The organism is Mucilaginibacter boryungensis (genome assembly GCF_015221995.1).
GTDB lineage: Bacteria > Bacteroidota > Bacteroidia > Sphingobacteriales > Sphingobacteriaceae > Mucilaginibacter > Mucilaginibacter boryungensis.
The window spans coordinates 2249189-2306859 of sequence record NZ_JADFFM010000001.1; the positions used below are offsets into that span (position 1 = coordinate 2249189).

51 protein-coding genes, 1 tRNA gene and 1 pseudogene (2 of these 53 running past the window's edge) are annotated in these 57671 nt (G+C 41.7%); 19 read left to right on the top strand and 34 right to left on the bottom strand.

Features of this window, described 5'->3' with window-relative positions; genetic code table 11:
• Nucleotides 1-470: the 3' portion of a Gfo/Idh/MocA family protein gene (locus IRJ18_RS09375; RefSeq protein ID WP_194105920.1), read on the top strand. Its footprint begins 730 nt before the window's first position; 470 of the gene's 1200 nt are visible here — the last part of the coding sequence; its start codon lies beyond the left edge, outside the window; its stop codon occupies nt 468-470.
• Nucleotides 471-852: 382 nt separating this feature from the next.
• On the opposite strand, the gene IRJ18_RS09380 is transcribed toward IRJ18_RS09375, so the two are convergent.
• The 4 genes from IRJ18_RS09380 to IRJ18_RS09395 form a co-directional block, all read right to left on the bottom strand.
• Complete coding sequence (locus IRJ18_RS09380; RefSeq protein WP_194105921.1) at nt 853-2886, bottom strand: discoidin domain-containing protein; 2034 nt, start codon at nt 2884-2886, stop codon at nt 853-855.
• Between the two features lie 12 nt (nt 2887-2898).
• Nucleotides 2899-3861, bottom strand: a complete 963-nt coding sequence (locus IRJ18_RS09385; RefSeq protein WP_194105922.1) for a glycoside hydrolase family protein — start codon at nt 3859-3861, stop codon at nt 2899-2901.
• A 248-nt stretch (nt 3862-4109) separates the two neighbouring features.
• Nucleotides 4110-4196, bottom strand: a tRNA-Ser gene (locus IRJ18_RS09390).
• 167 nt (nt 4197-4363) lie between these two features.
• Entirely contained in the window at nt 4364-6439 is a 2076-nt protein-coding gene (locus IRJ18_RS09395) for an HD family phosphohydrolase (RefSeq protein WP_228072668.1), read from the bottom strand.
• A 170-nt stretch (nt 6440-6609) separates the two neighbouring features.
• Between IRJ18_RS09395 and IRJ18_RS09400 the strand changes: the two genes are divergently transcribed.
• The 7 genes from IRJ18_RS09400 (at nt 6610) to IRJ18_RS09430 (ending at nt 15534) form a co-directional block, all read left to right on the top strand.
• Nucleotides 6610-7788, top strand: a complete 1179-nt coding sequence (locus tag IRJ18_RS09400) for an acetyl-CoA C-acyltransferase (RefSeq protein ID WP_194105923.1) — start codon at nt 6610-6612, stop codon at nt 7786-7788.
• Nucleotides 7789-7796: 8 nt separating this feature from the next.
• A complete protein-coding gene (locus tag IRJ18_RS09405; protein ID WP_194105924.1) occupies nt 7797-8714 on the top strand; it encodes a hypothetical protein in 918 nt (305 codons plus the stop codon).
• Between the two features lie 98 nt (nt 8715-8812).
• On the top strand, nt 8813-10306 hold the full coding sequence (locus IRJ18_RS09410) for a POT family MFS transporter (protein WP_194105925.1): 1494 nt from the start codon (nt 8813-8815) through the stop codon (nt 10304-10306).
• 128 nt (nt 10307-10434) lie between these two features.
• Entirely contained in the window at nt 10435-11166 is a 732-nt protein-coding gene (locus IRJ18_RS09415) for a polyprenol monophosphomannose synthase (RefSeq protein ID WP_194105926.1), read from the top strand.
• 136 nt (nt 11167-11302) lie between these two features.
• Nucleotides 11303-12325 carry a Holliday junction branch migration DNA helicase RuvB gene (ruvB, locus tag IRJ18_RS09420; protein WP_194105927.1) on the top strand — a complete coding sequence of 341 codons (1023 nt, stop codon included), beginning with the start codon at nt 11303-11305 and terminating at the stop codon, nt 12323-12325.
• Nucleotides 12326-12351: 26 nt separating this feature from the next.
• Nucleotides 12352-14637: a GH92 family glycosyl hydrolase gene (locus tag IRJ18_RS09425; protein WP_194105928.1), complete on the top strand. Its 2286-nt coding sequence runs from the start codon at nt 12352-12354 to the stop codon at nt 14635-14637.
• 78 nt (nt 14638-14715) lie between these two features.
• The gene (locus IRJ18_RS09430; RefSeq protein WP_228072670.1) at nt 14716-15534 is read left to right on the top strand and encodes a polysaccharide deacetylase family protein; all 819 of its coding nucleotides are present in this window, start codon (nt 14716-14718) and stop codon (nt 15532-15534) included.
• A gap of 39 nt (nt 15535-15573) precedes the next feature.
• Here IRJ18_RS09430 and IRJ18_RS09435 read toward each other — a convergent pair whose 3' ends face one another.
• A complete protein-coding gene (locus IRJ18_RS09435; protein ID WP_194105930.1) occupies nt 15574-15822 on the bottom strand; it encodes a hypothetical protein in 249 nt (82 codons plus the stop codon).
• 175 nt (nt 15823-15997) lie between these two features.
• On the opposite strand from IRJ18_RS09435, the gene queG reads away from it, so the two are divergent.
• On the top strand, nt 15998-16927 hold the full coding sequence (gene queG, locus IRJ18_RS09440) for a tRNA epoxyqueuosine(34) reductase QueG (RefSeq protein ID WP_194105931.1): 930 nt from the start codon (nt 15998-16000) through the stop codon (nt 16925-16927).
• The gene (locus IRJ18_RS09445; RefSeq protein WP_194105932.1) at nt 16924-17772 is read left to right on the top strand and encodes a hypothetical protein; all 849 of its coding nucleotides are present in this window, start codon (nt 16924-16926) and stop codon (nt 17770-17772) included. Before queG ends, IRJ18_RS09445 begins: the two co-directional genes overlap by 4 nt.
• Here IRJ18_RS09445 and IRJ18_RS09450 read toward each other — a convergent pair.
• Nucleotides 17769-18776 carry a 3'-5' exonuclease gene (locus IRJ18_RS09450; protein ID WP_194105933.1) on the bottom strand — a complete coding sequence of 336 codons (1008 nt, stop codon included), beginning with the start codon at nt 18774-18776 and terminating at the stop codon, nt 17769-17771. The genes IRJ18_RS09445 and IRJ18_RS09450 overlap by 4 nt on opposite strands.
• A 122-nt stretch (nt 18777-18898) precedes the next feature.
• Between IRJ18_RS09450 and IRJ18_RS09455 the strand changes: the two genes are divergently transcribed.
• Together IRJ18_RS09455 and IRJ18_RS09460 are read left to right on the top strand one after the other, a co-directional pair.
• The gene (locus tag IRJ18_RS09455; RefSeq protein ID WP_194105934.1) at nt 18899-20872 is read left to right on the top strand and encodes a transglutaminase domain-containing protein; all 1974 of its coding nucleotides are present in this window, start codon (nt 18899-18901) and stop codon (nt 20870-20872) included.
• Nucleotides 20873-22783, top strand: coding sequence for a DUF3857 domain-containing protein (locus IRJ18_RS09460; RefSeq protein WP_194105935.1), 1911 nt, complete (start codon nt 20873-20875; stop codon nt 22781-22783).
• Here IRJ18_RS09460 and IRJ18_RS21135 read toward each other — a convergent pair.
• Entirely contained in the window at nt 22770-22898 is a 129-nt protein-coding gene (locus tag IRJ18_RS21135; protein ID WP_262893266.1) for a hypothetical protein, read from the bottom strand. The genes IRJ18_RS09460 and IRJ18_RS21135 overlap by 14 nt on opposite strands.
• A 26-nt stretch (nt 22899-22924) precedes the next feature.
• On the opposite strand from IRJ18_RS21135, the gene IRJ18_RS09465 reads away from it, so the two are divergent.
• Entirely contained in the window at nt 22925-23677 is a 753-nt protein-coding gene (locus IRJ18_RS09465) for a TMEM175 family protein (protein ID WP_194105936.1), read from the top strand.
• 19 nt (nt 23678-23696) lie between these two features.
• Here IRJ18_RS09465 and IRJ18_RS09470 read toward each other — a convergent pair whose 3' ends face one another.
• Genes IRJ18_RS09470 through IRJ18_RS09485 form a run of 4 tightly spaced genes read right to left on the bottom strand, consistent with a single transcriptional unit; the run spans nt 23697 to nt 28297 of the window.
• Nucleotides 23697-24257: a DUF4199 domain-containing protein gene (locus tag IRJ18_RS09470; protein WP_194105937.1), complete on the bottom strand. Its 561-nt coding sequence runs from the start codon at nt 24255-24257 to the stop codon at nt 23697-23699.
• A gap of 30 nt (nt 24258-24287) precedes the next feature.
• Nucleotides 24288-24956: a hypothetical protein gene (locus IRJ18_RS09475; RefSeq protein WP_194105938.1), complete on the bottom strand. Its 669-nt coding sequence runs from the start codon at nt 24954-24956 to the stop codon at nt 24288-24290.
• Nucleotides 24957-24967: 11 nt separating this feature from the next.
• Nucleotides 24968-26218: a dihydroorotase gene (locus IRJ18_RS09480; RefSeq protein ID WP_194105939.1), complete on the bottom strand. Its 1251-nt coding sequence runs from the start codon at nt 26216-26218 to the stop codon at nt 24968-24970.
• 30 nt (nt 26219-26248) lie between these two features.
• Nucleotides 26249-28297 (bottom strand): BatA domain-containing protein, encoded by a 2049-nt coding sequence (locus tag IRJ18_RS09485; RefSeq protein WP_194105940.1) that lies wholly within the window; start codon nt 28295-28297, stop codon nt 26249-26251.
• 63 nt (nt 28298-28360) lie between these two features.
• Here IRJ18_RS09485 and IRJ18_RS09490 point away from each other — a divergent pair, with 63 nt between their 5' ends.
• The gene (locus tag IRJ18_RS09490) at nt 28361-29086 is read left to right on the top strand and encodes a DUF72 domain-containing protein (RefSeq protein WP_228072678.1); all 726 of its coding nucleotides are present in this window, start codon (nt 28361-28363) and stop codon (nt 29084-29086) included.
• A gap of 142 nt (nt 29087-29228) precedes the next feature.
• A complete protein-coding gene (locus tag IRJ18_RS09495) occupies nt 29229-30491 on the top strand; it encodes a hypothetical protein (RefSeq protein ID WP_194105941.1) in 1263 nt (420 codons plus the stop codon).
• A gap of 70 nt (nt 30492-30561) precedes the next feature.
• Here IRJ18_RS09495 and IRJ18_RS09500 read toward each other — a convergent pair whose 3' ends face one another.
• The 5 genes from IRJ18_RS09500 to IRJ18_RS09520 form a co-directional block, all read right to left on the bottom strand.
• Nucleotides 30562-31134: a Maf family protein gene (locus IRJ18_RS09500; RefSeq protein WP_194105942.1), complete on the bottom strand. Its 573-nt coding sequence runs from the start codon at nt 31132-31134 to the stop codon at nt 30562-30564.
• 75 nt (nt 31135-31209) lie between these two features.
• Nucleotides 31210-31734: a KdsC family phosphatase gene (locus IRJ18_RS09505; protein WP_194105943.1), complete on the bottom strand. Its 525-nt coding sequence runs from the start codon at nt 31732-31734 to the stop codon at nt 31210-31212.
• A gap of 77 nt (nt 31735-31811) precedes the next feature.
• Nucleotides 31812-32054 carry a Fe-S cluster assembly protein IscX gene (gene iscX, locus IRJ18_RS09510; protein ID WP_194105944.1) on the bottom strand — a complete coding sequence of 81 codons (243 nt, stop codon included), beginning with the start codon at nt 32052-32054 and terminating at the stop codon, nt 31812-31814.
• 30 nt (nt 32055-32084) lie between these two features.
• On the bottom strand, nt 32085-32417 hold the full coding sequence (locus IRJ18_RS09515) for a 2Fe-2S iron-sulfur cluster-binding protein (RefSeq protein WP_194105945.1): 333 nt from the start codon (nt 32415-32417) through the stop codon (nt 32085-32087).
• Nucleotides 32418-32436: 19 nt separating this feature from the next.
• On the bottom strand, nt 32437-33219 hold the full coding sequence (locus tag IRJ18_RS09520; protein ID WP_194105946.1) for a Rossmann-like and DUF2520 domain-containing protein: 783 nt from the start codon (nt 33217-33219) through the stop codon (nt 32437-32439).
• 85 nt (nt 33220-33304) lie between these two features.
• Between IRJ18_RS09520 and IRJ18_RS09525 the strand changes: the two genes are divergently transcribed.
• Complete coding sequence (locus IRJ18_RS09525) at nt 33305-34228, top strand: alpha/beta fold hydrolase (RefSeq protein WP_194105947.1); 924 nt, start codon at nt 33305-33307, stop codon at nt 34226-34228.
• Nucleotides 34229-34407: 179 nt separating this feature from the next.
• On the opposite strand, the gene ccsA (IRJ18_RS09530) is transcribed toward IRJ18_RS09525, so the two are convergent.
• From ccsA (IRJ18_RS09530) to IRJ18_RS09565, 8 genes and pseudogenes are all read right to left on the bottom strand, one after another.
• Nucleotides 34408-36867 carry a cytochrome c biogenesis protein CcsA gene (ccsA, locus tag IRJ18_RS09530; protein ID WP_194105948.1) on the bottom strand — a complete coding sequence of 820 codons (2460 nt, stop codon included), beginning with the start codon at nt 36865-36867 and terminating at the stop codon, nt 34408-34410.
• A 6-nt stretch (nt 36868-36873) separates the two neighbouring features.
• Nucleotides 36874-37284, bottom strand: a complete 411-nt coding sequence (locus IRJ18_RS09535; protein WP_194105949.1) for a cytochrome c maturation protein CcmE domain-containing protein — start codon at nt 37282-37284, stop codon at nt 36874-36876.
• Nucleotides 37285-37448: 164 nt separating this feature from the next.
• Nucleotides 37449-37985 carry a hypothetical protein gene (locus IRJ18_RS09540; RefSeq protein ID WP_194105950.1) on the bottom strand — a complete coding sequence of 179 codons (537 nt, stop codon included), beginning with the start codon at nt 37983-37985 and terminating at the stop codon, nt 37449-37451.
• Nucleotides 37986-38155: 170 nt separating this feature from the next.
• Nucleotides 38156-39589 carry a Glu/Leu/Phe/Val family dehydrogenase gene (locus IRJ18_RS09545; protein ID WP_194105951.1) on the bottom strand — a complete coding sequence of 478 codons (1434 nt, stop codon included), beginning with the start codon at nt 39587-39589 and terminating at the stop codon, nt 38156-38158.
• A gap of 156 nt (nt 39590-39745) precedes the next feature.
• Entirely contained in the window at nt 39746-39958 is a 213-nt protein-coding gene (locus tag IRJ18_RS09550; protein ID WP_194105952.1) for a CcmD family protein, read from the bottom strand.
• Between the two features lie 8 nt (nt 39959-39966).
• Nucleotides 39967-40668 (bottom strand): annotated as a pseudogene (gene ccsA, locus IRJ18_RS09555) (cytochrome c biogenesis protein CcsA); the annotation flags it as partial.
• Between the two features lie 84 nt (nt 40669-40752).
• On the bottom strand, nt 40753-41964 hold the full coding sequence (locus IRJ18_RS09560; protein WP_194105954.1) for a carboxypeptidase-like regulatory domain-containing protein: 1212 nt from the start codon (nt 41962-41964) through the stop codon (nt 40753-40755).
• A gap of 88 nt (nt 41965-42052) precedes the next feature.
• Nucleotides 42053-42730, bottom strand: a complete 678-nt coding sequence (locus IRJ18_RS09565) for a heme exporter protein CcmB (protein ID WP_194105955.1) — start codon at nt 42728-42730, stop codon at nt 42053-42055.
• A gap of 136 nt (nt 42731-42866) precedes the next feature.
• On the opposite strand from IRJ18_RS09565, the gene IRJ18_RS09570 reads away from it, so the two are divergent.
• Nucleotides 42867-43349: a methylated-DNA--[protein]-cysteine S-methyltransferase gene (locus IRJ18_RS09570; RefSeq protein ID WP_194105956.1), complete on the top strand. Its 483-nt coding sequence runs from the start codon at nt 42867-42869 to the stop codon at nt 43347-43349.
• Here IRJ18_RS09570 and IRJ18_RS09575 read toward each other — a convergent pair whose 3' ends face one another.
• The 6 genes from IRJ18_RS09575 to IRJ18_RS09600 form a co-directional block, all read right to left on the bottom strand.
• A complete protein-coding gene (locus IRJ18_RS09575) occupies nt 43350-45290 on the bottom strand; it encodes a hybrid sensor histidine kinase/response regulator (protein WP_194105957.1) in 1941 nt (646 codons plus the stop codon).
• Between the two features lie 42 nt (nt 45291-45332).
• Nucleotides 45333-45920 (bottom strand): chemotaxis protein CheB, encoded by a 588-nt coding sequence (locus IRJ18_RS09580; RefSeq protein WP_194105958.1) that lies wholly within the window; start codon nt 45918-45920, stop codon nt 45333-45335.
• On the bottom strand, nt 45910-46764 hold the full coding sequence (locus tag IRJ18_RS09585) for a CheR family methyltransferase (protein WP_317174064.1): 855 nt from the start codon (nt 46762-46764) through the stop codon (nt 45910-45912). Before IRJ18_RS09585 ends, IRJ18_RS09580 begins: the two co-directional genes overlap by 11 nt.
• A complete protein-coding gene (locus IRJ18_RS09590; protein WP_194105959.1) occupies nt 46749-50186 on the bottom strand; it encodes a response regulator in 3438 nt (1145 codons plus the stop codon). The genes IRJ18_RS09585 and IRJ18_RS09590 overlap by 16 nt, the downstream gene beginning before the upstream one ends.
• Nucleotides 50187-50273: 87 nt before the next feature.
• Nucleotides 50274-50699 (bottom strand): hypothetical protein, encoded by a 426-nt coding sequence (locus tag IRJ18_RS09595; protein ID WP_194105960.1) that lies wholly within the window; start codon nt 50697-50699, stop codon nt 50274-50276.
• Nucleotides 50700-50736: 37 nt separating this feature from the next.
• On the bottom strand, nt 50737-51732 hold the full coding sequence (locus tag IRJ18_RS09600) for a fatty acid desaturase (RefSeq protein WP_194105961.1): 996 nt from the start codon (nt 51730-51732) through the stop codon (nt 50737-50739).
• Between the two features lie 513 nt (nt 51733-52245).
• Here IRJ18_RS09600 and IRJ18_RS09605 point away from each other — a divergent pair.
• Complete coding sequence (locus IRJ18_RS09605; protein WP_194105962.1) at nt 52246-53010, top strand: hypothetical protein; 765 nt, start codon at nt 52246-52248, stop codon at nt 53008-53010.
• Here IRJ18_RS09605 and IRJ18_RS09610 read toward each other — a convergent pair whose 3' ends face one another.
• From IRJ18_RS09610 to IRJ18_RS09620, 3 genes are all read right to left on the bottom strand, one after another.
• Entirely contained in the window at nt 53011-53859 is an 849-nt protein-coding gene (locus IRJ18_RS09610; RefSeq protein ID WP_194105963.1) for an HAD-IIA family hydrolase, read from the bottom strand.
• Between the two features lie 2 nt (nt 53860-53861).
• A complete protein-coding gene (locus tag IRJ18_RS09615) occupies nt 53862-54899 on the bottom strand; it encodes a hypothetical protein (protein WP_194105964.1) in 1038 nt (345 codons plus the stop codon).
• A 100-nt stretch (nt 54900-54999) separates the two neighbouring features.
• A complete protein-coding gene (locus IRJ18_RS09620; protein ID WP_194105965.1) occupies nt 55000-56358 on the bottom strand; it encodes a glutamine synthetase family protein in 1359 nt (452 codons plus the stop codon).
• Nucleotides 56359-56558: 200 nt separating this feature from the next.
• On the opposite strand from IRJ18_RS09620, the gene IRJ18_RS09625 reads away from it, so the two are divergent.
• Nucleotides 56559-56957 (top strand): gamma-glutamylcyclotransferase family protein, encoded by a 399-nt coding sequence (locus IRJ18_RS09625; RefSeq protein WP_194105966.1) that lies wholly within the window; start codon nt 56559-56561, stop codon nt 56955-56957.
• Between the two features lie 51 nt (nt 56958-57008).
• Here IRJ18_RS09625 and IRJ18_RS09630 read toward each other — a convergent pair whose 3' ends face one another.
• Nucleotides 57009-57671 carry the 3' portion of a glutamine synthetase beta-grasp domain-containing protein gene (locus IRJ18_RS09630; RefSeq protein ID WP_194105967.1) on the bottom strand. 345 nt of this gene lie beyond the right edge of the window, so 663 of the gene's 1008 nt are visible here — the last part of the coding sequence; the start codon falls outside the window, past its right edge — the gene reads right to left on this strand; it ends in the stop codon at nt 57009-57011.

Genomic DNA, 57671 nt, shown 5'->3' on the forward strand with positions numbered 1-57671 from the left:
GCGGCATAGATATTTTTAAAGATGGCCGCGAAACGTATGATAATGTGCAGTTGATGCTGCGTTATCCTGAACAGGGAATGATAGGTAATTTTGGCGCTACCTGCGGAAATGCGCACGATGGCTACCTGTTTAAAATAAAAGGAACAAAAGGCACAGTGTCCCTCCTAACCGACCGGGGCGTGTTTTATCCGGAAAAAGAATTGTTAAAAGAAAAAGGATTGGTGGATGGCGTAACCGGCGCCACCCGCATAACCTGGAATAAAGAAGGCGGGACGCCCATCCTGGCTGAACCCACCAAAGATGGTACCTGGTATGCGCTAAAAAGTTTTTACGAAAAAATAGCCTCGCAAACCCTCCCCGATTCAAATGTATTTACAGGGGCTAAAACTGCTTTGAGCGTGCACTCGGCAAATCAGGCTTTGTATTCGCGGGAAATCGTTTACTGGAAAAAGGAATATTCTGTTATTTGAATTTTATGATGAAAGTGTACTTCCGCTAAGCGATTGCAGCTTATTATTTGGCATCGTCTTGTGTATCAGCGGCACGGTTCCATTCGGGTTACCCGCAAATAGATGTCTATGAATTAAAAAGCCTGTAATTCATAGATTACAGGCTTTTAATGTGTTTTGAAGAATACTTCAGCGGCAAGGGGGAGGGATTTGAACCTACATCTATAGCTTATTGGTATTCTTTCAATTACACACTTACTGATATGTTTTATCTGACTATTAAATTGTTCCGCAAAATGGTGAGATAATTGTACTAACAATGACACAGAGAACACAAAGATTTGAATTCGGGAATCCATCTATAAAATTTAACCACAATGCTCACAAAGATTTTAATTCCCTGCTATTTGATTAAATAAAGACCAAAATCACTGATTGCCGGATGATCTTTGGATTTTGTAATGGTAAGCTTAACCTTCCATGCCGTCACTTTAGGGAATTTAACCACCCTGTTGTCCCCTATCGATCCGCCTTCCGATAACAATGTCCAGTCGCTTTGTACTTGGGCTTCTATCTTGTAACCTTCTATCCGGCTGCCAGGGGCTTCGCTGATCTTTAAAGCGTTTATATCTACCGGGCCTTCCATATCCACCTCTAAAGTAGCGGTGGTTTGCCCGTCGTTAGTAGCCCAATAAGTTTTACTATTCCCGTCAAGGGCTTTTTCACCTCCAAACTCGCGGGTAGTACCGCGCACTTCGCTTGTATTAACCGGCCGTTCAAAGGCCAGATTTAAGCCTAATGTTTTATCTACATCGGTTTTAACCGGAGTTAACCGCGGCTTTTTGTTAGGAAATTGCGCCAGCGTATTTCCTGAATAACCAATGTTTCGCAACGCTTTTATCCCTGCTCGTTCTTCCAATTGCGCCAGGTAAAGGCTTTGAATAGCCACCGGCTTGCCATGCGAATCAAAATAGCCTTCGCCCAAAACCGGGGTCGAATCGAACAGGCGGGCGGTTTGCTGGCGCTGGCCGATACAGCCAATGGCCCAGTTAGCAGCCCCAGGCGGGTTTTGGATGATATAGGTTTTGGCTATACAATTCCAGGCTACGGCCCAGCCCATCGTCCAGCCATGGCCCGAGCCTGCTACGCCCCGGTTCATAAAATCTATACCGCCATCGGCTACTGTACAGTTGTCTATCAGCAAGCCTGTGGCCCAACGCTGATGCGGCTGTATGCGGCTGCCTATCCCCCTAAAGGTGCAATTTAATACCACATTAGGCCCGGCTATCAGCGATGATGTCCATACCGTATAGGTATTACCACCGGTAACATCGCAACGGTCAATTAAATTCTGGCTGCCCTCCAGGCTAAAATCGGCAGGTTTAGATGCGCCCAAATTGGTGAATGTATGCCTGATCATTACCCGTTCCATGGTAATGCGGTTTCCGGCCAATACGGTAGTGTTCATGGTTTCCTGGCAATAAACATTCTTCACCCAGCAATCGTCGCCGCCTACCCTTATGCCTGCATATGGGGCATGTCCATAATCTGTCTCTAAAGGCGGGCATTGGATATGCAGATCCTCTACCCCAATCTGTGTTACGCGGCGGGAAGCGGCGGATTTAGCCACAGTAGTCCCCGGTACATATTGCGCGTTGTACGAATCGGGCAGCGAGATATTCACCGTTACCTTATTCCCGTTTATTGCGATGATCTTCCGTTTGATGATCTCTTTAGCCGATTTATTGATCCAAGTTTGCGGTTTGCCATCACGCTTCATATCGTCCATTCCCATTAAATGTATCCAGGCTTCGGTAACCGGGCGGCGGATAACTAATGTATCGCCCACCGCAAAGCCCGATGCATCGACCACGGTAAATGAATTTGTACCAGCAGGCACATAAGCGTCGGTAATAGTGGTTGGCTTGCCTTCTTCGTTATCGTCAGCGCGTTCAGTACGGCCAAGAGCAATATTAGTGTTATCAACGCCTATTACGATTGCGGTATGGCGGGAACCAGTCATTTTAATGATCGTACCATTAGGCCCGGTGCCACTTCCCCGCAAAACAACGCCACTGGCCGATAATGTTATGGATGCCGAACAGGTAAACACACCCGGCCCTAACAATACAGTACCGCGGAATCCGTTTACCAATGGCATTGCCGCAACCTCGTTTACAGCGTTTTGAATCTGCTTTGTATCATCGGCCCCACCTGATGATTTTACCGTACGCCTTACCTGCACAACTGGCAGGGCAACACCACCACCCATATAACCCGCATGCGAAAAATCCATTATCCTGTCGCCTGTCGCGGTAGTTTTATAGGTCAACTTACCGGTCTTATCTTTATAAACCCATTGGCTTTTAGCATTTTGCGCCAGGGAACTGCAGGCTATTAAACCACAAATAACCGATAATATATTTCGTTTCTTCATCAGGATGTATGATCATTTAATTTTTGGCGGTACATAATTTTTTACCGGGTTTACCACCACCCACGATTTGCCGTCCTCCGTCAGGCAGGCGGTAAAGAAAGCGATCACCTCACCTTTATCGTTGGTATAAACAAAGGGGCGCTCACGCCTTTTAAATGTTTGGGTACTGCCATCATCGTAAGTTACAGTTTTAGTGAATACGGGCTCTTTTGATACCGCTTTATAATTGATCCCATCAACCGAAGCGTATTGCGCGCCGGCTTTGGTTGTGCCGGTCAGGGTTCCTGCAAAATCAGTCAGAATTACATTATACTGGTTTTGCGCCCACCAGATGGTAGGGTCTTCCAGTTGATTATTATCAGGCAGCAGGTTCTCATTACCTCGAACCATCGTGTACTTTCCGTTCCAGGCTGGAGCGGTATAGGCCTGCGCCATGCGGGTATTGTTAACAGCCTTCCGCCCGAACACATAAATGCTGCCATCGCTGCGTACCAGCGGGGCCGGGTTTGAGAACGGCATAACTTCCGCGTCGCTGCGTGTCCACGGCCCGGTGATGGATTTAGACCAGGCATAACCCGTTTTATTTGCTGTGGAAATATAATACAGTACATAAATATCGCCAGCTTTTACAATTTTGGGGTTATGTGCACGCTCCTTATCCCAGGCGCCAGGGCGTTTTTCTATCACCACTTCCTGAAACTTGTAGGGGCCGTAGATATTATCAGACGTAGCCCTTACAATTTCCGAATAGGTAGTCCAGCCGCCCAAACCATACTGCTCTGGCCAGCGCGAGGCAAACATATGGTAAGTATTGCCCACCTTAATAATGGTTGAACACCACAGGATATAGCCATCCATTTTAAAGCCGGCATTTTTAATAGCAGGCTGCATGGCGTCTTTCAGGCTTTGCGCACGGGTATTGATCAGCATCAATGTAAATAATACCGGCAACAGTAAAATACGGCAGATCTTCATTTTTATAATTTGATTACAGATCCTAACATCGGTTTAATTGCGATAAGTTTTGTGGCTGATAAAAGCTAAATCATCAGTTAAATTAACGTTAAAAGGAAGGTAGTGCGTCTTTTCTCTCGCAAAAAAGACGCACGGAATGTCGCACTAAAACTTTGCGTATCGGGACATGTTTTGATGATTTCTGTAAATTAAAAAAGCCTGTAATCATATGATTATAGGCTTTTAATGTGTTTTGAAGAATCTCTCAGCGGTGAGGGAGGGATTCGAACCCTCGGTACAGTTTCCCGTACGTCAGTTTAGCAAACTGATCCTTTCGGCCTCTCAGGCACCTCACCATTTCGTGGCCTTTGCAAGCCGTTAAATAAATACTCCCCTTTTTTCGGGACTGCAAATATAGCAATTCAACTTACCCGTCAAAAAAAAATTTAGAATTAGGAGGGTTTAAAAATAGCCGCTTTTGTTAAGTGGTTGATTACGTTTGGATAATGTTTATTTACCTGTGCTATTTAATATCAATATCAATTCGAACGTGGTAAATACTCATTAGCATTTTCTTGAAAATGGCCTTAATGGTCTCCAGATCTTTTAGCGTAATATCGCTATCATTCAATTGTCCCTGGTTTAGTTTATAGCTTACAATCCGGTCAACCAAATCATTAATAGATTGCGCATCGGGTTCGCGTAACGACCGGGATGCCGCCTCCACCGAATCGGCCAGCATTAATACTCCCGTTTCTTTTGAGAACGGTATTGGTCCCGGGTAACGGAAAATATTTTCGTCTATAAGCTTTTCGGGGAAGTTTTTCAAAAACGATTGGTAAAAATAATCCACCCTTGTATTGCCATGATGCGTACGGATAAAGTCTATCACAATCTCGGGCAAACGTTCTTTACGCGCCATTTCAACGCCATTACTTACATGCCGGATGATGATCTGTGCGCTTTCCTCATAGGGTAATTTATCATGCGGGTTAAAACCCGAGCTTTGATTTTCTATAAAATATAGTGGATTTTCAACTTTACCAATATCATGGTATAAAGCCCCTGCCCTAACCAGCAACGAATTACCACCTATATTATAAATAGCGCTTTCGGCCAAATTTGCTACCTGTAACGAGTGCTGGAATGTGCCGGGAGCATTAAAAGCCAGTTCGCGTAACAGCGGCGCATTAGTGTTGGTCAATTCTATTAACGTAATATCCGATGTGATCTGGAATACTTGCTCAAATGCATAGATCAATGGATAAGCCAGCAGGGTAAGCATTACACTCACTACAAACGGCAGAAAGTCCATCCAATCTATATTCAAAAAGGTCCCTTCGCGAATAAAGGAGATACCCAGGAACGAAATAAAATAAGTGAATGTAATAATAAGGGCTGAAACAAGAAATTGATCGCGCCTCACCAGGTTTTTGATACTATAAATAGATACCATCCCGGCGGTAATTTCAAAGTAGGCAAACTCAAAGCTGTTAGGTACAAAAAATCCTGCAATCAGTACTACAAGCAAATGTATGTTTAAAGCCAAACGGGTATCAAACAGTATGCGGATAATTATGGGTACTATACAATATGGAATATAATACACATTAAATTCCTGTATCCTTATTGCCCAGCTTAGCGTAGCCAGCATACCGGTAACTACCAGCAAAATCAAGCTAACCAGGCGGTTATCCCGGTAAATATCCTTTCTAAACAGGTAAAGGAATATCATTAATAAACCTACTGCTATAGATACCAGTAAAAATTGCCCTAATAGAACCAAATTTGGGTTGCCATTTACCCGCGCATTATCCTCAAAAGCTTTTTTGTACGATTGTAGTTTTTGGTAGATCTCATCGTTAATAACCGAGCCTTTAGCTACAATTACCTCGCCCTTTTGCACCATACCACGCGTAAGTGATAAACCTTCCAGCACTTCTTTTTCCAGTCTTGCGGTTAGCTTATCATCATAGTTCAAATTATTTTGCAAACGGTTTTGAATGATATTTATAAGGAATGCCTTATCAATATCCTTTCGCTTATCCAACTGCTCTGCGCAATAAGCTATAGCACGTTCGCGGGTAAAAAGTTCTATCGTATTTTTGTCAGTAGCCGTGTTTTTATATAATATACTAATGGTATAGTTTTCATTCCCACGCTGGTATTTTGAAACCAGTGTTAATATACCCCGGTCATATACCTCTTTTAAAAGTCGGTAACCTTCCTGCAAGTATTTTTCTTTTTGCTTTTCGCTGATGCCGGCATTATGCCATTTTATTTCAAAATCGTTTTTAAAGCCATTTAATTGCTGGTCGGCAACATCGGGTTGCAACTGGTAAATCGGCGTAATGCTGCGCAGGGCTGCTTCCTGGTCTGCTGCCAGTTCCTGCCCGGTTTTTAATATGGCGAAGTTATAAGGGGAAATCAGGTCTTTTTGGTTCCAGATACGGCCTTTTTCATACTCGTAACGGAATTTGGCTTGTTTAGGTAAGGTATATACAATTAAACAGATGCTCAGCAACATCATGAAATACTTAATATTTCGGGCGTATTTACGGAATAATGCCCTTTGGCGCGATGCTGATAGTGTTGCCATTTAGTTTTTTATACATAGCAAAAGTAGCATTTTATGATGATGTTTAATATTGTCCCGTCGAATAGCAGAATATATCTATTGATAAATTTAATTATGCATGCATAGTATTTTTACACAAAACATGCAACCTACACACAAAAAAACTACATTTGCCTCACCAATTTATTCATATGAAAGAAGTAGTTATTGTTGCCGCTACCCGTACGCCGATTGGTAGTTTTGGTGGTTCGTTAGCATCGTTAAGCGCCACGCAGTTAGGCGCTATAGTTATAAAAAGCGCGGTTGAAAAAGCCGGCGTAAAACCCCAACAGGTTCAGGAGGTTTATTTCGGGAATGTCATGTCGGCCAATTTAGGGCAGGCACCTGCTACCCAGGCCGCTAAGTTTGCAGGTTTACCAGACATGCCTGCTACTACTATTAATAAAGTCTGCGCTTCGGGCATGAAAGCTGTTATGCTGGCCGCGCAAAGTATTGCTTTAGGGCAGCAGGATATTGTTGTTGCCGGCGGGATGGAGAGTATGAGCAACGTACCTTACTATTTAGACAAAGCACGTACAGGCTATCGTTTAGGCCATGGTCAGATTACTGACGGGCTGATTAAAGACGGTTTGTGGGACGTATATAACGATTACCATATGGGTTCGGCTGCTGAACTGTGCGCGGTTGATTGTAATGTAACCCGAGAACAGCAGGATGCTTTTGCTATCGAATCGTACAAACGTTCGCAGCAAGCTATTGCAGATAGTAAATTTAAGGACGAGATTACTCCCGTTGAAATAAAAGACCGCAAAGGTGATGTTACCCTATTTACTACAGATGAAGAGCCGGCCGCGGTGAAATTTGATAAAATACCATCGTTAAAACCTGTATTTAAAAAAGATGGTACAGTTACCGCGGCTAATGCATCAACCTTAAATGATGGTGCTGCCGCTTTGGTATTAATGAGCCGCGAAAAAGCCGACGAATTGGGTATTAAACCCCTTGCCCGTATTGTAGCTTACGCAGATGCGCAACAAGCGCCCGAATGGTTTACCACTGCCCCATCTAAAGCTATCCCGTTGGCCTTACACAATGCCAAGTTATCGGCAGATCAAATTGACTTCTTCGAGATCAATGAAGCATTTTCCGTAGTGGCTATAGCCAATAACCAAATATTGAAGTTAGATCCAACCAAAGTTAATGTTAACGGCGGCGCGGTGGCACTTGGCCATCCGCTGGGTGCATCGGGTGCGCGCATTATTGTAACATTGGCACATGTGTTGCAGCAAAATAAGGGTAAGTTCGGCGTAGCAGGTATTTGTAATGGCGGAGGTGGCGCCAGTGCAATTGTTATCGAAAATTTACGTTAATTCGGATAATGAAAAGATTATTTGTTTTACTGTTAATTTCTCTCAGTATCGGCAATGCATTTGCTCAGCATTCTGATGAGGCTACCCGTATAAAGCAATTAAACCGATATCAGGATAGCCTTGTTCGACTGGGTAAAAAAATGGTAGATGCCAACCTCGATCTGGAACGCAAAAACGCCAATTATTCTTTTATCAAAACGTTAGTAAGCGCGTTAAAAATCAATAATTCGTTTCTTTATAAGTTCGATTCTTTAAAAACCATCAGTATACTGAATTCTCCGGATAATAAGTTCCGGATATTTACCTGGTATGTTTTGAATGAGGATGGTAGCTATCGCTTTTATGGCGCTATACAAATGAATACGGGCGGCCCTTTGGTATTACATCCGCTGGAAGATTACTCTCCGTTAATGAAAAGCCCCGAAGACTCCACAGGAAATAACCGCAAGTGGTTTGGAGCAGAATATTACAAGATCATCCCTGTATATGGCGCAAAAACATATTATACATTACTGGGCTGGAAAGGCAACACGGTAGAATCAACAAAAAAGGTGATCGAGGTGCTTTCGTTTAAAGACAATAAACCCGAATTTGGCATGGCTATTTTTGATGGCAATGGCAAAGTACGCAAACGTGTAGTATTTGAATATACACGCCAGGCATCCATGCTGTTAAGATATGTGCACGATCAAAACCTCATCGTTTTCGACCACCTTGCCCCGCCCGATAAAAAGCTGAAGGATAAATTTAGCACCTACGGGCCCGACCTTACTTACGATGGTTATAGATTAAAAAACGGCCGTTGGGTATATGTGGAAAATTTGGATATGAAAAACGTTCCCGACGAACGCGATAAAGATTATATAGAACCAGAAAAAAAGCAGCCGGTTAGAACCCCCGCTAACATCAAAAGAACTGGCAAATAAACCATTACCCAATATTTAATCTATCAATTATAATATATTCAGTATAAAATTTCGATTTACGGGATTTATTGTATTTTAGAAAAATTTTAAAAGATTTTATGACAAAAGACACACTGGCTGTTCCAGCCGAAAAGAAGTCAAGATTTCCCAAAGCAGTACCTTACATTATAGGAAACGAAGCGGCAGAACGTTTTAGTTTTTACGGTATGCGGTCAATACTCACGCTATTTTTGGTAAATCAGTTCTTTAATCCTACAAATAACCCGGCGCTAACTGAACAAGCTAATGCACATGGTAACAAGTTACACCACCTTTTTGTGATGGTAGCATACGCCTTACCTTTTGTAGGAGGCATGATAGCCGACTGGTTCACAGGCAAATACAAGCTCATCCTATATGTGTCCCTGATTTACTGCCTTGGGCATTTTTTATTAGCAACTTTTGACGGCGGGCTTACCGGCTTTGAAATAGGATTGCTTGTAGTCGCTATTGGTGCCGGCGGTATCAAGTCATGTGTATCTGCCAATGTTGGCGACCAATTTGATGCTACCAACCAGGATTTGCTTTCAAAAGTATATGGCTGGTTCTATTTCAGTATCAATGCGGGTTCTATGATTTCAACTGTTGCCATCCCGTGGACTTATGAGCATTTTGGCCCGAGATGGGCTTTTGGTATTCCCGGGATCTTAATGGCACTGGCTACCATCATATTCTTTTCGGGTCGTAAAAAATATGTGAAAGTACCTCCGCAGGGCGTTAACCGCAATAATATGGTATTCATAACCTGGTATGCGCTAACGCACTCAAGCAAAAGAAAACCCGGTCAATCCCTGCTTGATGTCGCTAAAGAGTCTTATCTGCCTGAGCGTGTTGAAGGCGTTAAAGCGGTTTATCGCGTTATGGTAGTGTTTTTCTTCGCACTGGCATTTTGGGCTGTCTGGGATCAGTGCTTATCTGAATGGACACTGTATGCCGATAAAATGGACCGCAACATCAACCTGGGCTTTACCTCGTTTACTGTACTGCCCGGCCAGTTGTCGACTATTAATACGGTATTTCTGTTACTTTTTATTCCTTTATTTAATTATGTGATATACCCCTGGTTCGATAAAAAAGGACTTAAAACCACACCTTTGAGAAGGTTAGGAACAGGTTTAATTTTAACTGCTTTATCGTTTGTGGTGATTGGCTTTACACATAAAAGTATTGAACATGGCGGCACCCCATCAATATGGTGGCAAGTATTAGCTTTCATGATACTTTCAGCTGCCGAAGTACTGGTTTCGATCACTGGCCTGGAGTACGCTTATACGCATTCTCCTAAATCAATGAAAAGCACCATGACAGGTATTTGGTTTCTTGTAGTATCATTCGGTAACCTGATCACGGCATTGGTAAACGGGCAAATTGAAAGCGGCGGATGGTGGGCACGCAATCTTAGAGGTGCAAACTACGAGTGGTTTTTCGTTGCTTTTATCAGTGTATTTATAATTGTGTTCATGATAGTTTCGCCGCGGATGAAAGAACGCAACTACATAACTGATCCCTATGTCGGCGAAAACGAAATTGCAGCAAATGCTGAAAAACTTTAATTAATATTTAACAACCTGATATAATGTGCCATTTAACCTGTTAAAATAGGTTAAATGGCATTTATATTTTGTATATATTGTAATAAGCCCTTAGCTTCGCAGTTATTAATAAAAACTACACTATACCTGTGCCGGACAGCATTGTAATTATACCTACCTACAACGAAAAGGAAAATGTTGAGCGCATGATACGCAAAGTATTCTCGCTTCAGCACGATTTCCATGTACTTATTATTGATGACGGCTCTCCGGACGGTACACCGCAAATTGTAAAAAGCTTACAAAACGAATATACGGGGCGCCTGCATATAGAAGAGCGTGCCGGTAAACAGGGATTAGGAACTGCCTATATCCACGGCTTTCGCTGGTGCCTGGAACGCGATTACGAATACATTTTTGAAATGGACTGCGATTTTTCGCATAATCCCGAAGACCTGATACGCTTACGGCAGGCATGTATTGATGGAGCGGATATGTCGGTAGGTTCGCGGTATGTAACGGGTGTAAATGTGGTAAACTGGCCCATGAGCAGGGTTTTAATGAGCTACTTCGCATCTGTATATGTCCGTTTTATAACCGGCGAAGATGTACGCGACTTTACTGCTGGCTTTGTATGCTATAAACGCAAAGTTTTACAAACTATAGAACTGCATAAAATAAAATTTGTGGGCTATGCCTTCCAAATTGAAATGAAGTACACTACCATTAAGCATGGATTTCAATTGATAGAAGTCCCCATCATTTTCACCGATCGCACTGAAGGTTCATCAAAAATGTCGGGCGGTATATTCTACGAAGCCTTTTTTGGGGTGATTCAAATGAAGCTGAACAGCATTTTTAGGAAGTATCCCGAAGGGTAGTGATTAGTTAATCAGTAATTAGAGATTAGTTATAAATTATACTTGTAGCGATGGGTTTTACCCATCGCTATTTTGTTCTTACTAATCTCTGACCAACTAATCACTAATCTCAACAAAAATCCTATTTTTGTTAGCAATGAACGAGCATCTTGATCCCGACCGCGAAAGGCTATCTGCTACCGAATACGATATCGAAAAGGTATTGCGTCCGCAGGCATTTGAGGATTTTACCGGTCAGCAGAAGATATTAGCTAATCTTAAAATATTTGTTCAGGCTGCCCGTCAGCGTGGCGAGGCGCTTGACCATGTGCTGCTGCACGGCCCGCCGGGATTAGGTAAAACCACCCTATCGCACATTATTGCTAACGAGATGGGCGTTGGTATCAAGATCACCTCCGGCCCCGTATTAGATAAACCAGGCGACCTTGCCGGCTTACTCACTAACCTGGAAGCAGGCGATATCCTTTTTATTGACGAGATACACCGTTTAAGTCCGCTGGTTGAAGAATACCTGTATTCGGCCATGGAGGATTTTAAAATAGATATTATGCTGGAGAGCGGCCCGAATGCACGCTCAGTACAATTATCATTAAACCCATTCACATTGGTTGGGGCAACTACACGTTCGGGGCTATTAACTGCTCCTCTCCGCGCCCGGTTCGGTATTAATTCAAGACTTGAATACTACGATGCTAAATTACTGACCACCATCTTATTAAGATCGGCATCTATACTAAAAACGCCTATCAGCGATGAGGGCGCTTATGAAATTGCCCGCCGGAGCCGTGGCACCCCGCGTATTGCCAATGCCTTACTGCGCCGCACACGCGATTTCGCCCAGATAAAAGGTGATGGCAACATTGATACAGATATTGCCAAATATGCCCTTAATGCCTTAAATGTTGATGAGCATGGCCTGGATGAAATGGATAATAAAATATTATCTACCATTATAGAAAAATTTAAAGGCGGCCCGGTAGGTTTAAAAACTATAGCTACGGCGGTAGGCGAAGATGAAGGCACCATTGAGGAAGTTTATGAACCATTCCTGATACAGGAAGGGTTTTTAATGCGCACCTCGCGTGGCCGCGAAGCTACCGAGCATGCTTATAAGCACTTGGGGCTATTTAAATCGGGCGGAAGCCAAACCTTATTTTAATACTATTATTAGCTATCTTACCTAAAATGAAGAAAATACTATTGGCTATAGTGTTTGCGGGGACTGTTGTTGCCGTAAAAGCGCAAATGGTTAACAAGGTGACCGATCCTGTTGAGTATGTGAACCCATTAATGGGTTCGGCATCAAAACCCGATCTTTCTAACGGGAACACTTATCCTGCCATTGCATTGCCCTGGGGCATGAACTTCTGGACACCGCAAACGGGTAAAATGGGTAACGGTTGGGCTTATACTTACGATGCTGATAAAATCCGCGGCTTTAAACAAACGCACCAGCCATCGCCATGGATGAACGACTACGGACAGTTTTCTATTATGCCGGTTAGCGGGCATATGGCGCTTTCGGAATATAAACGGGCCAGTTGGTTCAGTCACAAAGCCGAAGTATCTAAACCATATTATTACAGCGTTTACCTGGCCGATCACGATATTACGACCGAGATCACCCCTACCGAACGTGCTGCGCAATTCCGCTTCACGTTTCCTAAAAGCGACAGTTCTTTTGTGGTGATAGACGCGCTTGATCGTGGGTCATATATCAAAATTATCCCGGGCGAAAATAAGATCATTGGCTATACTACCCGTTATGCCCGCAGCAAACTAACCAACTTTAAAAACTACTTTGTTATTTATGTAGATAAGCCGTTCACACTTGCGCATGCCTGGAAAGACTCGAGCGTGGTGAAAGATTCTCTGGAATTGACGAGCAAGCATTCCGGGGCTGTTATTGGTTTCAAAACCAGGAAAGGCGAAGTAGTAAACCTTAAGGTTGCCTCATCCTTCATCAGTTTTGCACAGGCCGAGTTGAACCTGAAACGCGAGGTTGGTACTAACAGCTTCAACACCACTATGACCAACGCCAAAGCCATTTGGAATAAAACCTTAAGCCGTATACAGGTTGAAGGTGGCTCGGTTGATCAAACACGTACGTTTTACTCGTGTCTGTACCGCATGCTATTCTTCCCCAACAAACTATACGAGTTAGATGCCAACAACAAACCCACACACTGGAGCCCCTACACCGGTAAAGTTTACCCTGGTTATATGTTTGCCGGTACCGGCTTTTGGGACACTTTCAGGGCATTATATCCCTTTCTTAACCTGATGTATCCTTCCATTAATAAAGAGATGCAGGAAGGTTTAATAAACGACTATAAAGAAGGCGGCTGGCTGCCAGAATGGAGCAGCCCGGGTTACGCACCAATTATGATCGGTAATAACTCCGCCTCGGTTGTGTCTGATGCCTATATAAAAGGTATGCGTGGCTACGATATCAAGACACTGTATGATGCTTTACTACACGGAGCAAACAACGTAGGGCCGGGTGGCACGGGCCGTACAGGCGTAGAATATTATAATACTTTGGGCTATGTGCCTTATGATGTAAAAATTGACGAGAACGCGGCACGTACATTAGAATATGCCTATGACGATTTTACTATTTACCAATTAGGCAAAGCTTTAGGTCGCCCCAAAGCCGAAACCGATATCTACAAAAACCGGTCGATGAACTACAAAAAGCTGTTCGATCCGCAAACAGGATTAATGCGCGGTAAAAACAAAGACGGCAGCTTTGAAACCCCGTTCAACCCATTTAAATGGGGCGATGCCTTTACCGAAGGAAACAGCTGGCATTATAGTTGGAGTGTTTTTCACGACATTAATGGTCTGATAGGCTTAATGGGTGGAAAAAAAGCGTTTGTGAACAAACTGGATTCGGTATTTATTTTGCCGCCAGTATTTGATGATAGTTACTACCAGGGCGTAATACACGAGATCCGCGAAATGCAAATTATGAACATGGGGCAATACGCGCATGGTAATCAGCCTATTCAACATATGCTTTACCTATATAACTACGGCAGCCAGCCCTGGAAAACTCAATACTGGGTACGCGAAGCCATGAACCGCCTGTACAAAGCTACACCCGATGGCTACTGCGGCGATGAAGACAACGGCCAAACATCTGCCTGGTATGTATTTTCTGCGATGGGCTTCTACCCTGTTTGCCCGGCGACCGATCAGTATGTGTTAGGTGCGCCATTGTTCAAAAAAGCAACCCTGAACCTGGAGAATGGTAAAAAAGTCATCATTAACTCACCCACAAACAGCCCGGCAAACAGATATATAAGTAGTTTAAGTTATAACGGCAAACCTTATGATCTGAACTGGTTGAGCCATTCGGCTTTGCAAAAGGGTGCAGTAATTAATATTAAAATGTCTGCAATACCTAACAAGCAACGGGGAATTAAAGATGCAGATGTGCCTTACTCTTTATCAACAGAAAAATAATTTAAAACTTAAATTTTTATCCTGATCAAATACGTTTAATTTTAACGCGATTAATTACAAATAATGCCCCGTAGTACTATGGCTAAAACATCAATTATAGCAGCCTTATTAGGCTTATTCACTTATTCGGCTGCATCGGCACAAAGCAGCGCTTCAATTATGGCCCGCAAACAAGTGCCGGTAGTATGCTATCACCAAATACGCGACTGGCGCCCGAAAGATTCAAAAACTGCCAAAGATTATATTATACCAATAGCCGCCTTTAAGGACCACATCAAAATGCTGGCTGATAGTGGTTATCATACTATTTTGCCCGACCAGCTCTATGCTTATCTGACCAAAGGTACCCCGCTTCCCAAAAAACCAATAATGCTGACTTTTGACGATACCGACGAAGATCAGTTTACTATTGCCAACCCTACACTTAAAAAGTATGGTTTTAAAGGCGTATATTTTGTAATGACTGTATCAATCGGTCGCCCGCATTATATGACGGCCGATATGATCAAAAAATTATCTGACGAGGGCAATATCATCGGAAGCCACACCTGGGATCACCATCGCGTTGACAAGCTATCGCACAATGGCGTGCTGAAAATTATGGGTAAAAATGGCAAGATAACCACCAAACCAACCGACGATTGGGTTACCCAGATTGATAAACCAACCAAGAAACTGGAAGAAATTACTGGTAAAAAGATAGACTATTTTGCTTATCCGTTCGGCGTTTGGAAAAAACCGGTATTGCCTGAAATTCAAAAACGTGGTTTCAAATTAGCTTTTCAACTGGCTGATAAACGCGACCCGGATTATCCGCTAATGACCGTTCGCCGTATTTTAGACAGTGGTTACTGGAGCACTAAAACTTTCAGCAACAATATAAGACAAAGTTTTTAATAGTAACGGGGGCTTCGATAATATCGAAGCCCTTTTACATTACACCTTTCTACCGGGCTTATTTTCGCCTTTATCAACCGCTGGTTCCTCTGCCGGTGGTCCGGGATCTCCGCTGTCATTGTCGGGTGTTACGGTTGGTACCCGTACTTCATCAGCTTCAGTTTGTTCATTTTCCTGCTCTCCTTTAGTATAATTATCAGGATCGGCGTTGGTAACAGAATTATCCTGGTTGGTTATTTGCTCATCCTTCGGATTCGATGCATTATCAGGCGCTATATGATCAGTCATGGTATCTGAATTTAGTTACAAATAGAACAGCCGGCATTGCAACATGTTTTATATGTTGTTCTTTACCTGCTATTATTTCAAAATCCTCGGGCGAGAACTGCTTCAGCGCTTTTGTTTTGCTACTAACATGTAGTCCCTAACGGGACTTCCATAAGATACTTTATCTTTGCAGTAAATGGCGCAAAACATTTCAGCATATAGTGCACTCATAAAAGCGGAGGCCCAGCGCCTGGGCTTTATGTTTTGCGGTATTGCTAAAGCTGTTTTTTTGGAAGAGGAAGCCCCGCGACTGGAAGCCTGGCTAAAAGCCGGTATGCACGGCGAAATGCAGTACATGGAGAACCATTTTGACAAACGCCTTGACCCCCGTTTGCTTGTTGACGGCGCCAAATCGGTGATATCATTAGCGCTTAATTATTATACCGATGCGGAGCAAACTGATCCGCTTGCACCAAAGATATCAAAGTACGCATACGGCGCTGACTACCATTACGTTATAAAAGATAAATTAAAGCAACTGTTAAACTTTATCCATCAGGAAATTGGCGAGGTTAACGGCCGTGCGTTTGTGGATTCGGCCCCGGTGCTGGATAAAGCCTGGGCTAAAAAAGCGGGACTTGGATGGGTAGGCAAAAACACTAATCTGATCAATAAACAATCGGGCTCGTTCTTCTTTTTGGCGGAACTGATTGTAGACCTGGAACTGGAATATGATGTAGCCCCTACAGCCGACCATTGCGGTACCTGCACCCGCTGTATTGATGCCTGCCCTACCGAGGCCATTGTAGCCCCGTACGTGGTTGATGGCAGCCGGTGTATCTCATACCTCACCATCGAGTTGAAAAACGAACTGCCACAGGAATTTAAGGGCAAAACCGATAACTGGATGTTTGGCTGCGATGTTTGCCAGGATGTTTGTCCCTGGAATAAATTTTCTGTACTGCATAATGAACCTGCTTTTGAACCGCACCCCGAGTTATTAGGCATCAGCAAAAATGATTGGGAAGATATTACCGAAGAAACATTTCAAAAAGTATTTAAAGGCTCGGCGGTTAAGCGTACTAAATATGCGGGTTTAAAACGTAACATCGCTTTTATAAAATGAGGCCATTTTTATTGTTCGTGTTTTTAATGCTTAGCATTCCGATTCTTGCCCAAACCTTAAACATTCGGGAAAGGAAACCAGACGCGCTTAATGGTAGTCAGTTTGCAGCATCCATTAGCGATACGGCTATACATTTAAAACAACGCGAGAAGATTATCTACAAAGCCATTAAAAAAGGCAATATCCCTCAATTTTACCGCAAACTGGTAAAGGTTACCGATACCGCCACAATTGATGGCAACCTGACAACCATTGCATACTACGTTATTCCGGATTACTTAGCTATTGGTACAGACAGCAATTATTTTTATTGCCCCATGACACCCGCTTTAGCCCAACGTGTAGCTAACAAATTGAAATGTAGCTTACCTACACGTAAAATGGTGAACACCATATATCAGCAAGCCGGAACAAAGCTTTCACCATTGCCTATACCGCCCTCACCGGCTATGATCACCGTACCTGTATTTATAAAACACGTCGGTATGCTGAAACAACAGCGCGATAGCCTGGGCAACAAATTTATGTTGGGTAATTTGGTAGGTGGTGATAAAAAAGATGTAATCGTATCCAACCGGATATACAATGATACCAGCAACTATCATGTGGTAATTTACGGCTGGCACAAAATATCAACCGGGAAAGCCATTCAACCTTTATATGCCCGGCACCTTAATAACTGGGCCGATTACAGTCATGGCATCCGTTTAATTCAAAACAGGGTTTGGGTAAATGGCAAGGCCACCAGCATAAAAAAGGTGCTCCGATCGGAACACCTGAATATTTTATTGAGCGATGAAGGCGTTATCAAAAAGCCTTATTATCCTGCTAAAACCAATTATTAACCTTTCTTAAACTTATCGGCCAGCTGCTTCAGCATATCGTCATCAACGGGTTTAGCCGGGGTTTTGTCTTCACGTTTCACAAACGGCTTCTGTTGATAGTTGTTATTCTGCTTAAAGTTTTGCTGTTGCTGGTATGGCTTGTTTTGTAGTTGTTCAGCAGGTTTGGGTTGCGGGGGGCGCGCTTGCCGTTCGGCCTGGCGTTTCGCGTTCCAGCGCGTATATATAGCTTCTAATTGCTTCTTGGTATATAAAGGAAAATCCCCCTGCATCATCCACGAATAATAGCTGGGTTCAATGTTAAACACATCCTCTACCTTTTTACCTTTGTGCTTGCCAAAGTTAAATAGTTCCTCTCCCTCGTCATTATAAACCATACGGCCTGCAAAATCAACCGTGCGGTTAAGGTTGGTGAATTTGTGCAGCGCTTCAACATCGCCTACAACGGGTATACTGCGTTTACCCTGCTTATCTTCCCATTCTGTTAATTCGTATTTGGCTATCTGCGCCAGCAAAACTTCCATAGTAGCGCGGGTATCAGCCTCGGCCGAATGGGCGTTGATGATATCCTTATCGCAATAAAATTTATACGCCGCCTTTAAAGTGCGTTGCTCCATCTGATGGAATATGTTCTGCACATCTACAAAATGGCGCTGGTCTAAATCAAATTCAATGCCTGCACGCATAAATTCCTCCATTAGCATCGGGATATCAAATTTATTAGAGTTGTATCCCGCAAGGTCACTATCAGCAATAAATGCGGCAATATCGGCTCCAATAGCGGCAAATAAAGGTTCATTCACAATGTGTTCGTCGTAAATACCGTGTATAAGCGATGATTCCAACGGAATAGGCATGCCGGGGTGTACGCGCCAGGTTTTTACCTCTTCGCTGCCATCGGGGTTAAGCTTAATAACCGATAGTTCAACAATACGGTCGGCACCAATATTGGTTCCGGTAGCTTCAATATCAAAAAAGGCGAGCGGGCGTTTTAAATTTAATTTCATTAACGATAAAGTATTAAGCAAAGGTCGTAAAAGTAAGCACATACAACCGTTATTTTTCCACTTTTTTTCCTTTTGTTTTAAGTAATTAATACCTTAATACCCAATATCACAATTTAACCCCAATGAAAATAATTTTACTATTATTAACCCTTCTAACCGCCCCGGTAACCCTTTTAGCGCAAGACTTCGAGTTTGGACAATACAAACTGGATGAAATGGAAATGACCAGGTACGCTAAGGATACTTCTGCGCACGCGGTAGTACTTCATGAATTTGGCAAAACGTGGTTAAGCAGCGGCGACCGGATCCCCTTGATACATGAATATCATGCCAAAATTAAAATATTCGACAGCCAGGCATTTAATCAGGGCACTATAGAGATACCTGTTTATAAAGCTGATAATGACCGGTTTGATGTAGTAAGCGACATTGTGGCCGTTACTTATTATAAAGATGATAACGGGTTGGTACAAAAGGCCGAACTTGACCCCAAAAAGATATTTACTGTACACCAGAACAAGTACCTGGATATTGTAAAATTCACGTTTCCTAATTTGTGCAAGGGTTGCGTTATCGAATATAAATATCATTTGGAAATGCCCCGTATATGGACTTTTAAAACCTGGGAATTTCAAGCTGATATCCCCAAAGTATATTCGGAATACGAAGCGCATTTACCCGCTGTTTATAACTACAATGTTTCGTTGCGCGGCCCCCTGAAACTCACCAAAAACACTGCCGATCTTGAAAAAGATTGCTTTAGCCCGGGTGGCGGCGTAAAATGCGATTGTTCAAAAATGAATTTTATTATGGCTGATGTGCCTGCGTTTATTCCAGAGGAATACATGACCGCGCCGAAAAATTTCATCTCAGCTATATATTTTGAACTATCCGATTATACCGATCTGAATACCGGTGGTAAAATTAAAGTGGCCAAAGAGTGGAAAGATGTGGACTATGACATGAAACATGATGATGGCTTTGGCGGCCAGATTAAAAGAAGCAGTTTAATGAAGGAACGCACCCAAAGCGTTATTGCAGGAAAAACTGACGAAATGGAAAAAGCAAAAGCGATTTATGATTTTGTGAAGAAAAATTACAAATGGGACGGCTTTTATGGCTGGCGAAGCGATGATGGTATTAAGAAAGCATTAAACAATCATTCGGGCAGCGTGGCCGAAGTTAACTTGACATTAATAGCCGCTTTAAATGCCGCGGGGATCAACACCGAAGCCGTATTACTTTCTACCCGTGAACACGGGGTGGTAAATAAACTATACCCTGTTGAAACCGATTTTAACTATGTAGTGGCTAAAGCCAATATTGGCGGACAAAGTTACCTGCTTGATGCTACTGATCCATTATTACCATTTGGCCTTCTCCCTATGCGTTGCATGAACGATCAGGGCCGGGTAATGAGTATGGATAAGCCATCGTACTGGATAGACTTAGCGGCATCGCAAAAGAAATCCAGAACTTATGCCCTCGATTTAACCTTACAGGATGATGGCAAGATAAAAGGTACAATGATCAATTATTCTACCGGTTACGAAGCTTTGGATAAACGCGCAGCCATTAAAAAATTCAACTCGGTTGATGAGTATGTTGAGGATTTTGATAACAAACTGAAAAAAATAAAAATATTGAAATCAGAGGTCCGTAACCTGGACAGTTTGGACAAGCCTTTGATGGAAAAATATGATATTGAGATAGATGCCTATAAAGATTTAAACAATAACCGCATCAGTTTCAATCCGTTCTTTATCGATTATATTACCGAAAACCCTTTTAAACTACAGGACCGTACATACCCCATTGACCGCGGCGCATTATTTGATGACAGGTTTATGCTAACCTTGCATATTCCCCAACAACTTATGGTTGAAAGCCTGCCACAGGAGGTTGGCCTTACCATGCCGTTGAACGGTGGGCGTTTCCTGGTAAATTATGTAAAAACCGATGATGGCGTACAATTCTCGCACGTAACACAGTTCAACAAATCAGTATATTCGACAAGTGAATATCCTTACTTAAAAGAGATGTTCAACAAAATTATACAGGCCGGTACAGCTGAAATTATTTTTAAGAAGAAATAAATGAAAGGGCTTTTTTTAGTTGCAGGGGCATGTTTATTATCGGCGATAGCCAGGGGCCAGCAAAATTATGATGCCACGCTTATACCAAAAGAGTTGTTAGCTTATTCCACAGCTGTGATCAGGAATTGTGATGAGCATATGGAAGTAAAAGACCTGGATAATACCATTTATCATATTAAACAGGCCGTTACCATATTAAACAAAAACGGCGACAAGCACGCCGAAATGGCAATATGGCACAATAAAAGTAACGTTATTAAAACCATTAAAGGCGCTATATATACTTCATCGGGCAAATTACTGAGTAAGTTTTCTGAAAAGGATTTTGAGGATGAAAGCGCTGCCAGCAATTCCTCGCTGTTCGAAGATTCAAGAGTTAAGCATTATCAACCTGCCATCATTGATTATCCTTATACGATTGAATTTGAATATGAATTGCGTTCTAAGCAAACACTAAACCTTTTTGACTGGCGACCCAACCCCGGCACGGGGGTAAGCGTGGAAAATAGCACGTTCACTTTTACCTGTAAGCCCGATTTTAATATCAGGTATAAAGAGATCAATACACCACATAAAGTAGTGAGAGGGACAAACCCGCAGGGCTTAAAAACTTATCAATGGCAATTAAGTAACTTAAAATCGGTAAAGTACGAGCCATATAGCCCTAATCCCCAACAATACCTGACCACGGTAAAAATAGCGCCCGAAAAATTTAGCTATGAAGGTATTACCGGCTCATACAGCAACTGGAAAGAACTGGGCAAATGGATATATGATAAATTATTGCTAAACCGCGATGCAGTGTCAGCCGAAACAGTTGACCATATTAAGGAAATCACTCGGGGTATAACCGATCCTAAATTAAAAGCTCAGAAGATATACGAGTATATGCAGCAGAAAACGCGCTATGTAAGCATACAGACAGGCATTGGGGGTTATCAGCCTTTTATGGCATCGGATGTGGACAGAACCGGCTACGGCGATTGCAAGGCACTGGTAAATTATACACACGCCTTATTGAAGACAGCTAATATCGACTCATGGTATTGTGTGGTGAAGTCCGGATCGCGCAAGCAAAGTTTCCTCACCGATTTTGCCAGTATGGATCAGGGCGATCATGTGATATTGTGCCTGCCTTTTAAAAATGATACCACCTGGCTGGAATGTACCAGTCAGAAAATTCCTTTTGGTTATCTGGGCGATTTTACGGACGACCGCTGGGTATTAGCCTGTACACCGGAAGGCGGCAAGTTACTGCACACTCCGCATTATGCTACCGAGGCTAATATCACCCGCCGCAAAGCCGAATTTACAATTGATACGAAAGGTGAATTATCTGGCAATATGATAACCGAGTTTTGCGGAACCGATTACGACACACGCTATGAATTTATTGACGAGGCTTATACCGAACAGCTGAAAAGAATAAAAGAGGCCTACCCTATTAATAACCTGGATATTGAGAAATTAGCTTTAAAAAAAGCCAGCAGTGCAAATGCGGTGACCACAGAGGCTATTACATTTAAAGCCCGCGAGTTTGCATCGCTTAACACCGATAAGTTTTATTTTAAAGTGAACCTTGCCAACCGGACAACCCACGTGCCCGACGAAATACGAAACAGGTTGACCGATGTTTATATTAACCGGGGCTTTGTTGAGGATGACCAGATCAGCTATATATTACCCACGGGATACCGGCCGGATAAAGTGTTGATGAATAAAGAAGTGACCAAACCTTTCGGCAAATACACCATAAGCATGCACCTTGATGGAAACAAATTGGTATATAAAAGGCGTTTGCAGCTAAATGAAGGTACTTATGACAAGGATAGTTACCAGGACCTGGTTGATTTTTACCAGGAGGTAGCCGATGCTGATACTTATCACATGACTTTAGTTAAACGTAACTGAAAATGATAATACCTAATATAATGCCTACAATCATTACTATGTACAGCAACAATTCGTTTTGAGCGTAGCGCTTATATTTGGTCCAAAAGGAATAATCGGGTTTATTATCACTCATGCTACAAAAATATTAAATTAACCACTATGAATGTGAATGAAGAACAGGAATTAAAAAAAGAATTTCAGCTGGAACGGATCATCCTTTTCAGCGATGCGGTTTTTGCCATTATACTTACTATTATGGTAATAGAACTAAAATTACCTGAAGGCTTCCGCAGTGTTAGCAAGGAAGTTTTTTTGCATGAAATGAAAAACGTTAGCCTGCAGCTATTCGGTTATACCCTAAGCTTCTTTTTTGTAGCCATGTTTTGGACACGCCATGTACGCTTATTTGGCTTTGTTAAAGACTATGATAAAGGCCTGCTGGTTCACAACCTGCTTTTCCTTTTCTGCATATCGTTGTTCCCTTTTGCTGTAAGTATGTTAGGTGGTTTTGCAAAACCAAGCAGTATACAAGGCCAATGGGGGTTTAATATATATGTAATAACCATATTTTTGTGTTTGTTCATGTTCAGCTTTTTAGCGGGTTATCTGATGCGAAACAGTGAAAAGCTATGCTACACCCCTGCCGAGATGGAAAGGGAAATAAAATGGAAGGTGTTAAAGGCGCATAATTGGATAGCGCCCTTAATGTTAGCTGTTTTGTTTGGGATGAATATTGCAGGTGTGCCGCCCCAGTATTTTGTATACACCATGGCCGTTTATGGCGTAGTAACCAGCCGGGTAAGCAAATATTACTATCCTAAAACCCTGGCCGATAATAAACCATTTATACTGCGGATGTTCGCGAGCAGGCAAAAAAAATCCCGCAGGGCAAAGTTGCCTGCGGGAGAATAATATTTTCTGTTAAGTGTTGTTATACCGTTGCGTCGGTTGGTGCTACATAAGCTTCGCCGTCAAACGGAGGTGGATCTTTTTTAACAATAGCTGCAGTAATTAAGCTGATAATGGCTCCCGAAATAGCCGATCCAACAGCTGCAAAAAATGAAATCATAGCCGGACCCATAACTTTGGAAGACATTTTCATGCCTTGTTCAATTTGCTCGTCGGTCATACCTTTTTCTGCCATTTTAGCGCGTTGGGCCTCCATGGCTTGAGTAATAAAATCAGGGTTGATATACGATACGTAGATAAACATAAAAATAGCGCCTAATATCCCTGCAAATAAGGCTACCCTAAATCCTGTAGAAAAAGCCTGTCCAAAGGTTATGCTTCCGCCAAGTACCTGCCTGTATTCAATTTGGGCTAATATGATAAAAGCAATGAAAGGCAAAAGAGATAAATACCTGGCAGGTGAATCCTGGGCGATATTCAAAAACTGGTAAGCTAAAGTTAAAACGATAGATACCCCGGTGGCTATCAAAGCCCACTTTGTAGCTACCTTAGTGGGATTAGGTTTGGGTGCAAATGGATCCATAATTGTTTTGTTTAGTGTTTTTAGTGTGATTTATTTAAAGTTAGTTAAAATTCCATAAACCGCCATATCAAAATCTTTTTCCACTGCATTATCGGCAACAGCCTTTTCGGTCTCGCCCGAGGCTTCGGGGTTTTGGAAAAACGCCATCATCGGGTAAAACAAATCCTTTAATTCCGCGTCAGCAGGTAATTTTTTAACAACCTTATTTATTTCAGACAGCGGGCTTTCCATCAATATTTGATTCTCTATCACAGGTTCGTAAATGCTATACTCGTCCTGGAACTCGTCGTCATCAACCAGTAAAAACTCTTTAAGGTAATCTTCCAGTTCGGGTTCAATATCTTCATCAATACACTCGGTAAGGTACAGCAGCAGGTTTAGCAGCTCTGTACCACGGTCAAGCGTATCTTCTTCAATTTGCTCCCATTCTTCACTTTCCAGGTAATCGTCTTCCAACTTTATGGCATCAGCGCTAAAAAAGTTGATCATCAGCAGATCAAAGAATATCTCGCGCAGGCCTTCCAGGGCTGGCTCATCATTAAACACAGCGTCCATATCGTCTACTTTCTCCAGAAACGGTTTATCTGTTGAAAATACCGCTATCAGCTTATCAATAAATGGCGTGGCGTTAAAACTGCCATATTTAGAAAACGCGCTTAGCGACTCGCCAATGGCAGCCTGTATTTTTGGATCGATCATATTTTGCTGTATTAGAATTTAAATACCTGATTGTTATTGCAGGTTAACAATACTTTTCCTGTAAGGTTTTGCCCTATAAAGGGCGAGTTATATGATTTTGACCGGTTATTCTGTTTAGTGAATTCCCATTCAGCTTGTGTATCAAATACCACCATATTGGCCTTTTGCCCTTCGATAATAGCCGGTATGGCCAACTTCAATAACTTACGTGGGTTAATGGCCATCTGTTGCACCAGTTTATCCGTACTCAATCCCGACCTCAGCGCCAGGGCAAAAGCAGTTTGCAGACCGATGATGCCATATTCCGCAATCTCAAATTCTACATCCTTAAACTCTACCTCATGCGGTGTATGCTGCGATACAATAGCGTCAATGGTGTCGTCGTTTAAGCCGACTATCAGCGCGTCTACATCGCTTTGTGTACGCAATGGTGGCTTCACTTTATATTGACTATCAAAACCCATCAGAGCCTCGTCTGTCAAACTTAAATGATGCGCCGCCACATCGCAGGTTACTTTTAAACCTTTTTGCTTAGCATCGCGGATCAGTTCAACCGAACGCTTAGTTGATATCGTACTGAAATGTATGGATGATTCCGTATATTCTGCCAGGTAAAGGTCACGGGCTATCATTAGCTCCTCGGCCAGAGATGGGATACCTTTCATACCCAGCATAGTGCTTACTTCTCCTTCGTGTACTTTTGCCTTACCGGCAATTGCGGTGTCTTCCGGATAAGAAAACACCAGGCCGTCAAACCCCTGGGCATACAAAAGCGCGCGTTCCATCAGGCCTGCATCCTGTACCGGGCGGTTACCGTCGGTAAAAGCTTTAGCGCCGCTCAGGTGCATATCGTACATTTCAGCAAGGTCTTTACCTTCGCGTTTATGCGATATGGTGCCTAAAGGATAAACATCAACAAGATTATTTTTGGCTTTATTCACCAGATATTCTACTTCGGTTTTTGAATGTACCGGATTTGAATTAGGCATTAATGCCAACCCTGTAAAACCACCTGCGGCCGCGGCTTTTGTTCCGGTTTGCAGGTCTTCTTTGGTTTCCAACCCTAATTCTCCAATATTACAGTTCAGATCAAAAAAGCCTGGCGATACATATTTGCCTTTAGCATCGAACACCTCATAGTCGCTGGTAATACCCGCTGCTATTTTGGCAATAACGCCTTTTTCAATTAAAATATCGGCCTTTTTCTGATGGAATGGAGAGTTGGGATCAATAATAGTGGCAGAAGTGATAAGCAAATTCATAGTGGTTGCTTTATAGTGCAAATGTAGCAATTATACTGTTACAGTGGCGCGCCGGCCATCAACTTTGTAAAACCGCACCAACAATATTTCGGCAGCTACAAATAACAAAGCTAAAATTATACATAACTTCCATAATTGCAGTCCAAGGTTAATGCTATTCAGTTCTGACTTTAATGATGGGGTAGCCGCGTTCAGAAAATGCCCTTTAGGCGCCATGTTTTTAAGGTCGGCCGCGGTTAAATAGGTCAGGTCCGATTCTTTACGGTTATCGTTAAATGCAATCACACTTAATATTTCGTCCTGTTTTTTCAGTTCATAAATACCGGTTTCCTTCAATTGGTCTGATAAAAATAAAAGGGTGCTCCCCTCCTGCTGGCGCGCATCGGGAATAATGCTGGTATGGCCGTCAGTCAGTTTTAATACCTGTTTTTCATTTAATTGAATAGTCGGTGCTTCAATAGTTTCATCCTGCCCCAGCGTATAAAACAAAGGCTGATCGTGCCCGCTTAACAAGCCCACCCTAAACAGTATGGGCAATAGCATGGCATGACGCGGCAGGTTGCTAAAATCTTCATCTAAAGCTACTGCGGCAACATATACCTGCCCACGGCCACTTTTGTAAGCAGAAAAGAACGGCTGGTTACCCGGCAGGGCCAGAAGGGTTTCGCTTACACCACGTGCGGGTGCATGCATTTGATAATATTTTTTTACAACCGGTAAATCGGGGTTATCGGGTAATTGCTCAAACACACTTTTAAACACCTTGCTTTGTATATTTATTGCCGATACTTTAGTTGTTTCGTTAACCAGTTTTTCAGGATAAGCGGCATTCAGCGGCTGCAATAAGGCCTGGTAGGTTTTTACATCTTCATCTGCCGATTGAAATACCAGCAGCGAACCACCTTTATTTACATAATTTTTTAATTGCTGGGCCAATCCCGCCGAAATAGATCTGATATCGCTTAGCACAATAAGCGGATAACCTGCAAGACTGCCATAATCCACATTACCATCCTGCGTGTTAGTGGTTACAAAAAACTTATCAGTTGTAAATGCGGCTTTCAAAAATACATTGCTTGCGCCCCCGTTTATCAGCAGTACCGGCATTTGGTTCTTTACGTTAAATGTAAAGTAAAATTGATTGTCGAATGTAACAGGGTTATCCTGTAAAGATAATTCGCATCGCTGCCAGCCGGCTTGCAAGCCCGAGAAAGACAAGGTATCGTTTTGCACTTCGCGCGGGCCAAGGCTAAAGCTGCCCAGCGCTTTTTGCATTTTGTTAATGGTAAGTTTAAGCGGTACACGTTCAGCTTTTTCATCAGCATAGTTATGCAGGCGCACTACCAGCTTTTCGTTCTCATCCGGCCGGTGAACGGCGCTCAGCAACCAAACCGAATCTACTGCCACATTGGGCAATTTATTAGCTTTTAGTTGTACCAGGTTCAATGCTATGCCCGAATCGGCTTTTATGGCCGATCGCTGGCCCATATTGTTTTGATAATCCGACAGGATATAAATAGAGGCAGTGCCTGATTGAGACTTGATTAAACTTTGCTGACGATTTACGATTTGCTGTAAGTCACGGCTTTGCGGACTGATCTTTACGGCATCAACCGCGTCATTAAACTCATCGCGGTTAAGCAGGCGCTGATGTTTACCTTCAAAGTCCTGGGTAAGTAGCTGAAACCGATCGTTGATACCATAGGTAGCGGCAATTTCTTTGGCATGATGTTTCGCTTCATCAAGTAACGAGCCTTCCTTACTCAGCGTCTGCATCGAGTAAGAATTATCTACAAACACACTTACTATTTGCTGCTTACCAACCGGTGCCGCATTATTTGCCGGAATAAACGGTTTGGCGAATGCCAATACTAAAAATAATAACGACAATAAACGCGCGGCCAGTATCAGGCGCTCTTTTAGGTTTCTGCGCGAAGCCTGCTGTTCCTGCAGTTCCTTTAAAAACTGCACGTTGCTGAAATACACCTTTTGGTAACGCCTGAAGTTGAATAAATGCACAATTACAGGGATGGCCAAAGTGGTCAGTGCAAACAGAAAACCCGGATATAGAAAGTGCATATACAAATATGTAAAAAACAATTTCTACAAATCTGTATTATTTTTAAAACAAACGCATTTATTATGGAATGGCGTATCGGGTGCTCTGGATTTCATTACAAAGGCTGGCGGGGCAAGTTTTATCCGGAAAAATTAGCGGTGAAAAACTGGTTCGATTTTTACTGCCAGCATTTTGATACGCTGGAGCTTAACGTTACGTTCTACCGTTTTCCGCAACTTTCCTTTTTGCAGGCCTGGCATACCAAAAGCCCCAATAATTTCAGGTTTGCTGTAAAAGCCCCCCGCGCAATTACACATTATAAAAAATTCAATGATGTTCACGACCTGATCAACAGCTTTTACGATACCATTAACGATGGCTTACAAGCCAAGCTTGGCCCGGTGCTTTTTCAATTGCCGCCAAGCCTCAGTTATACCCAGGAACGATTAGAGCGTATTATTAACAATCTGTCCCCGGCTTTTAATAATGTGTTAGAATTCAGGCATAGCAGTTGGTGGAACCCTGATGTTATTGCACAGCTGACAGCGCATCATATTACATTTTGTGGCATGAGCCACCCATCGCTCCCAGCGGATATTATACAAAATACAAACATGGTTTACTACCGTTTTCACGGCGTGCCCCTGCTTTATAAATCACCTTATACTACGGCCGAATTGCAGCAGGTGGTTAATGTTATTAAACAAAACAAGGCGGTCAACGAGGGCTGGTTTTATTTTAATAATGATATTGATGTAGAAGCAGTATACAATGCTAAAGATATGAAGCGCCTGGCAACACAATCCTAAACATAACATAACGAAAACATTGTTATAACAAAAGATTTTTATTTTCGTATAAACGAAACAACACGTAATTACATATTATTTTGTATTATTACGTGTGATATTTCATATCATTATTAACCACTTACATTAACCTACTTTAATTATGAAAAAAACAACTTACCTTGCAGCAGGCATGCTGGCTTTATTGCTATCGGCTTGCCAAAAAACACAAACACCCCAAACAACGGCTTCAGGTGCAAAAAGTCCGGCATTAAAAACAGAATCCATTACATCTGCCTACACCGATGAAAGCACTTTTGTATCCAGCTTATCATCCTACGGGTACAAAAATCCCACACAAATTACCTTAAACCGTTCGGGCAGTACTACAGGCTATAACACAGTTTATGGCTTCAACATCCCAACCGCCAACCAGGTAAAAGGCTTTAAATGGAATTCGGGCGATGAACAAACCGAAGATTGGCGGCCGCAAGGCATTTGCGGCTTTACCTGGGGTACCCACACCTACTTATTAGTTACCTGGTATGGTGTAGGTCCCGATGAGATCTCAACCTCGCACAACCATTACAAAGGATCGAGATTAGCCCTGGTGGATATTACCAATATGAGCGCCATTACTTACCGGTTGATATTGCTGGTACAGGATAAGGCTAATTACAATACCAGCTTATTATACGATAAACCCGTGGCGCCTGAAAACCCAACCCAATACGATAGCTTTATCCCAGTAACTATGCATGCAGGCGGTATTGCCTATATGAACCAAAAGATATATATTGCCGATACCAGCCTGGGTTTCCGCGTATTTGACCTGAACAAACTAATTGACAACGTAGTTAGCGACCCAACTAAAAATTCCATAGGCAAAGAGCCTAACGGCGACCTGATTGCCTTTGATTATACCTGTATATTACCACAAACCGGCTATTACAAAATTAGCGGCGGCGGTACACCTTTCTCGGGCCTGTCTTTAGGTTCTGGCTCAACACCGTCAGACCAGCGCTTGTGGAGCTGCCAGTTTAAAACAGGCAGTACCGATACCCCACAACTTTTTGGCTTCCCAATCAGTTCTACAGGTGTAGTTACTGCGCCGCCAACCGTAATAACCCCGTATGATAATACCGGCGCAGGCGACCCGGTTTTACACGCGCAAGGCGCTTACAAAGCTGGCACAACTGCGTTTATCACCATAACCGGGCAATCATCCTACATAGGTTCTACCGCCCGATTGGTGAAATATGTGGATGGTGCAACAATGGGCTCCCGCTATAGATGGCCGCATGGCGCAGAAGCATTATATGTAGATAGCGCAGGCCTGATGTGGTGTTTAACCGAATATGAAACATCAAAATATGGCGAGGATAACCGTACAGTGTTTGCGGTTAGATTAAGCGATTATCAGTAAATCCAGTTTAACAATTAACAAAGAAGCCCGGCTAATTCATATTAACCGGGCTTCTTTGTTATATATTGATCTACAAATCCTTCATCTTCAGTAATTGCTGGTATACCTTCTCAGTCGGCAGACCTACAACGTTGGTATAGGAACCATTAATACGCTCGATAGCAGTAACCCCTATCCATTCCTGTATACCGTATGAGCCGGCTTTGTCCAACGGCTTATATTTGGTTACATAGTTGATGATCTCCTCATCGGTCAGTTTACGAAAGAACACCTCGGATACATCAAAAAATTTATTTACTTGACCTTTATACATTAAACAAACGCCTGTAACCACGCGGTGCACCTTTCCCGATAGCATTTTCAACATTTCTACCGCGTGCGCTTCTGTTTCAGGCTTCCCTAAAATCAAACCGTTAATTTCAACAATAGTATCGGCAGTAAGCACAATTTCATCACCGGCTTCTTCGTCAAAAGCCATTGATTTCTTTTCGGCAATGTAAACAGCAATTTCGGTTGGGGTTAAACCATCGGGGTAACTTTCATCAACTTCTTTAAGTACAATTCGGAAATCTACATCCATTTGCCTCAGCAGTTCCTGCCGGCGTGGAGATTTTGATGCGAGGATAATTTTTATTGAGTCCATAGTCGATGGTCGATAGTCCATAGTTAGAAATTAGAATTTTACCATGGTCTATGGACTATCAACCATGGGCTAAAATCACCAGCTATACGCCTCGGCATTCATCCATTTAGCTTGTATTTTCATCACCTTCTCTATTACATCGCGTGCACAGCCTTTGCCGCCTGCAATTGATGAAATGTAAGTGCTTATCGCTTTTATCTCTTCCACTGCATCAGCTGGGCAAACAGGCAAACCTACTAATTGCATTACTTTCAGGTCGGGTATGTCATCGCCCATAAACAATACCGTTTTGGGGTCTATATTATGATCTGCAAGATAATCGTTGAAGATAGCGACCTTATCTTTACACCCAATAAATACATCCTGGATACCAAGATCATTTAGCCGTTTGCGGCTGCCTTCGGCATTAGCGCCTGAAATGGCTGCTACGTAATATCCGCATTTAACCGCTAATTGAAGGGCATAACCATCCTTAATGTTAAATTGACGGAAACGATCGCCGTTATCTGCCACAAATACCGCTCCATCCGTCAACACACCATCCACATCAAAAATGAAGGTGGTGATGGTTTTAAGCTGATCGAATAAAGGTGATTTCATCTTATTTGGATTGCACCGATTGTTGTAATGATTTCACAGATTAAGCGCTTTTGCAACTTTAAACTGCAACTAAAAAACTATTGGTTATCGCGCCACTCGTAAACCCAGGCGCTTTGAATTTGCTCCAGGTGACCTTCGTTTGCCTGTTCGCGGGTACCGGCAAAGTTGGGTAATGCAAGCACCCACTCTAACAGATCGGTAAAGCGGATGCGGTATATTTTCGACTCGCCAAAATCGTCACCAAACTTTTCGTAAAGCCCCATGGCAATATCTTCATAATCATTCCAGTGGATGGGTAACGCGAATTTGTCTTGTATCATTGTTTTCCTGAGGTAAGTGTTTGTGATATATTAGTGGCCTAAAAACTGTGATTGATCGGGTATGGTAATTTCAATATCACCATCAATAAGCACGCATTGGCAGCCTAACCTTGAGTTTATACGCGGGTTAACTGCCCGGTCTATAAAATCCTCTTCCTTGTCCGATATCTCCTGTATGTTATCTTCGCCCTTGTTCACATAAATATGGCAGGTACTACAGCCGCATACGCCGCCACAGTTATGCTGTAATTCTATACCATTCTCCAGGCATACATCTAATACAGATTCTCCTTCGGCGGCAGGTAGTTCTACTGGCTCCAGTCCTTTTTCCTCAAAGTTTATTTTAACTTTAAAAATATTCATCAGGGCAAAAGTAATAAAATTACTTATCGGCGTTGCTGCCTTTATCCATTTTGATAATACCCTGACTAAGTAATTGGTATAACTGCTGTAATAAAGGCTGATCCTGCAGCATTTCCAGGTGCTTATTCATGGTTAATTCATCATTGCGCACAGCCGGACCGGTCTGCACATCGGTTGGAAGCTGTTGTTGGACTTTATCTGCCGTTTCGGTGATCAGCGGTTTAAGCATATCAAAATCCAAATTGTGCTGCGCCAATAAATTTTGAGCCACACTATATAGATAATTTGGGAAATTACAGGCAAACACGGCGGCTAAATGCAGTATACGCCGTTGGAGTGAATCTACCTCGTATACATTATTGCTTACAGTTTGGGCCAGTTCTTTTATTTGTTGGGTAATACCGGCATTTGCCCCTTCAATACACAAAGGCACTTCTCTAAAATTCACCTCTTTGTTTCGGCTGAATGTTTGAAGTGGATAAAACACCCCTGCTTGTGCCCTATACTGCAACAATACTTTAATATCTGTACTCCCTGATGTATGTAATATCAGCTTATTTAATGGTGCCAAATGTTTTACAATGCTTTCTATAGCATCATCCTTCACCGAGATGATAAAAATATCCGTGTTAGGATCGATCTGCTGCAAATTATCAATAGCTTCTGCTTTAATATGGTAGGCCAGCAAAGCAGCATGCTGTAAGTTTCGGCTATAAACCTGCACAATATAATGCCCGGCATTTTTTAGCGCTGCGCCTAAATGAGTAGCCACATTGCCCGAGCCAATAAGGGTGATACGCATAAATAGATTAAAAAATCAAATTTCGTATAATTGGTTTAAAACATGGCATATATCTGATATATTTATATGACTAAACTTCCGCGTGATGAGATATTTTAGATTGATATTTATAGCCATCATTTTTCTTATTAGTATTACCACCATCATATTAGGAAGCCTGTATTTTTATAGAGACATTGAAAAAAAGACGCTAACCGATAAGGACAGAAGAAATGTCCCGGGCAGTTTTATCCGCCTTAAAGCCGGGACCACCCATTACCAACTGGCAGGCCCCGATACGGGGAAAGTTGTTGTATTGTTACATGGTTTTAGTGTGCCGTATTACATTTGGGACGTCACTTTTGAATATTTAGTTAACCATGGTTACCGCGTTTTAAGATACGATCAATACGGCCGCGGATACTCTGATAAACCTGATAGTGTTTATAACCATCAATTCTATTTTGATCAGTTAATTCAGTTACTATCAGCACTGCACATTAAAACACCTGTAAATATTGCGGGTATCTCTTTTGGCGGCATGCTGGCTACTAATTTTACCAGCCGTTATCCAAATTTGGTTGATAAAGTAATTTTGATAGATCCCGGATATGAGACGCTTCAACCTGATAAACCCGAATTTTTAGTGAGGTATTATGAAACGATACATCCGCGCGAGCGTGCCGAAAGTCAGCTGACCGATTTTAAATATCCCGAACAACATCCCGACTGGGTAGCCAAGTATAAAGTACAAATGCAATATAAGGGGTTCACCAATTCGTTGATATCAACCATGTATAACTATCCTTATAATGGCCGCGAAAGCAATGTGCAATTAAATACCAAACATAAGCCTGTTTTACTGATATGGGGCCGCGAAGACAAAACGGTACCTTTTAATTTCAGCGATTCGGTGCGCAGGGTGTTAAATGTTCAGTTTTTCCCGGTTGATGACGCCGGGCACTTGCCTTATCTTGAACAGCCCGCCAAGGTTAATGCAAGGATAGTGGAGTTTTTGCGGGAGAAGTAGGTGCTTATTAAGAGGATCGCTTAACTACATCACTGTCGTGCCGTATTATTCGGCGTCATAAATGGCAACTAGTTGCACAGTGTTTACCATGCATGTGAGATGCCGAAATAAATTCGGCGACGTTGATATTGCAGGACAGCTTATTAGCAAGCGATCTGAAACAGGAAAATATATTATAATTAAACCGTCTTTAACTCCTTATTTCTCCTGAATATCGACATCAGGAACCCTATAACCATAATAATAGTACCCGACCAAAAGAAGTTAATGTAAGGAAACTGAATAGCACGCATTACAATGTATGGCTTCTTACTTTCTGGTTGCTGATAAACAGTTACCTCTACTTTATTCTTTTCAGGGATTATTTTTGAAAAGCGCAATTTCAGGCCGGCATCATCAACCTTGCGGGCAAAATCGAAGCCGTTACCGCCTTTCACCATAAAAATAGGCTCGGCCATATAACTTTTGCCATGCGATACAATTTCAAGATCGGCGCCGACAGCAATATCATTGCCGCTCAGCTTAATATCCTGCACATGAGCATCTTTATTCAGCCCTTTCAGTACCATATAACCTTCGCGGAAACGGATGGTATCGCCTACGGCAACTTCATGCGCTATTGGTGGATCGTAGTTTTTGTCATCATCAGCTTCTCCCTCGTGCCCAGCTTCCTGTCCGCGTAACTCATCGTCGTACTTAATAGGCGCCATACTTACGTGGGTATATAGATCATGGAAAAGAAAGTGTTTAGTATCCGGAGACGAAACCAGACCCATTTTGCGGTTAGCCTGCGAGTTTGGCTTCAGGATAAACTCATCTTTTATTTTACCGTTTGCGTCAATTTTTTTATAGTCAACTTTAAAGTAATGGTTCGGCAAAGCTATAGAATCGCCAATATATGTTACCTCATACTCCCCCATTTTAACCGGTTGGTTTTTGTATAACATAATATTCTCGCGCGGATCATTAGCCTTGGCAAATTCGGCGCTATACTGCTCGCCGGTGGTGTTTTGAGATACTACTTTGCTGGTACCGGCAGATATTAAGGCGCCAATAAGCAATAAGCCAAACCCAATATGCGCCACTGCCGAGCCGGCCAGTTTAAACTTGCCTTTAAAGGCGTCGGATAATACTTTAGCGTTTGATAATACCGAGTATACAGCCGCCACCATTAATAACACGTATACAAAGTGCAACTTGTATATCCCGGTTACATACACTATTAATGCGCCAATTAATACGGCAAAAACCAGGTAGACTACCGCAGTGATAAAAAACCGGGTGGTTTCTGTTTTTTTATATTTTAAAAACTGGGTGAAGCCCATAAATAAGGCTATAATAACCGCAAATGCACTCTGGAAGATATTATATAGCGTCACCTTATCGTTAGGCGGCGCAATGTGTGTATCGAACATGGCATTCCAAACAGGTATGGAGGTTACAAACACTAATTGCAAACATGATAAGGCCAGGAATACCGAACCTACAAACATCCAAAACTCGCGCGAATAAGTTTCTTCCTCTTTTTTACTGATCGGCAATTCTTTCCAGCGAACTGCAATTAAAACCACCACAATGATCAGGAAAATCAGCACATCAACCACCAAGTGCCAAAACATTCCTAAATCAGTAAATGCATGTACCGAAGTTTCACCAAGTATACCGCTACGTGTTAAAAATGATGCATAAAGCACCAGCACAAAGCTGATCAATGTAAGGAATAAGGCCGTAAAATATGCGTGCCCGGTGTTTTTATAAACTATCAGCACGTGCACCGCGCCTATCAATGTAAGCCATGGGATAACCGAGGCGTTCTCTACCGGGTCCCAAGCCCAAAAGCCACCAAAGTTTAACGATTCATAAGCCCAGAACGAACCCATGATGATACCGGTACCCAATACCATTACCGCAAAAAGCGCATACGATATTGCCGGCTGTACCCATTCTTTATAGCGCTTTTGCCATAAACCGGCAACAGCATAAGCAAATGGTACTATCATAGAAGCGAAACCCAGGAATAATGTTGGCGGGTGTATTACCATCCAATAGTTTTGCAGTAAGGGGTTCAGACCATTACCATCTTTAATATAGCCCAGATAATCCGGGCGACTAAATATCGGGCCCTCAATAGCCTGACGGAGCAATATAAATGGCGAACTACCTATACGGGTACCAAAGATCTCTACCCCTAATAGCATAGATGAAAGTAGCACCTGTGATAAAGAAATAACGGTCATTACCGGGCGCTCCCACGATTTGGCTTTCCATATCAGCAAGTTACCCAGCACAGCCTGCCAGAAACCCCACAGCCAAAAACTGCCCTCCTGGCCTTCCCAATAGCTGGAAATAATGTAGTAAACCGGCAGTGTACGCGATGAATGCGCCCAGGCATAGTGATATTCAAAAAGATGATTATAAATAATATAAAAAAGGCAGCTGCCAATACCTATAACCGAAACGGTATTTAACCAGAAGCCCACACGGCCCAGCCATAACCACGATTTATCCAGTTTATCGTTACTGGTAGCCGCGAAGTAGTAGCTGATGGTTGATAATAAAGCGGCACCAAATGCCAGGATGATAAAGAATTGGCCTAAATGGCCCGGCACAAGGTGTTCCCCTTTAAAAGCTGTATCCATTAATAATTATATGCTGGCCTGTTTAGCGGTAAATTCTGTAGTCTCCAGTTTATCCTGGGTGTATTTAGATGGGCACTTCATCAATATCTTCGAAGCATGAAATTCGTTGCCTACCATTTTGCCGGTCAGTACCACCTGCTCAGAGCGTTCAAAGTCCTGCGGTTTGGTGCCTGTGAATATTACTTTACATTCCTGCCCTTTGTTATCTTTCATAAAGAAAGAGAAGTAGTTGGCATCCTTGGTAGCATCGTAATATAAAGCTTTTTGCTTATTCAAATGGCCAACTACCTGCAAAGTGGCTGCGCTTTGTTTAGCATCTTTAAACGAACCGTAAGTGCTTGCGCTTTTATAGGTGCTTATAATTACTGCTATAGCAATAGCAATAACCACTAAACCAAAAATTGAACTTTTTTTCATTGTTGAATTTTGTACGAGATCAATAGTTTACAAAAATACAAAACGCAAAGGGAATAATGTTTATTACAAGGGATGTTTATTATTTAGAATTATTATTGATTAGGTTATTAAACAAAAAAATGCCATCCATAAGGGGATGGCATTCATAATATCTTAAATTACCTCTATAAAGCAAATCCGTAAGCAACCCGCAGGTTAACTAAACCAAAGCTGTCTTCGCCATGGCGGCTAAAGTTCTCGTAATGCACGGCAAAGTCCCAATGCTGATTAGCATAACCAAGCGCCGGTGAGAGGTCTAAACGGGTTGGGCCCCATCCGCTCTCCAGTTTTTCGGAAGCAGTACCAATTTCGCCCCCTAAATAAATGCTTTTTGCAAAAAACTCCTTAAAGCCTATTTTTACAGGTATCTCGCCATAGCTTTGGTACCTATTACCGGTTACCGGATTCTTTTTAGGAAAAAAATGATAACCACCGGTAGTTAATGTAAGTGCAAAATTGTTGCTTATGCCATATTGCAATCGGGCCGTTCCGCCTAAAGTAAAGGTAGCGCCCAGGGTAGCCACACCTGTAGGTACCCCGGTTTCTATGCCTAACCCCAGTCGCCAGGCTTTAGCGGGTATAGTTTGGGCTTGTACACTTATTGCAAAAAATAACACCGTTACTATCGCGGCTAAAATTGTCAATTTAAATAGTGATTTCATTATGTAGTTGGGTTTAAAATGAGCATTCACTATCTATTACTGCAGTTTTTTTGAAAGCGTTGCCTGGTATTACAAATTTTAATGGCAGATAACCCGGCAAACAAAAAATGCTACCCCACAAAGCGGGATAGCATTAACTTTAGACTATAATCTTAAGACTTCGAACTTAATTATGGCCAGATACCAAGGTTTTGGTACGATACCGCTATTTTATTAATTGCACCAACAAAAGCTGCAGTACGCAGGGTATCAATCTTAGGTGTGTTTCTGAATGTCTCCCTTATCTCGTGATAAGAACGGATCATCGTGTCCTCTAAGCCTGAGTTAACCAGTTCTAACTCCGATGCACCTTTTACAATAGTAGCACGCTGTACATCGTTTAGGGCAACACCAGTTATACCTTCTACCATGTTTACCAGATTTAAGTTTGAGTTCTCTTCAAACCTGCGGTTCATACGGCCAAATGCTACGTGCGACAGGTTTTTCAGCCACTCGAAGTAGGATACAGTTACACCGCCTGCGTTGGCATACATATCCGGCACAATAAGGCCGCCCATTTCATAAAATATGGTTTCAGCTTCAGGGGTAGTAGGGCCGTTAGCGCCTTCTACTATAATTTTAGCTTTAATGCGGCGGATATTATCTACAGTGATCTGGTTTTCCAATGCAGCTGGTACCAGTATATCGCAAGGTTGTTCCAAACCCTCGCCCGAATTGGTGAACGATTGCGCTCCGGGATAGTTTAAAATTGAACCGGTAGCTTTACGGTGCTGGAACACAGCATCATAATCTAAACCGTTGGCATTATAAACAGCACCTTCAAACTCGCAAAGACCAACTATGGTAGCCCCAAATTCTGCCAGGTATTTTGCCGAATAGTAACCTACGTTACCCAAGCCTTGTACAATTACTTTTTTACCGGCTAAACCTGCGGTTAAGCCAATTTTTTGCATGTCCTCGCCAAAGCTTACACATTCGCGGGCGGCAATGGCAACACCACGACCGGTAGCCTCGCGGCGGCCAGCAATACCGTGTAACGCCAATGGCTTACCTGTTACTACGCCCATTGCATCCAGTTGGCCCGGGTTCATTGTGGCATAGGTATCGGCTATCCAGCTCATTTCACGCTCGCCGCTTCCGTAATCGGGTGCAGGTACGTCAATACTTGGGCCGATAAAATTCTTCTTGGTTAATTCTACAGTGTAGCGGCGGGTAATGTTTTCCAGTTCCTGTACAGTGTAGTTTTTAGGGTTGATCTTAATACCACCTTTAGCACCACCAAACGGTACGTTTACAATGGCGCATTTGTAGGTCATTAGCGCGGCAAGGGCCATTACCTCGTCCTCGTTTACCATTTCGCTGTAGCGGATACCGCCCTTGGTTGGCGATTGGTGATGCGAGTGCTCGATACGCCATGCATCAATTACTTCGAAGCCATTACCCCTGCGGATTGGGAAACGGAAGCGGTAAACACTGTTGCATGATTTAATCTGATCCAGTAAGCCGGCATCGTGATTGGTAAATTTGGCTGCATAATCGAAGTTTTTGCACACATCAGCAAAAAAGTGCATATCCTCCATGGCAGCTTTATTATTATTAGCCATAATATATTAAGTAAATAATTGGTTATAAAAAGTGTGCAAAAGTGCGGTATTTAGTTCCATATCTGCAAATCGTTTTAGGGATGGTGTTTTTTATACACTTTTTAATAAATAGTCATAATCGATGTTTAAACACAATAGGACTATTTTTTGTTCCGATTATTTTTTTTCAAATTTCTCAATTTTTCTTAGCCTTTTGTCCATTGAAAATAAATAAATGGCCAATCCGAGGAAGATAATTACGATAATGGCAATAACCACGTATATTTTCCCCGAACTACGGAACGTGTCGGCCATGGTAGCCTGATCGGTTTGCGCCAATGCCCCAAGGCCGTTTAAAGCCAATAATAATAGTAATACGATTTTTTTCATATCAAGGTTCAGATAGATTCTTTTTTATACTCAATTGAACGCATCCGGTAACGTAGTGATGCGATCCATACGCCCAGCAAACTCCAGCCTATAAATGCAGGGTATAATACAAAGCGCATGTTCCTGTCCAGGTCATATTTATTAAACCCCGGGTTGCCCCCGTTCCCCGGGTGCAGGGAATCCGTCATACGCGGCAATACAAACAGTAGTACGATCATTATAGGGAAAGCGAATATGTTGTAAATAGCCGCAATTTTGGCCCGCTTTTGCTCCTCATCAATAGAGTTGCGCAGCACCAGGTATGCACAATAAAGCAGGAATGCGATGGCCGCGCTGTTTTGTTTAGGATCACCGCTCCAGTATTCGCCCCAGGTATATTTGGCCCAAAGCATACCGGTTAATAAGCCCAGCACATAAAACATCATACCTGTATTTACACATTCAACAGCTGCCAGGTCATCCTCCTGCTTACCTGAGCTAAGGTATTTAATACTGTAAAACACCGATATAACAAAAACAGATAACATGGCCATCCACATGGGTACATGGAAATACAGGTTGCGGATAGTTTCGTTCAAAATATACTTAGCCGGAACGGGAATAAGCAGCCCACCTATCAGTGTATAAAGTATCAGCACAACTGCCAGCACTTTCCACCACATTTTATATATTATTTTCATACTTTTTGTATGCGGCAAAGTTAGTGAATAGACTGAACAAACAAGAGTAAAGCGTCAGGTTTCAATACGTTGTGATAACTATCATATTTTCTGTGCCCACACCTGTGTAACTTGCTACAAATGATCATCCTTTATCTTCATATCGCCCGGCACATAATCTACCGGCAGTAGTTCGGCTATTTTGTTTTTAGACCATGTTCCTTCAAACAGGGTACTTTGCGATGATACAATAATGCCATTCATATCAAACAATGCATATGGCTTGTATAGCGTTATTATACTTGTTTCGTAGTTGGGCATATCCAGCGGGCGATATATATCTTTAAAATCCATATTTTCCCGCTTCTTCGTATACATTACATATAAATATTGCGGAAAGGAAATAGCGAATATGCCGGGTTGGTTAGTGGCGCTGGCAAAGTCGGTTTCCTTTAGTGGCTGGCGCTGTAAGGATTCCTCGTATTTAGGTAAGTTATATAGTTGTTTCCAGCGGTTAGCCGAATCGGTATTTATTCGCTCCCACTGCTTTATTCTTTTTACTATAATCTCTTGCGGGGGGCGTTCGGGGTTAGATTTACGCACCAATATCATGGTTACAAAACCTTCTTCACTCATTTTAGCATTTTGTACCGAGCGAAAAAAGTGCATGTTCGATCCATAATAAATATCGTTACGTTTAGCTTCCCACGTCTTCTTTTGCGAAGCACTGCCGGGCATCTCTGTATATAATACCTTTCCCTCCCAGGATATAATGTTGTTTATCTCATCATAGCTAAATGATTTCAGCATAAACTTCACCTTGTAACCCAAAGCCCGGTTTTCTATCTCAATAAAATCGTTAGACCAACCTTCCAGTGTTTGTTTTGATTTCCGGTAAACCAGGGATATCTCGTGCGGGTTAAGTATCTTACATTTCTTAGCGTTATTGGATTCGCCAAGAAACAGCTTTACAAACTTTTCATAATTCTGCTTCCAGTTTGCCGGATCGGTAATAACCACCTCGTGCAGCTCGGTCACTTTAGGCATTAATTCGGCGTTTACCTTTATTGGTTCTTTCGGATCGCGGGGAATCATAACCGTTTGATTAAAATCCTCGAACCCGACCATCGTTACAACCAGTTGATACTGGCCTGGTTTCAAACCATTAAGCGTAAATGTGCCATCATCATTACTGATAGTGCCGTATGATGAATTACTTAAAAACACGCTGGCCTTGCCCAAAGCAGTTTTAGTATCTAACCGGGCTACTTTACCTGTGATAGATCCCGTTTGGGCTAACAAAGCAAACGGAAGCAATAAAAACAACAGGGGCAAACAAAAACGCATGATTAAAAATAGGGGTAATTTTGGTGTGCTGGTATTTGTAACAATTATTTTGGCAAAATCTTAATTATTTCTTCATTAAGTATTTCAATTAGTCGCGCCACAGGTATGGAAACAGTAACAAGGAGGTGGCTATTACAATAACATTAATACCCAGCAATGTAATAATGTGCTGGTAATTGTAGCGATTATCAATACCATCCATAGCGTTTTTACTTAAAGTGATAAGCACCAGTATTACGGGGATAATAACCGGGAAACTTAATACCGCCATTAAGCCGCTGCTATTGCCTGCTTTTGAAGCAATGGCCGATACCATGGTAAACACCGTTGAGAAGCTTATACTGCCTAAAAAAACCGCTATGAAATAATAAACCGGGTTAGCAACACTATTATTAAAGAACAGCATGTATACCAGCAAGGTCAGCGCGCTTAATACCAACATTAATAAACCGTTATAAATAATTTTTGAAAGGATGATAGCCCTTGCATCGGTTATGGAATAATAATACAGCATACGGCCTTTGTTCTCGGTCATGAAGCTTTTGGCAATGGCATTTACTGCAGCAAATAGCATAATTATCCAAAACAGCACATTCCATACAATAGGGTACCCCGGGCTTTCTTTAAACCCTGGGCTTAATCTGAACGCTATATAGCATACAAAAACAGTTGATATTACATACAACAGTACACTATTGAAGGCGTACTTGGCCCGCCATTCTATAAGTATTTCCTTTTGTAACAGATAACGGGTTTGCTTAAACATTTTGCAAATGTAACTATTTAGCGATTATCGATTAGTTAATTACAGGTTAGTGATTGGTTTTTTAAATAATCTGCTTAAACTTGTTTTATAATCTCTAATCGTTAACCCCAAATTAACTAATCACTATCTTTATCACATGGCCGTTATCTATCACCCTACCCCTATTGGTTTCGCCCGTATTGAAGATGAGGGCGATCACATCCTGTCATTAACCGTTGCAGAAAGTATTGGAGAGGATGCTACAGGATTTTCGGTCATGTCAATTTTAGCGGCTAAGCAATTAGATGAATATTTTGCCGGCGAGCGTAAGGTTTTCGATTTTCCCTTCCAGCAAAAAGGCACTGAATTTCAACAGGAAGTTTGGAAAAACTTATCAAATATTGGTTACGGAGAAAGTATCAGTTACGCGCAGTTATCAAAACGAATGAATAACCCGCTGGCTATCCGCGCTATTGCATCGGCCAATGGCAAAAACAATATGTGGATAGTGGTTCCATGTCACCGTGTCATCGGGTCGGATGGTAGCCTTACCGGGTATGCAGGTGGTTTATGGCGCAAGCAATATTTGCTTGAACTGGAAGCCCGGATAATGGGCATAGGGCAAACACGTTTATTTTAGTTATTCCATCATTTTTAAATTCAACAGCTTCTGTATCTTTTCATGTAATTCGTACGGTAAAAATGGTTTGGCGAGCACATCATTCATACCTGCCGATATGGCTTGTTGTTGTTCATGATCATAAGATGCAGCCGACAAGGAAATAATGGGCACACTACGTTTAGGTTCCTCAAAATCTACCCTGATGATTTTAGCGGTTTGGTAGCCACTCATTTCGGGCATATGGGTGTCCATCAGTATAATGTGATAATCGTTTTCTTTTAACTTTTCCAGCGCCTTACGTCCGTTATCTACCATATCAACATTTACGTTCCATTCTTTCAATATTTTCGATAACATAAACTGGTTCACCATGTTATCTTCGGCTACCAATACCGATACTTCATATTCAAATGGCGCCAGTGCCGTATTATTGTCCCGTATTGCAAATTTTTCAATGAGTGGTTCGGCAATCTCGTACCAGTTAGTAAAACTAAATACACTGCCTTTGCCCACCTGGCTGCTCACTGTCAACTCGCCGCCTTTTAATTCAATCAGCCGCTTTACAATGGTTAACCCTAAGCCGGTGCCGCCATATTTTGCTGTTGTATCATTTTCAGCTTGTTCAAACGATTCAAATATTTTGGCTATCCTGTCCGAAGGTATTCCAATACCAGTATCTTCTACACTAAATTTTAGTTTCACTTTGGCAGCGTGCTTCTGCACCACTACTATCTTAAGCTTTACATGCCCCCTATCGGTAAATTTAATAGCATTGCTTAATAAGTTCATCAGTATTTGATTCAGCCGAAGTGAATCAAATATCATATATTGAGGTACATCAGCGGCTATATCAAGTATAAACTCGATGTTTTGTTCGTCTGCTTTAAATTTCAATAGATCATAAACTGACTTAACTACCCTATGCAAATCATTTGCAGTCCGGACAATGTTAAACTTGCCAGCTTCAATTTTAGAGATATCCAAAACATCATTAATAACTGCCAGCAATGATTGAGACGAGGTTTCCAACAAGTCCAGCATGCCTATTTGCTGTTCATTAACCATTGTTTTACGAAGCATATTTGTTAAGCCAATTATGCCATTTACGGGTGTGCGCAATTCATGGCTCATGTTAGCTAAAAATGTTTCTTTTACTTTTTTACCGTATTCAGCCGCTTCTTTTGATTTGATCAACTGTTCCTGGAAGCTTTTTTGTGGTGAAATATCGCTGATGTTTAAAAAGATGGTCTTATTTCGGTAGGACATGCGGCACTCGGCCCAAATTATACGTTTGTCAAAAGTTTCAAACCTGTACTCGGCTATTGCAAATTGTAAGTTGTCTTTAATAATCGTACCCAGTTTTTTCCTGAATTGACTTTTATCGTCTTCTATAGCAAAGTCTACAATACTATGCCCAACTACCTCCTCGGGTTTAAAACCCATTATTTTTTCAATGGCAGGATTAATGGTTGATATGCGCAATGTTTGGGCATCGACAACGCAAATAATATCAGCGGAGTTTTTCACCACTACCGCGTAGTTCTGCAACTCAATATTCTTTTCCTTTATTTCGGCCTGACTGCGCGCTAATTGGATAAATGCATCTACTTTGGCCGATGTAATGTACGGATCGAGTGGTTTATACAGATAATCGACGGCACCGGCGCCAAAACCTTTAACAGCATACCTTGCTTCCTTAGATATAGCCGTAACAAAAATTACTAATATATCTTTGGTTTTAGGGTTAGCTTTTAACATTTCTACCAGTTCAAAGCCATCCATTTCGGGCATTTGAACATCAACAAGCGCTATAGCTATCTGGTTCTCCCATGCAATTTTTAAAGCTTCGTTGGGCGAGGTGGTTGAGAATATGCGGATGTCATAACGGTTCAACAAAGCCTCAAGGGCAATTATGTTTTCTTCCCGATCATCCACAACTAAAATATTTACAGGGGTCATTTGCAGATACCTTTATTGTGAGGTTTTTGTATTAATACGGAATTATGTTTGTAATAGTTCAAATATATCATTATTGGATAAGGTATACGTTGCCGCGCCTGTTTGTATAGCAGCTAAAGGCATTTCCGACATTTCTGCCTCGTCCGGGTTTTGTACAATAGTTAACGCACCCGCATTTTTTAGCTTTAGTAACCCCGCTGCGCCATCCTGGTTAGCACCTGAAAGTAGGATGGCGGTACAGTTTGGCCCGTAAACATCGGCAGCACTCTCAAATGTTACATCAATTGATGGCTTTGAATACCAAACAGCTTCTGATACATCCAGACTAAACGTTTTCTCTTTTTCAATTAAACTATGATAGTTGGCCGGCGCAATGTAAATGGTGTTCTTTTCAATCACATCCTTATCCGCTATTTCACGCAAGGACATACGGCTATTTTCAGCAAAGAGTTTTTCTATTTCGCTGAAAAAATTCTTTTTGCGATGTATTACAATAATTACGGCCTTATCCAATGCTATCGGGAAGTTTTTTACAGCGCGAAATATAAGTTTGAATGATCCGGCCGAGCCGCCAATCAGCACAATCGCCGAATTGTGCCACCGCTGAAGTATGTCGTTATTAAGCGCCAATTTTTTGATATATGTTTTCTTTTTGATTGATCACTTTGAACCTTCTCCTAAAAAAATCAGACCGGATAGCCTCTTTACTGCCTAAACATAAAAACCCTAACGGGCAAAGACTTTTGTAGAACAACTCCAATATTTTTTCCTGTAATCCCGATTCAAAGTAAATAAAAACATTGCGGCAACTTATCATCTGAAACTCATTAAAAACAGTATCGGATATTAAATTATGTACTGAAAATAAAGTATTCTGTTTTATCTCGCTATGTATGCTGGCAGCATCATACATTATCGTAAAATGATCGGTAAGCGTACCTGGCAAACCAGTATACTGGTAATTTTCAGTATAGCTTTTTATTTTACGCAGACTATAGATCCCCATGCGGGCCTCCTTAAGCATCTCGGTATTAATATCAGTGCCGTAAATAAATGATTTATTGCGCAGGTTGGCTTCCTTTAATAATATAGCTAACGAATAAACTTCTTCGCCTGATGAGCAGCCCGCACTCCATATTTTAATATGCTGATAGGATGAAAGATAAGGCAGCACCTGGTTATGCAACGCTTTATAGAACAATGGATCACGAAACATTTCTGTAACGTTCACTGTAATTTCCTCTAAAAACTCCTGGAAGATTTGCTGGTCGTTTACCAGCAGGTGTTTTAGATCATAAAACGACATTTTTTTAAACTGCATAATACGGGCCAGCCTTCGCTTTAATGAAGCCTTTGTATATTCAGAAAAATCGAACCCATGAACCTTTTTTATCAGGTCTATCAGTTCATGCAGTTGTGCTGTTGTTATATTGCCGTAAGCCGAAGTTTCATCCATGGTTATTTTTCCAGCCAAAGCTGCATTAATGAAATAAGCCTGTCTATATCTACCGGTTTAGTGATATAATCGCTCGCACCGGCAGCAATACATTTCTCCCGGTCATCTCTCATGGCTTTAGCTGTAAGTGCTATTACAGGTAACTTGGCCCATTTGTTTTGTTTACGTATATGCCGTGTTGCTTCATAGCCGTCCATTTTAGGCATCATAATATCCATCAGCACAATATCAATGTCTCCAATTTTTTCCAGTTTAGCTATTGCTTCTTCGCCGTCGTTAGCAATTTCAACTTGCAGATCGTAGGTTTGCAATGCACTGGTCAGCGCAAAAATATTGCGCATATCATCATCAACCACCAATACTTTTTTCCCTTTTAACATTTCCTTGCCTTTTGAGACAGGGTTTGTTTTTGCGCCTGAAGCTGGTGTTGACGATGAAGTACGGATTTTATGCAAAAAAAGGTTCACCTCGTCAATTAACCTATCCGATGACTTGCTGGTTTTTACAACCATGGCGTTGGCATACTGCATTAACCGGTTAACCGAAGTTTTATCCAATTCCATAGCCGTGTTTACAATAACCGGCAAACTGCTGAATTTTTCTATACCCTTAATTTTGTCCAGCAAGTCAAGCCCTGATATATCCGGCAGATTCAAATCCAATATTACGCACTGGTAATCATTCTGTTGTAACATATCAAATGCCGATGCGCCATCAAAAGCCTGGTCAACAGCTATACCCTGTTTTTCCATCATTTCACGCAAAGCTTCACTTTGTGCTTCATGGTCCTCTACCAACAATATCTGTTTAAACGCTACACCGCTTTGTGTAACCATTTCATTAAATAACTTGTCCAGTGTGGCTGTATCTATCGGCTTTTTCATAAAGCTGATAGCGCCCTCTTTACGGACACGGTTAGCCGCGGCTTCGCCTGCTGACATTAAATGCACAGGCACACCTGCTGTTTCCGGCGAGTTTTTCAACTCTTTCAATATCTGCCACCCGTCTTTACCAGGCAGCATAATATCCAATATTACCGCATCGGGCTGGCTCTCTTTAATAGTCTCAAAAGCATGAGTGCCCTCATTTATAACTATAGCTTTATAACCATGGTCGCGGGCATAATCTTTTAATATATCGGCAAAGTTTTTGTCGTCTTCAACAATTACTACCAGGGCTTCTTTTTTGGGATCTTTGCGCGCTATCTGGTCGGCGGGTTTTAAAAATTCCTTAACAGGTTTAAATGTTTCGGCTGTTTGTACAAAATCTTCCTGGTTTAAATTTTCAGCAGCCTCAAACGGGATGGTAAGCGTAAATTCACTGCCTTTACCCTGTTCGCTTTTCACGCTTATCCGTCCGCCCAATAAATTAGCTAACTCCCGGCTGATGGATAGGCCCAAACCTGTCCCACCGTATTTGCGGCTTGTTGAACCATCTGCTTGCTGGAATGCTTCAAATATCAGCCTTTGCTTTTCGGGATGGATACCTATACCGGTATCTTTAATAGTAAAGCTAATTGTTTTGGGCGCTTCGCCCGGTGTAACATTAATAAATATCGAACCGTTTTCAGGCGTAAATTTAAACGCGTTCGACAGCATATTTTTTATTACCTGTTCCACCCGCATTTTATCTGTATAGATACGATCGGGTATATCTTTAGTGATTGTGGATTTAAAGGTGATCTTCTTATTGGCAGCCACTTCAGCAAAAAGCAATTCCATATCGTGCAATATGCCTTTTACTTCAACCTGGTCATTCATCATTTCCAGCTTGCCCGATTCTATTTTTGACAGGTCGAGAATGTCATTAATGAGCGTAAGCAAATCATTACCGGCATTAAATATCACACTGGCGTACTTTATCTGATCCTCTGATAGGTTATCGCCTTTATTATCCTTCAATATCCTTGCCAGCACTAAAATACTGTTCAATGGCGTGCGCAGTTCATGGCTCATGTTGGCCAAAAATTCCGATTTATATTTACCGGTGGCTTCCAATTCCTGTACCTTAAGGTTTATTGACGCGCGCGCCTCCTCAATGGCCTGGTTCTTTTCTTCTAACAGGCTGGCTTTTTCTTCTAATTCGGCGTTGATTGTACGTAGCTCCTCCTGCTGTACCCGCAACTCTTCTTCCGAAGCCTGAAGCATTTCTGTTTTGTTAAGCAACTCTTCATTTGTAACACGCATTTCTTCTTGCTGTGCTTCCAATTCCTCGGCTTGCTGCTGGGTCTCTTCAAACAAGTCGTGCATTATAGTACGCGCCTGCGCTGTATTTATGGCAATACCTACATCGTTAGCAGTGGCTATAATATAGTCGTGTATATTTGTTGATATCTGGTTTTGATAAGCAACTTCAATTACCCCTTTCAATTTTTTATCAAAAAAGAATGGTACGATCATAATCTCCACCAATTCCTGGCTGATAATTGAGGTTTCCAGTTCTAACTTATCGTTTAACGTACCTTTAATTACAGTTGCTTTTTGATCTTTAGCTACCTGTCCAAGCCATCCTTCTGATAGTTTTATCTTTTTCTTGATCAGCCCTAAATCATGGAACGCATAATAGGCGTATAAATCCAGCGATTCTGTTGGTTCATCAAACAAATAAAGGGTACCAGAAATAGCGTTAGTATATTTACAAATTTCAGATAATACGCTCTGCGATAGTTCTTTTTCGCTTTGCTGGCCCTGCATTCTTTCATTTAATAAACCGGTACCTGTTAATAACCAGTTTTTAGCTTCGTTTTCGGCTAAAACTTTTTCCAGTTCAATATTGGTTACCCGTATTTCTTCTTCGGCCTTTTTCTGTTGCGCAAATGTTTTTTGTATATAAAAGAATAGTAGCAATACTACACATATAACAATAAGACCGCCTGCAAAAATTGCTGATATTGCCTGTTTGGCTGCGCTATCTGTCGACGCTTTTCGGATGTTTAGTAAACGCGTTTCCTCATTAACAATTTTACCAACAAAGTACCTGGCCTTATCCATATAAACTTTACCACGGCCATCCTGCATCCTTGTTCGGGCATCATCAAAACTCTTACTACGGGCATCGTCAATTATTGCTGCTAATTCTGATTTTTTTAATAAGGCATATTTATTAAGAGAGTCGACATTAGCTTTCTGTGCAGGACTATCATTCACCATGTTGGCCAATGTTTGTATAGCATCAGATACCTGGAAAATTGACTTGGTGTAAGGATCCAGAAAGTTTTCGCGGGAAGTAGCAATATAACCGCGCTGACCTGTTTCTCCATCAAGCAAAAGCAACTGTACTTTATTGGCCGTTTGTATAACAGCTTCGGTATGCGACACCCGGCTTTGGTCGTCCTTTAATTGATCGATACTATTATAAGAGAAATAAAACACCCCGAATACTAATATCAACGAAATTATAAAGCCCAGTAATACCTGGTTCCGGAAAGAGAATTTAAGCATTTACAATGATTTAGTTTTTAAACTATTTACGACGAAGCAACACATTTAAGCAAATTAAGTTTTTATACTTAGGCTATCAAGTATGCCTTACTTTTCTTTGTTGACCGGGGGCACCGCACTCCTTTTAGTTGTAAACACGCCTATAATAGCTAATATTGGCCCGCCAAACAACAGGAACCACCCCCATTTAAACCTAATTTGCCGGGTAAGGAACCCAACAATTGATTTGAAAGGAATAAAACCAAAAAAATGATGAATTTTAAATAGCGCGGCAATGTATAACACAATTACCAATATAAGCGCAAACCATGCGCACAACCTAACAATAGCCCGCTGACGTAATATAATCCCTAAAATACCAATAACGCCTATTAGTAATAATAATAGCCCGTAAGGTTGATTTAGCTGATACAGATCAAAACTACGCAGCCCAAACGGCCGCAATAATGGGCAATAGGTTGCAGCAATCAGCACTACAAACCCTGCAAATGATAAATATGATTTGGTTGGCATATCAAATTAGTGATATGCCAAAGATATAATAAATAGTTTATTGTGGTAAGCCGTTATAGGGCTGGGATGCCGATATGGAGCCCCTGTCCTTCCTTAAGATACGGTTGAATAATGAGATTTCCCTATCAAACAAAAAGCGCAGCCAAAGCTTTGTCCATGATTTATGATAAAGCAGATTATCGTAATAATTTGGCGCGGTCGATTTTATTTCGGGCAATTTATTCCATGGGATAGATGGAAAATCGTGATGCTCGTTATGATAACCTACGTTAAACGATACGGTATTTAATACACCGTAATAGCTATAGGTTTCCTGCTCTTCGTTATGTGTTAAATAGTGCTCCTGTACCCAACGTGCACCCAGCGGATGCAAACCAACAGAGAAAGAGAAGCTTAATAACAAGTAAGCTACGCCATGCCAGCCAAAGAAATACCACATTACAGCGGTAAAAGCAACCTGTATAAAAAAGTTGGTAACAACCCAGCCATCAACACTTTTGATCTCTTTCAGGCGCGATAAGCGAAAGAATTGAAATAAAGGAAAAAATAACAACCATATTGCTTTACCAAAAAAGTTGTTATTGATCAGTTTTGCTTCCCATTTGCTTGGCAAATCGGCATCCAGTTCATGTACACCCTGGAAAGAATGATGCTTCAAATGAAAATGCTCAAATGATATAGCACTTGGGAATATTTGTGGCAAGTTAGCTATCATACTGGCCCAGCGATTTAACGATCGTTTTTTAAATAATAACTGATGCGTACATTCGTGTATCATTACAAACAACGAATGATCTGCAAAGGCGCCTAAAAAGTAAGCTACGGCAAATACCACCCACCACGATTGTGCCGATACCAGCCAGGCAGCAATTATTTGGAATGCTACCAAACCCAATATCGCGAATATCGTATAGGGGTTTTTTCCTATCAGATTACGCAGGTGCGGGTATTCCTTTAAAATTTGTTTGGTACGGGTTTTATGTGGTTCAGAGTATTGTGCGTGGATAAAATCAGACTTTTTTTTAGCTGCCATAAATCAGTTTATAATTCAATTAGTTTTAGTGGGAGTATTATTAATTAACGTTGTAAGATGGTTAAATATTGGTTTGTTTCAAAAAAATACTAAGAAAAAAAATTAATACATAGTTAAAATAAATTACAATCGTTTAATAATCAATTATTTATTACCTAATAAATTTGGCGGGGTTTTTCCAATCTCTTAGGCTAATAATGCGTTGTAAGTAAATAGGTTTGTAAAATTACTTACAATTTCAGCAGTGATAAAGGTACCAAATAAAACCTTGTTGACCACAAAAATCATAAAAAAATCCCCTGCCTGGCGGCAGGGGATTCGGTTACAACTTCCTCAAGTTGTAACCAACCTAAACCTTATCACACTCCTATAACGATAAATATTACTATTTGGTTTCCTTGACGGCATATTTTTTTCATGCGCTTTTACCCGTTTGCAAAATTTTCCTTACAAACTATCCCGCTTGTTTTTAATAATTACTTTTAAATCAATATTATACTTCATTAGTAAAACATGGCCAAACCTTTACAAATCATTATTTTATTTTTACTTTTTACTTTAGTTGTTAAAGCCCAGGACAATTACGAAATACAAGTTTATGGCTCGGAAACAGTTGAAAAAGGCCACACCATGCTTGAATTGCATAGCAACTATACTTCAAATGGTAGTAAGTTTGCAGCCGGGGGGATATTGCCGACCAATCATGTTTTTCATGAAACTATTGAAATTACTCATGGATGGACAACCTGGTTCGAAACAGGGTTCTATTTTTTCAATTCGGTTGGTAGTGATGGGCGGACCGGCTATGTTGGTTCACATTTAAGACCCCGCGTAGCCGCACCCGATGCCTGGCATTGGCCTGTTGGTGTAAGTATTTCTACTGAATTTGGGTTTCAAAAAGCGGCATTTGCGGGTAGTACTTTTGATTTAGAGATAAGGCCCATAATTGATAAAAAATGGAGTAAACTTTACCTATCATTCAACCCAACGCTGGGGAAAAGCTTTGCAGGTGAAGATGCTGACATAGGATTTGTTTTTGAACCCAACCTTAAAGCCAGCTATGATATTACCAAAGTTGTAGCCCTGGGGTTTGAATATTACGGTGCTACCGGCCGGTTTTTTCACTACTCACCTATCCAGCAGCAGGAACATGCTTTATATATAGCTACCGATTTAAATTTTAGCGCCAACTGGGAATTTAATGCGGGCTATGGCTGGGGATTAACCGACAGCGGGGACCGGGGGATCATAAAGATCATTTTAGGACGGCGCTTTTAATTATTCTATTACAGCCGATTCGCTAATATAAGTGGGTACAATACCCGTGGCGTTAATGCGTGTTTCGGCATCTATTGCCTGGGTATTGCCCGAAAGTACCAGTACCGTATCCAGTCCAAACTTATTGCCGCCCATAATATCGGTCTGCAGGGTGTCTCCTACCATTACAATATCTTTTTTATCGATAGATCGTCTGTCCCGTATCAAATCATAAGCAAACATGAACATCTGCGAATCGGGTTTGCCAAAGCGTATAAATTTCTTGCCTACAATGCTTTCTACCATATTTGCTAAGCCGCCAATAGCTATCGATACGTCATGTAAATTTAGCGGGTATGCCCTATCGGTATTAGCAACAATAGCCGGGATATTACGTTTACGCAGCAGGTTTACACATTTATTCAGATCGTTAAACCAATCAAACCCTTCATCATCCAGAAACACCAGTGCGCTTACTTCGTTGATATTAACATCATCTAATTCACTTACGGGTAATGTATGCAGCCCCGAGCTTTCTATATAATGTGCAGAATCGGGCGTACCTAAATACGCTACAATCCCTTCGGGTACTTTCAAATCCAGGTATTCTTTAGCCAGCATCCCCGATGATATGATCCTATCTTGGGTAATTGCGGTTAATCCTTTTTTGTGGTACGATTCAGCTAATTGAAATGGACTACGGGAGGCATCATTGGTAACAATATAGTATTCCTTATTTTGAGATTCGAGATAGGCAAATGTGTTTTCAATCCCCGGCACCAAACCTTTATAATTCTTTATTACACCAAACGCATCAAGAAATATAATGTCGTACTGATCAACTATCCACCTGAAATCGCGGGTATGCATGGTTATTTTATTTTTAAAGCGTCTATCAATATATCTGCATTAAAATCCCTTTCAACCGATGGCAGATAAATATCAAAGGCTTCGGATCGCAGTTTCTGGGCATATTGTTCGTTAAAAAAATATTGCCCGTCTTTAATCACATAATTTAGGATAAAAAATCGATAAACTTCTTTTAAAAAGCGCAACTCGTCCGCTTTAATTGGATTTACTTTATGATATTCCTGCAGGAACAGGATAAAACGCGGCTCGTTCATGGTATTAATACCATAGCTAAATACAGTCCGGTCGCCAACATCAGATACAACCCTGCTGAAAAAATAAAAATCCAGCATGCGGTAGCTCATCCTAAACCAGTCATAATCCCAGCGGGAATACAATTCCAGCTTATCAGTCACCGAAAAATTACCGATATTCCAATCTATAAACACAGGGATGATTTCGAAAGTATTCACATTATACTTCGACCGGTTTTTTAGGAACTGATCGCAATGGTACTTTAAAAAATCGGCCTGCATACGTGTGCCTACGCTGGTTTCGTCCTGCTCAATTTGTTGCAACAGGGCATTAATATCGGTACGTAAGGTTTTTGATGACTTTGGCAGTACATGCCTTAGCTTAGCGCAAGCCTTGTGAAATTTACCAATCTGCTGACCAAAACGTCTGATATGGTCTTCAGACAATCGCCGGGGCAACCTGTTTAAAATCCTTGTTGGGTTGTAAAAAACCACCCAGGCATCCTCGCCGCCTTGTTTGTGTTTATAGATATAAACCCTGTTGTTTTTCAGCAGCGACTTAGCCAAAAGATTCTCAAACGGGTAAAGCAGATTATTTGATAAACTATGTATAATGCGATGATCTTCCTTAAAATACTCGTACTTCCCAAAATTCGATAGTTTGGCAATAATAATATCATCATCATCGAATGTTATCCGGAATACATGATTAGTTGATACCATAGCACTGATATCATCTATACTCTTTATAGTTTTGGATGCATCGTAGCCTTCCCAGGCCTTTTTTATAATAATATTGTAGTCCATTCGTCTGAACCGCGATTAACGGATTTACAAGATTACAGGATTTTTTTTAATATACTCATCTGAACCATGATTAACAGGAGTGCATATGACCGGTTCTGACTTATATAATCTCAAAATACCTCTTCAATTCCCAGTTGGTTACTTGTTTGCTAAACTGGCGCCATTCCCATAAGCGGGTATTGGTAAAATGCTGCACAAAATCATCACCAAACAGTTCTTTGGCAATGACTGATTGCTGCATATCTATCGCGGCTTTTTCCAAATTGTTGGCTAATACCCCGTTTGTTTTATTCTGATAACCATTACCAACAGTTGGCGGTATGGTTAACTCCAGTTTATGTTTAATTCCATATAACCCCGATGCCAGTGCAGCTGACATAGCCAGGTAAGGGTTAGTATCCGATCCGGGGATGCGGGTTTCTAACCGGGTGTGTTTAGCCGTATCATTAATAATGCGGATAGCTGTAGTCCGGTTATCCAGTCCCCAAGTGATGGTGGTAGGCGCCCATGCCCCTTCCACTAAACGCTTATAACTATTAACGGTTGGCGCATACATAGGCAATACGTGCGGCAAACAATGCAATTGTCCCGCCAGGTAATGCTTATGCAAATCGCTCATTTTGTTTGTATCGCTTGCGCTGTGAAACAGGTTTTCAGTTTTATCTTTATTCCATAAGCTTTGGTGGATATGGCCGCTACAACCCGGCAGGTCGGCATTCCATTTGGCCATGAAGCTGGCCATAATACCGTACTTTGATGCAATCTCCTTCACGGCTGTTTTAAACAGTGCGGCCTTATCGGCTGATGCCAGTACATGGTCATGTTCAATAGCGGCCTCATATACGCCCGGGCCGGTCTCGGTATGCAGCCCTTCCAGCGGTACGCCAAATTCACCCAGCAGGTTAAACAGATCGTAATAAAACCCGCTATGTTGCGATGGCCTTAAGATAGAATAACCGAACATGCCTGTGCTGATAGTTTGCAGTTTAGTAAACTCCTTATCCTGCAGGCCCTGCGGCGTCTCATTAAAATTGAACCATTCAAATTCCTGTGCAAATTCAGGATGATAGCCCATGCTTTCGCAATCGGCAGCAATGCGTTTTAACAAACTACGCGGGCACGCTGGAACGCTGCTCCCATCAGCCTGGATAAAATCGGCCAGGAAAAATGTCTGATCGTTTTGCCATGGAATATTCCTTAAGGTAGATAAATCAATACGACAGTACTTATCCGGATACCCTGAATGCCACCCGGTAATGGCTACATTATCATAACAGGCATCGCTGCTATCCCAGCCAAAAACCACATCGCAAAACCCATAACCATCTTTTAGTCCGTCTAAAAACTTATCGCTATTAATAAGCTTACCACGCAGTACGCCATCAATATCGGCAAAGGCAAACTTTATTTTTTTGATATCCTTATCCTTTAGGTAAGCTGTAATTTGTTGGGTATCCATATGTATAGGTATATTCACAGTTTGAATAGGCAAGATAAAAATAAAGGTGCAATGTTTCGTGTGCCAGGCCTTATTCATGCGGGATAAATGCCAAAATCATGGTTTACATGGTTTACAAAATCAGGGTGTTTATTTTATACAAATAGTTAATAATCAGCATATTAACTCGCTTAATACATCAAAAAGTGTAAACCATAAAAATGGCAATTAAAAACGCTTGCAGGCACATGTTTATTTATGGCACTTTATTAAGCGCAGATAACGACTTTGGCGCTTACCTGAAGAAAAACAGCACTTACATTTCTCCGGGCAGCTTTAGCGGATTATTATATGATATGGATGAATATCCCGGTGCGGTACACAAACCCGGCATTACAAACCGCGTTTATGGGAACATTATTTTATTAAATGATGATCCGTCAGTATTACAAACTATTGACGAATACGAAGGCTACGGCAAAAATGAAGAACAGCCTAATTTATTTGTGCGGGAATTAGTGCCCGTCGAAACAGCATTGGGGGTTATCAATTGCTGGGTATACCTGTATAACCGGGCAATAGTTGGTTATCCGAAAATTGTATCGGGCAGGTATCAATAAAAAAGCCTCACCGAGGTATCGGCAAGGCTTTAGTATCTGTATTTAACTATATTACAATTTTGCTGATTTTACAGTTTTGATAATAACTGCAGCTACTTTGTACGGATCGGCAGCCGAGTTAGGGCGACGGTCTTCCAAATAACCACTCCAGTTGTGGTCTACAGTGTAAAGCGGGATACGGATAGAAGCACCACGATCTGATACACCATAGCTAAAATCGTTGATAGAAGCTGTTTCGTGTTTACCTGTTAAACGCAACTCGTTATGTGCACCGTATACAGCCACACACTCAGCAACCGCCGGACGGAAAGCTTCGCATATTTTAGTGAAGGTTTCTTTGCTGTTAGCAGTACGTAAAGTTGAGTTAGAGAAGTTAGCGTGCATGCCTGAACCATTCCAGTCTAATGTACCTAATGGTTTACAATGCCAGTTGATAGATACGCCGTAGCTTTCGCCAATACGCTCTAATAAATAACGGGCTACCCAAATTTGATCGCCTGCATCTTTAGCACCTTTAGAGAAGATCTGGAACTCCCACTGGCCTGCAGCAACCTCAGCGTTAATACCTTCAACGTTTAAGCCTGCTTCCAAACATACGTCTAAATGCTCTTCAATTATCTCGCGGCCAAATGCGTTGTTAGCACCTACTGAACAATAGTACGGGCCTTGCGGACCTGGATAACCACCTTGCGGGAAGCCTAATGGTTTATCTGT

Bases quoted from the DNA above. Each gene is read 5' to 3' on its own strand.
- IRJ18_RS09405 (WP_194105924.1), top strand. From the start codon at position 7,797: ATGAAAAGATTATTTGTTTTACTGTTAATTTCTCTCAGTATCGGCAAT.
- iscX (WP_194105944.1), bottom strand. From the start codon at position 32,054: ATGATACAAGACAAATTCGCGTTACCCATCCACTGGAATGATTATGAA.
- IRJ18_RS09455 (WP_194105934.1), top strand. From the start codon at position 18,899: ATGAAAATAATTTTACTATTATTAACCCTTCTAACCGCCCCGGTAACC.
- IRJ18_RS09480 (WP_194105939.1), bottom strand. From the start codon at position 26,218: ATGAATTTGCTTATCACTTCTGCCACTATTATTGATCCCAACTCTCCA.
- IRJ18_RS09395 (WP_228072668.1), bottom strand. From the start codon at position 6,439: ATGGCAACACTATCAGCATCGCGCCAAAGGGCATTATTCCGTAAATAC.
- IRJ18_RS09445 (WP_194105932.1), top strand. From the start codon at position 16,924: ATGAGGCCATTTTTATTGTTCGTGTTTTTAATGCTTAGCATTCCGATT.
- IRJ18_RS09410 (WP_194105925.1), top strand. From the start codon at position 8,813: ATGACAAAAGACACACTGGCTGTTCCAGCCGAAAAGAAGTCAAGATTT.
- IRJ18_RS09505 (WP_194105943.1), bottom strand. From the start codon at position 31,734: ATGAAATCACCTTTATTCGATCAGCTTAAAACCATCACCACCTTCATT.
- IRJ18_RS09500 (WP_194105942.1), bottom strand. From the start codon at position 31,134: ATGGACTCAATAAAAATTATCCTCGCATCAAAATCTCCACGCCGGCAG.
- IRJ18_RS09540 (WP_194105950.1), bottom strand. From the start codon at position 37,985: ATGAAATCACTATTTAAATTGACAATTTTAGCCGCGATAGTAACGGTG.
- ruvB (WP_194105927.1), top strand. From the start codon at position 11,303: ATGAACGAGCATCTTGATCCCGACCGCGAAAGGCTATCTGCTACCGAA.
- IRJ18_RS09450 (WP_194105933.1), bottom strand. From the start codon at position 18,776: ATGAAATTAAATTTAAAACGCCCGCTCGCCTTTTTTGATATTGAAGCT.
- IRJ18_RS09610 (WP_194105963.1), bottom strand. From the start codon at position 53,859: ATGCATACCCGCGATTTCAGGTGGATAGTTGATCAGTACGACATTATA.
- IRJ18_RS09595 (WP_194105960.1), bottom strand. From the start codon at position 50,699: ATGCCAACCAAATCATATTTATCATTTGCAGGGTTTGTAGTGCTGATT.
- IRJ18_RS09570 (WP_194105956.1), top strand. From the start codon at position 42,867: ATGGCCGTTATCTATCACCCTACCCCTATTGGTTTCGCCCGTATTGAA.
- IRJ18_RS09565 (WP_194105955.1), bottom strand. From the start codon at position 42,730: ATGTTTAAGCAAACCCGTTATCTGTTACAAAAGGAAATACTTATAGAA.
- IRJ18_RS09620 (WP_194105965.1), bottom strand. From the start codon at position 56,358: ATGGATACCCAACAAATTACAGCTTACCTAAAGGATAAGGATATCAAA.
- IRJ18_RS09550 (WP_194105952.1), bottom strand. From the start codon at position 39,958: ATGAAAAAAATCGTATTACTATTATTATTGGCTTTAAACGGCCTTGGG.
- IRJ18_RS09385 (WP_194105922.1), bottom strand. From the start codon at position 3,861: ATGAAGATCTGCCGTATTTTACTGTTGCCGGTATTATTTACATTGATG.
- IRJ18_RS09590 (WP_194105959.1), bottom strand. From the start codon at position 50,186: ATGCTTAAATTCTCTTTCCGGAACCAGGTATTACTGGGCTTTATAATT.
- IRJ18_RS09475 (WP_194105938.1), bottom strand. From the start codon at position 24,956: ATGATCGATCCAAAAATACAGGCTGCCATTGGCGAGTCGCTAAGCGCG.
- IRJ18_RS09425 (WP_194105928.1), top strand. From the start codon at position 12,352: ATGAAGAAAATACTATTGGCTATAGTGTTTGCGGGGACTGTTGTTGCC.
- queG (WP_194105931.1), top strand. From the start codon at position 15,998: ATGGCGCAAAACATTTCAGCATATAGTGCACTCATAAAAGCGGAGGCC.
- IRJ18_RS09470 (WP_194105937.1), bottom strand. From the start codon at position 24,257: ATGGATCCATTTGCACCCAAACCTAATCCCACTAAGGTAGCTACAAAG.
- IRJ18_RS09545 (WP_194105951.1), bottom strand. From the start codon at position 39,589: ATGGCTAATAATAATAAAGCTGCCATGGAGGATATGCACTTTTTTGCT.
- IRJ18_RS21135 (WP_262893266.1), bottom strand. From the start codon at position 22,898: ATGAGTGATAATAAACCCGATTATTCCTTTTGGACCAAATATAAGCGC.
- IRJ18_RS09435 (WP_194105930.1), bottom strand. From the start codon at position 15,822: ATGACTGATCATATAGCGCCTGATAATGCATCGAATCCGAAGGATGAG.
- IRJ18_RS09525 (WP_194105947.1), top strand. From the start codon at position 33,305: ATGAGATATTTTAGATTGATATTTATAGCCATCATTTTTCTTATTAGT.
- IRJ18_RS09495 (WP_194105941.1), top strand. From the start codon at position 29,229: ATGAAAAAAACAACTTACCTTGCAGCAGGCATGCTGGCTTTATTGCTA.
- IRJ18_RS09380 (WP_194105921.1), bottom strand. From the start codon at position 2,886: ATGAAGAAACGAAATATATTATCGGTTATTTGTGGTTTAATAGCCTGC.
- IRJ18_RS09485 (WP_194105940.1), bottom strand. From the start codon at position 28,297: ATGCACTTTCTATATCCGGGTTTTCTGTTTGCACTGACCACTTTGGCC.
- IRJ18_RS09430 (WP_228072670.1), top strand. From the start codon at position 14,716: ATGGCTAAAACATCAATTATAGCAGCCTTATTAGGCTTATTCACTTAT.
- IRJ18_RS09600 (WP_194105961.1), bottom strand. From the start codon at position 51,732: ATGGCAGCTAAAAAAAAGTCTGATTTTATCCACGCACAATACTCTGAA.
- IRJ18_RS09515 (WP_194105945.1), bottom strand. From the start codon at position 32,417: ATGAATATTTTTAAAGTTAAAATAAACTTTGAGGAAAAAGGACTGGAG.
- IRJ18_RS09615 (WP_194105964.1), bottom strand. From the start codon at position 54,899: ATGGACTACAATATTATTATAAAAAAGGCCTGGGAAGGCTACGATGCA.
- IRJ18_RS09520 (WP_194105946.1), bottom strand. From the start codon at position 33,219: ATGCGTATCACCCTTATTGGCTCGGGCAATGTGGCTACTCATTTAGGC.
- IRJ18_RS09575 (WP_194105957.1), bottom strand. From the start codon at position 45,290: ATGACCCCTGTAAATATTTTAGTTGTGGATGATCGGGAAGAAAACATA.
- IRJ18_RS09625 (WP_194105966.1), top strand. From the start codon at position 56,559: ATGGCAATTAAAAACGCTTGCAGGCACATGTTTATTTATGGCACTTTA.
- IRJ18_RS09535 (WP_194105949.1), bottom strand. From the start codon at position 37,284: ATGAAAAAAAGTTCAATTTTTGGTTTAGTGGTTATTGCTATTGCTATA.
- IRJ18_RS09460 (WP_194105935.1), top strand. From the start codon at position 20,873: ATGAAAGGGCTTTTTTTAGTTGCAGGGGCATGTTTATTATCGGCGATA.
- IRJ18_RS09605 (WP_194105962.1), top strand. From the start codon at position 52,246: ATGGCCAAACCTTTACAAATCATTATTTTATTTTTACTTTTTACTTTA.
- IRJ18_RS09400 (WP_194105923.1), top strand. From the start codon at position 6,610: ATGAAAGAAGTAGTTATTGTTGCCGCTACCCGTACGCCGATTGGTAGT.
- IRJ18_RS09490 (WP_228072678.1), top strand. From the start codon at position 28,361: ATGGAATGGCGTATCGGGTGCTCTGGATTTCATTACAAAGGCTGGCGG.
- IRJ18_RS09465 (WP_194105936.1), top strand. From the start codon at position 22,925: ATGAATGTGAATGAAGAACAGGAATTAAAAAAAGAATTTCAGCTGGAA.
- IRJ18_RS09560 (WP_194105954.1), bottom strand. From the start codon at position 41,964: ATGCGTTTTTGTTTGCCCCTGTTGTTTTTATTGCTTCCGTTTGCTTTG.
- ccsA (WP_194105948.1), bottom strand. From the start codon at position 36,867: ATGGATACAGCTTTTAAAGGGGAACACCTTGTGCCGGGCCATTTAGGC.